Annotated in this window: 41 protein-coding genes; 28 read left to right on the plus strand and 13 right to left on the minus strand. The window is 71.9% G+C overall.

Features of this window, described 5'->3' with window-relative positions; translation table 11 throughout:
• The 5 genes from A949_RS0130835 to A949_RS0130855 all read right to left on the minus strand — a co-directional run.
• Positions 1–1,409 (minus strand): FAD-dependent monooxygenase (locus tag A949_RS0130835; protein WP_019359924.1); only part of this gene is annotated, 1,409 nt, incomplete at its 3' end.
• A gap of 214 nt (positions 1,410–1,623) precedes the next feature.
• On the minus strand, positions 1,624–2,529 hold the full coding sequence (locus tag A949_RS0130840) for an amino acid ABC transporter permease (RefSeq protein WP_019359925.1): 906 nt from the start codon (positions 2,527–2,529) through the stop codon (positions 1,624–1,626).
• Positions 2,526–3,173, minus strand: a complete 648-nt coding sequence (locus tag A949_RS0130845) for an amino acid ABC transporter permease (protein ID WP_019359926.1) — start codon at positions 3,171–3,173, stop codon at positions 2,526–2,528. Before A949_RS0130845 ends, A949_RS0130840 begins: the two co-directional genes overlap by 4 nt.
• A gap of 162 nt (positions 3,174–3,335) precedes the next feature.
• Positions 3,336–4,247, minus strand: coding sequence for a glutamate ABC transporter substrate-binding protein (locus tag A949_RS0130850; RefSeq protein WP_026005204.1), 912 nt, complete (start codon positions 4,245–4,247; stop codon positions 3,336–3,338).
• A gap of 129 nt (positions 4,248–4,376) precedes the next feature.
• Positions 4,377–5,162, minus strand: a complete 786-nt coding sequence (locus tag A949_RS0130855; protein ID WP_019359928.1) for an amino acid ABC transporter ATP-binding protein — start codon at positions 5,160–5,162, stop codon at positions 4,377–4,379.
• A gap of 382 nt (positions 5,163–5,544) precedes the next feature.
• Between A949_RS0130855 and A949_RS0130860 the strand changes: the two genes are divergently transcribed.
• Positions 5,545–6,270 carry a response regulator transcription factor gene (locus A949_RS0130860; protein WP_019359929.1) on the plus strand — a complete coding sequence of 242 codons (726 nt, stop codon included), beginning with the start codon at positions 5,545–5,547 and terminating at the stop codon, positions 6,268–6,270.
• Positions 6,271–6,291: 21 nt separating this feature from the next.
• Entirely contained in the window at positions 6,292–7,719 is a 1,428-nt protein-coding gene (locus tag A949_RS0130865; RefSeq protein ID WP_019359930.1) for a sensor histidine kinase, read from the plus strand.
• Here A949_RS0130865 and A949_RS0130870 read toward each other — a convergent pair.
• Positions 7,685–10,765 carry an alpha-mannosidase gene (locus tag A949_RS0130870; RefSeq protein WP_019359931.1) on the minus strand — a complete coding sequence of 1,027 codons (3,081 nt, stop codon included), beginning with the start codon at positions 10,763–10,765 and terminating at the stop codon, positions 7,685–7,687. The two genes, A949_RS0130865 and A949_RS0130870, sit on opposite strands and share 35 nt — an antisense overlap.
• Before the next feature lie 51 nt (positions 10,766–10,816).
• The gene (locus tag A949_RS0130875; protein ID WP_106428958.1) at positions 10,817–11,851 is read right to left on the minus strand and encodes a TAXI family TRAP transporter solute-binding subunit; all 1,035 of its coding nucleotides are present in this window, start codon (positions 11,849–11,851) and stop codon (positions 10,817–10,819) included.
• Between the two features lie 342 nt (positions 11,852–12,193).
• On the opposite strand from A949_RS0130875, the gene A949_RS35175 reads away from it, so the two are divergent.
• The 3 genes from A949_RS35175 to A949_RS0130890 all read left to right on the plus strand — a co-directional run bounded on the left by A949_RS35175 (position 12,194) and on the right by A949_RS0130890 (position 15,122).
• Positions 12,194–12,622 (plus strand): ATP-binding protein, encoded by a 429-nt coding sequence (locus tag A949_RS35175; protein ID WP_019359933.1) that lies wholly within the window; start codon positions 12,194–12,196, stop codon positions 12,620–12,622.
• 82 nt (positions 12,623–12,704) lie between these two features.
• The gene (gene miaB / locus A949_RS0130885) at positions 12,705–14,222 is read left to right on the plus strand and encodes a tRNA (N6-isopentenyl adenosine(37)-C2)-methylthiotransferase MiaB (RefSeq protein WP_026005205.1); all 1,518 of its coding nucleotides are present in this window, start codon (positions 12,705–12,707) and stop codon (positions 14,220–14,222) included.
• Between the two features lie 192 nt (positions 14,223–14,414).
• Positions 14,415–15,122 carry a class III extradiol dioxygenase subunit B-like domain-containing protein gene (locus A949_RS0130890; protein ID WP_019359935.1) on the plus strand — a complete coding sequence of 236 codons (708 nt, stop codon included), beginning with the start codon at positions 14,415–14,417 and terminating at the stop codon, positions 15,120–15,122.
• 357 nt (positions 15,123–15,479) lie between these two features.
• Here the strand turns inward: A949_RS0130890 and A949_RS0130895 are convergent, their stop codons facing one another.
• Positions 15,480–15,725, minus strand: coding sequence for an antitoxin (locus A949_RS0130895; protein ID WP_019359936.1), 246 nt, complete (start codon positions 15,723–15,725; stop codon positions 15,480–15,482).
• A 45-nt stretch (positions 15,726–15,770) separates the two neighbouring features.
• Complete coding sequence (locus tag A949_RS39430; protein WP_019359937.1) at positions 15,771–16,007, minus strand: hypothetical protein; 237 nt, start codon at positions 16,005–16,007, stop codon at positions 15,771–15,773.
• A gap of 340 nt (positions 16,008–16,347) precedes the next feature.
• On the opposite strand from A949_RS39430, the gene miaA reads away from it, so the two are divergent.
• From miaA to hflX, 6 genes are all read left to right on the plus strand, one after another.
• Entirely contained in the window at positions 16,348–17,307 is a 960-nt protein-coding gene (gene miaA / locus A949_RS0130905) for a tRNA (adenosine(37)-N6)-dimethylallyltransferase MiaA (protein ID WP_026005206.1), read from the plus strand.
• A 108-nt stretch (positions 17,308–17,415) separates the two neighbouring features.
• On the plus strand, positions 17,416–17,934 hold the full coding sequence (locus tag A949_RS0130910; protein WP_019359939.1) for a hypothetical protein: 519 nt from the start codon (positions 17,416–17,418) through the stop codon (positions 17,932–17,934).
• Between the two features lie 66 nt (positions 17,935–18,000).
• Positions 18,001–18,891, plus strand: a complete 891-nt coding sequence (dapF, locus tag A949_RS0130915) for a diaminopimelate epimerase (protein ID WP_063826292.1) — start codon at positions 18,001–18,003, stop codon at positions 18,889–18,891.
• A gap of 147 nt (positions 18,892–19,038) precedes the next feature.
• Positions 19,039–21,303, plus strand: a complete 2,265-nt coding sequence (locus tag A949_RS0130920; RefSeq protein WP_019359941.1) for a RelA/SpoT family protein — start codon at positions 19,039–19,041, stop codon at positions 21,301–21,303.
• 115 nt (positions 21,304–21,418) lie between these two features.
• On the plus strand, positions 21,419–22,954 hold the full coding sequence (locus A949_RS0130925; protein ID WP_019359942.1) for a M1 family metallopeptidase: 1,536 nt from the start codon (positions 21,419–21,421) through the stop codon (positions 22,952–22,954).
• A 221-nt stretch (positions 22,955–23,175) separates the two neighbouring features.
• The gene (gene hflX / locus A949_RS0130930) at positions 23,176–24,675 is read left to right on the plus strand and encodes a GTPase HflX (RefSeq protein WP_026005207.1); all 1,500 of its coding nucleotides are present in this window, start codon (positions 23,176–23,178) and stop codon (positions 24,673–24,675) included.
• 111 nt (positions 24,676–24,786) lie between these two features.
• Here the strand turns inward: hflX and A949_RS0130935 are convergent, their stop codons facing one another.
• The gene (locus A949_RS0130935) at positions 24,787–25,986 is read right to left on the minus strand and encodes a trypsin-like serine peptidase (RefSeq protein WP_026005208.1); all 1,200 of its coding nucleotides are present in this window, start codon (positions 25,984–25,986) and stop codon (positions 24,787–24,789) included.
• 75 nt (positions 25,987–26,061) lie between these two features.
• Positions 26,062–27,279, minus strand: coding sequence for a trypsin-like serine peptidase (locus tag A949_RS0130940; RefSeq protein ID WP_019359945.1), 1,218 nt, complete (start codon positions 27,277–27,279; stop codon positions 26,062–26,064).
• 291 nt (positions 27,280–27,570) lie between these two features.
• Between A949_RS0130940 and A949_RS0130945 the strand changes: the two genes are divergently transcribed.
• The 4 genes from A949_RS0130945 to A949_RS0130960 all read left to right on the plus strand — a co-directional run bounded on the left by A949_RS0130945 (position 27,571) and on the right by A949_RS0130960 (position 34,546).
• A complete protein-coding gene (locus A949_RS0130945) occupies positions 27,571–29,529 on the plus strand; it encodes an IucA/IucC family protein (protein ID WP_019359946.1) in 1,959 nt (652 codons plus the stop codon).
• A 225-nt stretch (positions 29,530–29,754) separates the two neighbouring features.
• Positions 29,755–30,525, plus strand: coding sequence for a GNAT family N-acetyltransferase (locus A949_RS0130950; protein WP_443332997.1), 771 nt, complete (start codon positions 29,755–29,757; stop codon positions 30,523–30,525).
• 72 nt (positions 30,526–30,597) lie between these two features.
• Positions 30,598–32,400, plus strand: a complete 1,803-nt coding sequence (locus A949_RS0130955; protein ID WP_019359948.1) for an IucA/IucC family protein — start codon at positions 30,598–30,600, stop codon at positions 32,398–32,400.
• 154 nt (positions 32,401–32,554) lie between these two features.
• Positions 32,555–34,546 carry an ATP-dependent DNA helicase gene (locus A949_RS0130960; RefSeq protein WP_019359949.1) on the plus strand — a complete coding sequence of 664 codons (1,992 nt, stop codon included), beginning with the start codon at positions 32,555–32,557 and terminating at the stop codon, positions 34,544–34,546.
• A 230-nt stretch (positions 34,547–34,776) separates the two neighbouring features.
• Here A949_RS0130960 and lexA read toward each other — a convergent pair whose 3' ends face one another.
• On the minus strand, positions 34,777–35,586 hold the full coding sequence (gene lexA / locus A949_RS0130965) for a transcriptional repressor LexA (protein WP_026005209.1): 810 nt from the start codon (positions 35,584–35,586) through the stop codon (positions 34,777–34,779).
• Between the two features lie 785 nt (positions 35,587–36,371).
• On the opposite strand from lexA, the gene nrdR reads away from it, so the two are divergent.
• The 7 genes from nrdR to A949_RS36980 all read left to right on the plus strand — a co-directional run bounded on the left by nrdR (position 36,372) and on the right by A949_RS36980 (position 44,429).
• Entirely contained in the window at positions 36,372–37,022 is a 651-nt protein-coding gene (gene nrdR / locus A949_RS35180) for a transcriptional regulator NrdR (RefSeq protein WP_019359951.1), read from the plus strand.
• Positions 37,023–37,185: 163 nt separating this feature from the next.
• Entirely contained in the window at positions 37,186–40,080 is a 2,895-nt protein-coding gene (locus A949_RS0130975; RefSeq protein WP_019359952.1) for a vitamin B12-dependent ribonucleotide reductase, read from the plus strand.
• A gap of 415 nt (positions 40,081–40,495) precedes the next feature.
• Complete coding sequence (locus A949_RS0130980) at positions 40,496–41,104, plus strand: YdbC family protein (RefSeq protein ID WP_019359953.1); 609 nt, start codon at positions 40,496–40,498, stop codon at positions 41,102–41,104.
• A 15-nt stretch (positions 41,105–41,119) separates the two neighbouring features.
• Complete coding sequence (locus A949_RS0130985; protein WP_019359954.1) at positions 41,120–41,779, plus strand: histidine phosphatase family protein; 660 nt, start codon at positions 41,120–41,122, stop codon at positions 41,777–41,779.
• Between the two features lie 12 nt (positions 41,780–41,791).
• The gene (locus A949_RS0130990; protein WP_019359955.1) at positions 41,792–42,814 is read left to right on the plus strand and encodes an ADP-ribosylglycohydrolase family protein; all 1,023 of its coding nucleotides are present in this window, start codon (positions 41,792–41,794) and stop codon (positions 42,812–42,814) included.
• Between the two features lie 204 nt (positions 42,815–43,018).
• Positions 43,019–43,696: a ribonuclease HII gene (locus tag A949_RS0130995; RefSeq protein WP_019359956.1), complete on the plus strand. Its 678-nt coding sequence runs from the start codon at positions 43,019–43,021 to the stop codon at positions 43,694–43,696.
• Between the two features lie 112 nt (positions 43,697–43,808).
• Positions 43,809–44,429: a hypothetical protein gene (locus A949_RS36980; protein WP_078534520.1), complete on the plus strand. Its 621-nt coding sequence runs from the start codon at positions 43,809–43,811 to the stop codon at positions 44,427–44,429.
• A 204-nt stretch (positions 44,430–44,633) separates the two neighbouring features.
• Here A949_RS36980 and A949_RS0131005 read toward each other — a convergent pair whose 3' ends face one another.
• A complete protein-coding gene (locus tag A949_RS0131005; RefSeq protein ID WP_019359958.1) occupies positions 44,634–46,826 on the minus strand; it encodes a RecQ family ATP-dependent DNA helicase in 2,193 nt (730 codons plus the stop codon).
• Between the two features lie 140 nt (positions 46,827–46,966).
• Between A949_RS0131005 and A949_RS0131010 the strand changes: the two genes are divergently transcribed.
• The 6 genes from A949_RS0131010 (at position 46,967) to A949_RS0131035 (ending at position 57,509) form a co-directional block, all read left to right on the plus strand.
• Positions 46,967–48,193, plus strand: a complete 1,227-nt coding sequence (locus tag A949_RS0131010) for a DUF4192 domain-containing protein (protein WP_019359959.1) — start codon at positions 46,967–46,969, stop codon at positions 48,191–48,193.
• Positions 48,194–48,292: 99 nt separating this feature from the next.
• Complete coding sequence (locus A949_RS0131015) at positions 48,293–49,051, plus strand: NUDIX hydrolase (RefSeq protein ID WP_019359960.1); 759 nt, start codon at positions 48,293–48,295, stop codon at positions 49,049–49,051.
• 122 nt (positions 49,052–49,173) lie between these two features.
• A complete protein-coding gene (locus tag A949_RS0131020; RefSeq protein WP_019359961.1) occupies positions 49,174–51,900 on the plus strand; it encodes an ATP-binding cassette domain-containing protein in 2,727 nt (908 codons plus the stop codon).
• Positions 51,901–52,173: 273 nt separating this feature from the next.
• On the plus strand, positions 52,174–53,202 hold the full coding sequence (locus A949_RS0131025) for a FadR/GntR family transcriptional regulator (RefSeq protein WP_026005210.1): 1,029 nt from the start codon (positions 52,174–52,176) through the stop codon (positions 53,200–53,202).
• A gap of 1,420 nt (positions 53,203–54,622) precedes the next feature.
• Complete coding sequence (locus tag A949_RS0131030) at positions 54,623–56,233, plus strand: RNA polymerase sigma factor (RefSeq protein ID WP_026005211.1); 1,611 nt, start codon at positions 54,623–54,625, stop codon at positions 56,231–56,233.
• A gap of 433 nt (positions 56,234–56,666) precedes the next feature.
• Positions 56,667–57,509 carry a trypsin-like serine protease gene (locus A949_RS0131035; protein ID WP_019359964.1) on the plus strand — a complete coding sequence of 281 codons (843 nt, stop codon included), beginning with the start codon at positions 56,667–56,669 and terminating at the stop codon, positions 57,507–57,509.
• Positions 57,510–57,671: the final 162 nt, after the last annotated feature.

Below are 57,671 nucleotides of genomic sequence, written 5' to 3' on the forward strand. Positions count from 1 at the left end.
CCGGGTCCGCCCAGCCAGTCGCGCAGCGCGCCGCGGGAGCCGTCCGTCGCCGTGACGGGGACGTCGGACACGGGAGCCCCGGGGGCCGTTCCCACCGACACCGTTTCAGCACTCAGTCGCGGAGACGTCAACGGCGTGCGGGCGTAGGTAGGGGGCGCGCCCAGCAGTCCGCGCCCCAAGTGGCCGTCGGTGAGCAGCCCCAGACGGGAGCGCGCACCCCCGCCCGGGAGCAGCGCGCGCAGCCCGCCGCCGCGGCGCACCACGGGCAGCGCCTGGTCGACGGCGCGCAGCCGGGCGGCCACGGCACCCCGCCGCTCCGTCTCGTAGCTGTCCAGCAGGGTGTCCGCCGCCGCGCCGTGACCGTGGTGCCAGGCCAGTGCGAGTTTCCAGGCGAGGTTCGCCGCATCCCGCAGCCCTTCGTCGACGGACTGCACTCCCAGCGCGCCGGTCAGATGCGCGGCGTCCCCGGCGAGGAAGACGCGCCGGACGCGCCAGTGCCGGGCCAGCCGCTGGTGGACGGTGTACACCCCGGTGTCCACGAGCTCATAGGGTCCGACACCGCCGCTGCCGGTGTCCCGCGGCCCGGAACCGGGCCCGCGCCCGTCGGCGGGCCCGCCGCGGCCGGCTGCCGCGGAGCTCACCGACTCCTCGGACCAGACCGCGAGGGTCTCCGCCACCCGCTCCAGCATCTCCTCGGGGGTGACCAGCTCGCCGCGCGGCGGCAGCAGCCAGTCCAGCCGCCAGCGCTCGTCGGCGAGCGGGCGTGCGGTCACCTCCCCCGGCGCTCCGTCCGGGTCGCGGTGCAGCAGCGCGCTGCCCACGTCGGCGGCGCCGCGTCGGCCGTCCGCTTCGTGGCCCCCCTCCTCCCACGGCAGCCGCACCCGCAGTGCGGCGACCGCGTGCCGTTCGACCGAGGTGCGTCCCGGGAAGCGCACCTCGAGCAGCTTGCGCACGGTCGAGCGTGCGCCGTCGCAGCCGACCGCGTAGCTGCCGCGCCACCAGGTACCGGAGGGGCCCCGGGTGTGCGCGGTGACCCCGTCGGCGTCCTGTTCCAGCAGGTCCACATGGCTGCCGGTGACGATCCGTGCCAGCTTCTCGTCCGCCAGAGCGCTGCGCAGTGTCCGCTCCAGCGCGTGCTGCTCGATGTGCAGCGGTGCCTGCTCCGGGGGAAGGTCGACCCGCTCGACCGGCTGCGCGCGGCGCCGGGTGCGCCAGGAGCGCCAGCGCAGTCCGGGCAGTGCGGGCAGGACGGCGGCGGTGTCCGGACGCAGCAGGCAGGTGCGGGCCGCGCGGGCCGCCGGGATGCCGTCGGTGGAGTCCAGTACCAGGGAGGGGACGGCGTGCCGGGCGAGGGCGAGGGACAGGGCGAGGCCGGCGGGACCCGCCCCGACGACGATCACCGGGTCCACGGTGCGGAGACCTCGCTGCCCTGGTGGTGCTGACGGGGGCCGGGGTTCTCCGATGGTGGAGCCTGGTGCGCGATCACGCTGGTATGCAACCCATTGCCTGAGCATGCGTCAAGTGAGGCCTTGGGAAGCCGAGACGGCCTGTGGCCCGGGCGGGTGCCCTTGCCACAGGCCGTCCGGGGCCGGTGCCGTGCGGATCAGCCGGTCGGGGCGTGGTTCACTTCGACGGCGGTGCGGTGCCGTCCGGTCCCTTCGCCTCGGGGGCTGCGGGGGCGGCTGCCTCCTCCAGCTCCTTCGCCCCGGCAGGCACGATGCCGGCTTTGGAGCGGCTGCCGCGCTGCTCGACGAACTTCGCGAGCCACGCCAGGGCGAGACACAGCGAGATGTAGATGGCGCCGAAGACGATGACTGTCTGCACCGTCGGATAGACGCCGCCGACCGGGGTGTTGTTGGCGATCAGACGGGCCGAGTACAGCAGCTCCGGGTAGAGGATGATGTAGCCCAGCGAGGTGTCCTTGAGGGTGACCACCAACTGGCTGATGATGGACGGCAGCATGGCGCGTACGGCCTGCGGGAACAGCACCGAGGCGGTCACCTGCGTCTTGCGCAGCCCGAGCGCGTAGGCCGCCTCGACCTGGCCCTTGGGCACCGAGTTGACGCCGGCGCGCAGCACCTCCGCCTGGACGCAGCCGTTGTAGATGGTCAGGCCGAGCACGAGCGCCCACATCGGGGTCATGTGGCCGAGGATGCCCACCCACAGCGCGAAGATCGTGATGAGCAGGGGGATCGACCGGAACAGGTCGATGAAGACGACCGCCACCCAGCGCACCGGCTTGTGGTCGGACAGCCGGGCCACGCACAGCAGCACCGCGAAGACCAGGGAGAAGAGGCCCGCCAGCGCGAACACCTTCAGGGTGGACATCAGGGCGTCGAGGATGTTCTCCCGGATGCCCGCGTAGTTGAAGATGTCCCACAGTTCGCCCGCGAACTGCCCCTTGTCGTAGAGCCGGTAGCAGACCCAGGCGATCAGGGCGGCGAGACCGATGCTGCCGACGACCGAGTAGACGAGGTTGCGGAATCGCGCCTTCGGGCCGGGCGTGTCGAACAGGACGCTCGCGCTCATCGGGCGACCTCCAGACCCTTCTCCAGCAGCCGGAAGAGGCCGTTGATGGCGTAGGTGATGACCAGATAGCCGAGGGTGATCCAGATGAAGATCACGGCGATGTCGTAGCCGTCGTTGCTCAGCGTCTTCTGGATGTTGAACAGATCGACGTTGTCGAAGGCACCGGCGACTGCGGTGTTCTTCGTCAACGCGATGAATATGCTGCTCAGCGGGGGTATGACCGAGCGCGTGGCCTGGGGGAGCACCACGATCCGCATGGTCTGGGTGAACGTCATCCCGATGGCGCGGGCGGCTTCGGCCTGGCCCATCGGCACGGTGTTGATGCCGGAGCGGACGGCCTCGGCGACGAAGGACGAGGTGTAGAAGCCGCAGGCGCAGACGGCCAGGACGAAGGAGTCGACGCCGGGGAAGAGCACCTTGGGCACCACGAAGAACGCCACCAGGAACAGCAGCGTGAGCGGGGTGTTCCGCAGCACGTTCACCCAGAGGGTGCCGAAGATGCGCAGCGGAGGAACCGGAGAGACCCGGAAGCCGGCGATCAGCAGTCCGAGTACGACGGCGAGCAGCGCGCTGACCACCGTCAGCCACAGGGTGCCGAGGAATCCCTCGCGGAACAGCGCCAGGTTGTCGAGCAGTACGTTCATGAATTCTCCGCGAGGAGTCGCGTAGGGACGGCGGGAAGGGCCGGGCCGGTCACCCGGCGGTCACCCGCCGGGTGCGAGGCACCGGGAAGGGCGGGCGGTGGCGCCCGCAACACCACGCCCCGCCCCGCGCGGCGTCGGTGCCGGGGAGCGGGGCGTGCGGCATCACTTCTCGGTGATCTCGGGCGGCGTCTGGAACTTGGAGCCGGACTTGCCCAGCGTCGCGTCGTACGCCTTCTTGTAGTCGCCGTTGTCCTCGTGCTTCTTGATGGAGTCGGCGACGGCCTTCTGCAGCGCCGCGTCGCCCTTCTTCAGGCCGACGCCGTAGGGCTCGTCGGAGAAGGGCTTGCCGACGACCTTGAGCTTGCCGGGGTTCTGCGCGGCGTAGCCCATCAGGATCGCGTCGTCGGTGGTGACCGCGTCGACCTGGCCGTCGAGGAGCTGCGAGACGCACTCGGAGTACTTGCTCAGCTCGGTGACCTCGGCGCCGTACTTGGGCTTCTTGATGACCTGCAGCGGCGTCGAGCCGACGATGGAGCAGACCTTCTTGCCCTTGACCGACTCCGGTCCGGTGACCTCCTTCTCGTCCTTGCGGACGAGCAGCGAGGCGCCGGCGTGGAAGTAGGGGCCGGCGAAGTCGATCTGCTTCTTGCGCTCGTCGTTGATCGTGTAGGTGCCGATCATCAGATCGACGTCGCCCTTGGAGACCGTGGTCTCGCGGGCACCCGAGTCGACGGTCTTCCACTCGATCTGCTTGGGCGTGAAGCCCAGATCGGCCGCGATCATCTTGGCCATCTCGATGTCGAAGCCGGAGTACTTCTTCGTCGACTGGTCCTGGAAGCCGAGGTAGGGCTGGTCGGCCTTGGCGCCGATGACGATCTTCCCGCGCTTCTGGGCCTTCTTCAGGACGGCCGAGTCGACCTCGACGTCCTTGGCGACCTCGTAGGTGGGGAGCGCCTTCTCGTCCGTCTGGTCCTTGGGCTTGTCGCCCGCGGAGCCCTCCTTGCCACCGCAGGCCGCGGTGGCGGCGAGGGCCAGGACGGCGGCTGCCGCCGCTGCGGTCTTGTGGAACTTCATGGTGAACATCCCTTGCTCGGAAAGTCGTTGGCCCGGTGTGCCGAAGCGCTGCCCGTCCGGCTGCGCGGTGCTGCCGGGCCGGGCGGTGGTTACGGGGTCATACGGGGTCACATGGCAAGCGGCGAAAGCTCAGTGGTGCAGGATCTTCGAGAGGAAGTCCTTGGCGCGGTCGCTGCGCGGGTTGCTGAAGAACTGTTCCGGGGTGGCTTCCTCCACGATCCGGCCGTCCGCCATGAAGACCACACGGTTCGCCGCCGAACGCGCGAAGCCCATCTCATGGGTGACGACGACCATGGTCATTCCGTCCCGGGCCAGTTGCTGCATGACCTCCAGGACTTCATTGATCATCTCCGGGTCGAGGGCCGAGGTCGGCTCGTCGAAGAGCATCACCTTCGGGTCCATCGCCAGGGCGCGGGCGATTGCGACGCGCTGCTGCTGACCGCCGGAGAGCTGCGCGGGGTACTTGTCGGCCTGGTTGCCGACGCCGACCCGGTCCAGCAGCGCGCGGCCCTTCTGCTCCGCCGTCTGCTTGTCCGTCCTGCGGACCTTCGTCTGGCCCAGCGTGACGTTCTCCAGCACCGTCTTGTGCGCGAAGAGGTTGAAGGACTGGAAGACCATGCCGACGTCGGCACGGAGCTTCGCCAGTTCCCTGCCCTCCTCGGGCAGCGGCCTGTCGTCGATCGTGATGCTGCCCGAGTCGACCGTCTCCAGCCGGTTGATGGTGCGGCACAGTGTGGACTTGCCCGACCCCGAGGGGCCGATGACGACGACGACCTCGCCGCGCGCGATGGTCAGGTCAATGTCCTGGAGGACGTGCAGCGCACCGAAGTGCTTGTTGATGTTGTCCAGTACGACCAGCTTGTCGGTCGCGGGCTCGGGACCGCCTGCGTCCTTGGTCACCGATACTTCGCTCATCGACGTCCAGCTCCGTCCTCGTCGGTTGCGAGGACCTTAGTGAGCGGTCGCGAGGAGCGTCATCACATCTGAGCTGAAATTGAGCATAACGATCCGGCCGCATCCCGGCAGAGTGGGTATAGAGGGCAAGGGGGACCGATCGGTTCTCCCGCGGTCCCGCCACGGCTCCTCCCCACCGCCCGCCCCGGTCCGGCCGGGCCTGCGCGGGGCCGGTGGGCGGTGCGGGCGGCGGGCGGCGTGACGGCCGCCTGACGGTCGTCGTACCGGCTGTATAACGGATGTCCGCGCGGTCCCGGTGAGCCCTTGACTCACCTCTGCCGATCAGCGTGGATGCACTGTTGGACTCGTTCGCCGGAGGCGGTGGGAGAACAGGAGGTGCCCGGTGAAACTGCTGCTCGTCGAGGACGACGACCGCGTCGCCGCGGCGCTCTCCGCGGTGCTGGCGCGGCACGGCTTCGAGGTCACCCATGTACGCAGCGGCGCCGAGGCGCTCCAGGCGCTGCTCGTGGGCGGTCAGGAGGGGCCCGGCTTCGCCGTCGTCCTGCTCGACCTGGGCCTGCCCGACCAGGACGGCTTCGAGGTGTGCGGCCGCATCCGCCGCACCAGCTCCACCCCGGTGATCATGGTGACCGCGCGGGCCGATGTGCGCTCCCGCATACACGGCCTCAACCTCGGCGCGGACGACTACGTCGTCAAGCCCTACGACATGGGCGAGCTGCTGGCCCGGATCCACGCCGTCAGCCGCCGCACGGCAGTCGAGGAGACGTCCCCGCCCGGCGAGCGGGCCGCCTCCCGGGGCCCGGACGAGAGCGGCACCCTGCGGCTGGGCGCCGTGCTCATCGAGCTGCCCACCCGCCGGGTCAGTGTGGACGGCGCACCCGTACCGCTCACCCGCAAGGAGTTCGACCTGCTGGCGCTGCTGGCCCAGCGCCCCGGTGTCGTCTTCCGGCGCGAACAGATCATCAGCGAGGTCTGGCGGACGAGCTGGGAGGGGACCGGGCGCACCCTGGAGGTGCACGTGGCCTCGCTCCGCTCGAAACTGCGGCAGCCGACCCTGATCGAGACGGTGCGCGGGGTGGGCTACCGCATGACCGCCCGGGCCGACTGACCGCCGGACCGGAACCCCGACGTGCGCACCCGCCTCCTCCCGCTCCTCATCGTCCTGCTGGCCGGGGTCCTGCTGGCCCTGGGCTTCCCGCTGGCGTTGAGCCAGGCGCAGGCCGAGCAGCAGCGGGTGGTCGTCGACCGGATCGACGACACCGCACGCTTCGCCTCGCTCGCGCAGTTCGTCACCGCGACCAGCGCACCGGACGAACGCCGCGCCACGCTCCAGCACGAGCTGGACCGCTACCACGACCTCTACGGCATCCGCGCCGGTGTCTTCTACCGCGACGGCCGCACCATGGCGGCTTCCCCCGCCGACTGGCGGATACCCGGCGAGGACAAGGCGGCCGGACCGGAGGGGCGCCCCGACGGCGCACGTGCCTTCGCCGAGGCACTGGCCGGACGCCGCAGCCACGACCCGCCCCAGGTGTGGCCCTGGCAGAGCGACGGCCGGATCGCTGTCGCCTCTCCCGTCATCCGGGACGGCGATGTGGCGGCGGTGGTGCTGACCGACTCGCCCACCGGACCGATGCGCTCGCGCACTCTGCGTGGCTGGCTGGCCATCGCCGTCGGGGAGGCGGCCGCCATGCTGCTGGCCCTCGGCGCCGCGCTGCGGCTGACCGGGTGGGTGCTCAAGCCGGTGCGCACCCTGGACCGGGCCGCTCACGAGATCGCCACCGGCAAGCTCACCTCCCGCGTCGTCGCCTCGGTGGGCCCGCCGGAGCTGCGCAGGCTGGCGCACTCCTTCAACGAGATGGCCGGCAACCTGGAGAGCGTGCTGGAGCAGCAGCGCGCCTTCGTCGCCGACGCCTCGCACCAGTTGCGCAACCCGCTCTCGGCGCTGCTGCTGCGTATCGAACTGCTCGCGCTGGAGCTGCCCGAGGGCAACGAGGAGATGGCGTCCGTGCGGGCGGAGGGCAAGCGGCTGGCAAGGGTGCTGGACGACCTCCTCGACCTGGCGCTGGCCGAGCACGCGGGCAGCGCGCACGTGCAGCTCACCGACGTCGCCGAGATCGCGGCCGAGCGGGTCGCGGCCTGGCGGCCCACCGCGGAACACAGCGGAGTGGAACTGCGGCTCGAGGGGCAGACGGCGGCGACCGGGTGGGCCGACCCGGTGGCGCTCTCCAGCGGGCTGGACGCCGTGGTCGACAACGCGGTGAAGTTCACCCCGGGGGGCGGCACCGTCACGGTCACCGTCCGCGCGGAGGGCGACAGCGTGACCGTCGAGACGGCCGACGGCGGTCCCGGGCTGACCGACGAGGAACTGGAGCGCGTGGGCGACCGCTTCTGGCGCAGCAGCCGCCACCAGAACGTCTCCGGCTCGGGGCTCGGCCTCTCCATCACCCGCGCCCTGCTGGCGGGGGGCGGCGCCGGACTGTCCTTCGCGCACCACGAGCCGCGGGGGCTGCGGGTGCTGATCACCGTTCCCCGGAACGCCCCAGACGCAGCGTGAGGATCTGGAAGGGCCGCAGCGCCACCCGGACCCCGGCCTCCTCCACCGTGTGCTGCTCCCGCGGCTCGGCCAGCGGCCGCTCCAGCAGGTCCGTCTCGGTCACCGACGTGACGGGGAAGCCGGGCGCCAGCAGCGCGCGGGCCCGGCCGCCCAGCGACTCGTAGAGGCGCACGACCACGTCGCCGCTGCCGTCGTCCGCCAGTTTCACCGTCTCGGCGACGACCTGGTCGCCCGGTTCGCCGTCGAGCGCGACCAGCGGCGCGACCGGGCTGCCGTCCCCCCGCACGGTCCGCTCGGGCAGGTTGATCCAGTGCCCCTCGCGCACCGCGTCCCGCAGGGCCGCGCCCGGCACCAGCCCGTAGCGCATCCGGTGGCGGCCCTGGTCCGTCTCCGGGTCCGGGTAGCGGGGCGCGCGCAGCAGCGACAGCCGCACCGTGGTGGTCTGGCCCCCGTCGGCGCGGATGTCGCGGGTGACGTCGTGCCCGTAGGTGGAGTCGTTGACCAGTGCCGCGCCCCAGCCCGGCTCCTCCACATGCAGCCAGCGGTGCGCGCAGATCTCGAACTTCGCCGCCTCCCACGTGGTGTTGGTGTGGGTGGGCCGGAAGACGTGCCCGAACTGGGTCTCGGCCGCCGACCGGTCGGCCTTCACATCCAGCGGGAACGCCGCCTTGAGCAGCTTCTCGCTCTCGTGCCAGTCGACGTCGGCCTCCATCAGCAGCAGCGGACTGCCCGCGCGCAGGGTCACCGACTGCACCACGGTCGAACTGCCGAAGGACCGGCGGGTCCGGACGGTGGCGCTGCGGCCGTCCGCCGCGGCGAGGGTCACCTCGTCGGCGTGTGTCAGATCGGTGGCCGTGTGCCGATAGAACGCGTCGACATCCCAGGCGTCCCAGTGGTTGGGCAGATCGGGGTGGAGCTGGAGGAGGTTGGCCGGGCAGCCGGGGGCCACCGCCTCCAGCCGGGCGCGCCGGTCGTACGCGGAGACGACCAGTCCGCGGCCGTCCACCTCCACCCGGACCAGCCCGTTGTCCAGCGTCCAGCCGCCGGGCCCCCGCTCGGTCACGGCCATGGCCACCGCCTCCTCGCCCCCGTCGCCCGCTCGGTGCGCGGAGCTGTAGTCGTCGGCCGGGCGGGCGCCGCCCGCCGGGACGCCGCGGCGGGTGTGCGGGGATCCGTTGAAGACGACGTGGCGCTCCCCGCGCCCGGCGAGCGCCCGCTGGGCCTCCTCGACGATCTCCGTCAGTTCCCCGGTGACCCGCGCGTACGTCCGGCGGGCCTCGCGGTGCACCCAGGCGATGGACGATCCCGGCAGGATGTCGTGGAACTGGTGCAGCAGCACCGTCTTCCACAGCTCCTCCAGCCGGGCGTACGGATAGACGTAGCCGGTGCGCACAGCGGCCGTGGCCGCCCACAGCTCGGCCTCGTGCAGCAGGGACTCCGCACGCCGGTTGCCCTGCTTGGTCGCGGCCTGCGAGGTGTAGGTGCCCCGGTGCAGCTCCAGATAGAGTTCGCCCTGCCACACCGGTGCGTCCGGATACTCCGCCCGTGCCTTCTCGAAGAACGCGGCGGGCTTCTCGACCGTGACCCGGGGCGAGCCGTCCAGATCGCGCGTACGCGCCGCGCGCCCCAGCATCTCGCGGGTCGCGCCCCCGCCGCCGTCGCCGTGGCCGAACGGGACGAGGGAGCGCGAGGCGGCGCCCTTCTCGCGGAAGTTGCGCGCCGCGTGCGCCAGCTCCGCGCCGTCGAGGGTCGCGTTGTAGGTGTCGACCGGCGGGAAGTGGGTGAAGACCCGGGTGCCGTCGATGCCCTCCCACCAGAAGGTGTGGTGCGGGAAGGGGTTGGTGCTGCTCCAGGAGATCTTCTGGGTCAGGAACCAGTCCGAACCGGAGAGCTTCACCAGCTGCGGCAGCGCCGCGGTGTATCCGAAGGAGTCGGGCAGCCACACCTCCTTCGTCTCGACGCCGAACTCCTCCAGGAAGAACTTCTTCCCGTAGCCGAGCTGCCGCGCCATGGCCTCCCCGCCCACCATGTTGGTGTCCGACTCGACCCACATCCCGCCCACCGGGACGAACCGGCCCTCGGCCACCTTGCGCGCGACCTTGGCGAAGACCTCGGGCCGGTGCTCCTTGAGCCAGGCGAACTGCTGGGCCTGCGACATGGCGAAGACGAACTCGGGATGCTCGTCCATCAGCGCGACCATGTTGGAGGAGGTCCGGGCCACCTTGCGCACCGTCTCACGCAGCGGCCACAGCCACGCCGAGTCGATGTGCGCGTGCCCCACCGCGCTGATCCGGTGCGCGGAGGCCCGCGCGGGAGCGCCCAGCACCGCCGCCAGCCGCTCCCGCGCCCGCTCCGCGCTGCCGGGCACGTCGGCGAGATCCAGCGCGTCCAGCGCCCGCTCCAGGGCGCGCAGCAGCTCCCAGCGGCGGGCGTCCTCCAGCGGCAGCTCGCGCATCAGGGAGCCCGCCACCTCCAGGTCCAGGGCCAGCTCCCACACCTGCGGCTCGAAGACCGCCAGATCCATCCGAGCCAGCCGGTACAGCGGGGTGCCGTCGGCGGTGCGGACATCGCCCTGGTGGGTCGGCGTCTGCGGCGTGTTGAGGATCGGGTTGGAGGCCGCCTCGATGTACAGCTCGACCTCCTCACCGCCGGCCGCCGGCTGCGCGAGCCGCACCCAGGAGTTGCGCGGATGGAGCCCCTTGACGGGCTCGCCGTCCGCCCGGTGCACCAGCCCCTCGCACTGGAACCCCGGCATGTCCCGCTCGAAGCCCAGGTCCAGCACCGCCTCCACGGTGCGGCCCGCCCAGCTGTGCGGCACCTGGCCCGTCACCCGGAACCAGGTGGTGCCCCAGGCCGGCCCCCAGGTCTCGCCCACCGCCGAGGGCCGGTAGGGCGCCGAGATGCCGTCCGCCGCGGGCACGGGTTCCCCCGGCGCCTCCCAGCGTGCGACGGTCAGCGGCAGCGCGGAGGTGTGGACGGCGGGCCGTACGCGCTCCTCCAGTACCCGGCGCAGCCGGTCCTCGACGGTGCGGTGGTCGTCATGCATCGAGCGGCTCCTCGGTGGGGGTCGGGGCCTGGTGCCGACAGCGGCCTCCGGTCAGGGTTTGGCCGAGCGGTAGTAGCGGCGGGCGCCCTCGTGCAGCGGCACGGGGTCGGTGTAGATGGCGGTCCGCAGGTCGACTTTCTGCGCCGCGTGCACCTCGCGTCCGATCTGGTCCCTGCTCTTGATGACGGAGCGGGTGATGCCCTCCGTCAGCGCCGCGTCGGTGCGGTCCATGGTCACCAGCAGATTGGCGATGGCCACCGTTTTGACCGACCGGCCGCGCTGCACGGTGGGGTAGGCGTCGGGTGCCATCACGGCCGCGCGGTAGTAGCGCATGTCGGGGCGCTGCTCGTGCAGCCGGGGGAGCAGGTCGCCGAGCTGCACCAGCCGGATGTCCGTCCGCTCCGCCAGGCGCTCGATCGCCCCCGTCGGCAGCCCGCCCGACCAGAAGAACGCGTCCAGCTCGCCCGCGGAGAGCAGGTCGGGCATGCGGTCGATGCCCTTGCGCACGGGATGGACGTCGTGGTCCATGTCGAGCCCGGCGGCCTTCAGCAGTCTCCGGGTCACCAGGGCGACCCCGGAGCGCTTCTCGCCCACGCCGACGCGCAGCCCTTTGAGGTCCTCGGCGCTGTCGACCGGCGAGTCCCGGGGCACGACCAGATGCATGTAGTCGTCGTAGAGCCGGGCGCAGGCCCGGATGTGGGAGGCGTCCTTGCCGCCCTTCTCCCGGTAGGCGGCGAGCGCGTCGGAGGCGGTGATGGTGAAGTCGGCCTCTCCGGAGACGATCCGGCCGAGGTTCTGCACCGACCCCTCGCTGTGCTGCAAGGTCAGGTCGACCCGCGGCAGGTCCCGGGCCAGCCGCTTCTTGAAGAGGGTGCCGTAGCGCTCGTACACGCCGGTGCGTACCCCGGTGGCGAAGGTGATCTTCCCGCCGGGAGCGGGCGAGGGTGCCGGCCGCAGCCACCACACCAGCAGCCCGCACACCACGAGCACCGCTGTCGCGGCCCACAGCAGGCGTCGCCGACCGGCGCCGGAGCCGCCCGGGCGGCGCATCGGACGGGACACCGTTCGCGGACGCAGGCTGGCCATGGAAGGGGATACTGCCAGCCCCGCGGCCTGGAAGGGAGTGGCGGGAGTCACCCCGGCCCGTCTCGCGGCCCAACTGCCGTGTGCGAACACGCCGATTCGCGAACTGCAAATTTCACACTGTCGCTTGCTGAGTGGAACTGCAGGGGCCATAGTGACGGTCAGACCACGCGCGTCACGGCCCTCCCGCGGGGCCGGGACCAGCTCGACGGAAGGCGCCTCCACGTGTACGCCGCCCCCGCTCGCAGGGATCCCGCAGCAGCCCCCACGCCGGCGTCTCCAGCGTCCGCCGGCAGGCCGTCTCCGGCGGCGCCACCGGGACGCGCGGAGGACCCGGCCTGGCAGTTGCGGCTCCCCGCGCGGGAGCAGCACATCGCCCGTGCGCGACTGGCCCTCACCGGCTGGCTGCGGGAGCGGGGGGACCCGCCGATATCCGCCGACGCCGCGGACGACGCCGTGCTGCTGCTGTCCGAACTGGCCACCAACGCCGTCGTGCACACCCGCTCCCGGCCCGAAGCCGAGCTCCTGTGCCGGGCCACCCTGGCGTCCCGGGAGACGCCCGCCGCCGCACTGCTGCGGATCGAGGTGCACGACCACGCGGAGGGCGACGACCGCCCCAGGCTGAAGAACGGCGAGGCCGCGGACGAGAGCGGCCGGGGTCTGTGCATCGTGGCGGCGCTGGCGGCGGACTGGGGTGTCCGGCCCTCGTCCGCGACCGGCGGCAACGCGGTGTGGGCGACGCTCCGGCTCCCCGCGGGGCCCGGCTCCGGGTGAGGTGCGTCACACTGCCCGTCCGGTGCGTGGAGCGTGCCCCCGCGCGGCCGGGACCGCCCGGACGAACGCCTACCCTTGTCACATGAGCAGTAGCGACCGGAGTCAGGCAGCGGACGTCAAGGGGACGTACGAGGTACGCACTTTCGGGTGTCAGATGAACGTCCACGACTCCGAGCGGATGGCGGGACTGCTGGAGGGCGCCGGCTACGTCCGCGCCCCCCAGGGCGTCGACGCGGCGGACGTCGTCGTCTTCAACACCTGCGCCGTGCGCGAGAACGCCGACAACCGGCTCTACGGGAACCTCGGCCAGCTCGCCCCCAAGAAGGCCGCGCGCCCGGGGATGCAGATCGCGGTCGGCGGCTGCCTGGCCCAGAAGGACCGGGACACCATCGTCGAGAAGGCCCCCTGGGTCGATGTCGTCTTCGGCACCCACAACGTCGGCAAGCTGCCCGTGCTGCTGGAACGTGCCCGGCTGCGGGACGAGGCGCAGGTCGAGATCGCCGACTCGCTCGAGGCATTCCCCTCCACCCTCCCCACCCGCCGCGAGAGCGCCTACGCGGCGTGGGTCTCGGTCTCGGTGGGCTGCAACAACACCTGCACCTTCTGCATCGTCCCGCAGCTGCGCGGCAAGGAGAAGGACCGCCGCCCCGGCGACATCCTCGCCGAGATCGAAGCGCTGGTCGACGAGGGCGTCAGCGAGATCACCCTGCTCGGCCAGAACGTCAACGCCTACGGCTCCGACATCGGCGACCGGGAGGCGTTCGGCAAGCTGCTGCGCGCGTGCGGCCGGATCGACGGGCTCGAGCGCGTCCGCTTCACCTCGCCCCACCCCCGCGACTTCACCGACGACGTGATTGCCGCCATGGCGGAGACCCCCAACGTGATGCCGCAGCTGCACATGCCTCTGCAGTCCGGATCCTCCCGGGTTCTGAAGGCCATGCGCCGCTCCTACCGGCAGGAGCGCTTCCTCGGGATCATCGAGAAGGTCCGCGCCGCCATCCCGCAGGCCGCGCTCTCGACCGACATCATCGTCGGCTTCCCCGGCGAGACCGAGGAGGACTTCGCCGAGACGCTGCACGTGGTGCGCGAAGCCCGGTTCGCGCAGGCGTTCACCTTCCAGTACAGCAAGCGTCCCGGCACGCCCGCCGCCGAGATGCCCGACCAGATCCCCAAGAAGGTCGTGCAAGAGCGCTACGAGCGTCTGGTGGCACTCCAGGAGGAGATCTCCTGGGAGGAGAACAAGAAGCAGGTGGGCCGCACGCTGGAGCTGATGGTCGCCGAGGGCGAGGGGCGCAAGGACGACGCCACCCGGCGGCTGTCCGGACGTGCACCCGACAACCGCCTGGTGCACTTCACCCGGCCCGAGGAGCCCGTGCGGCCCGGTGACGTCGTCACCGTCGACATCACCTACGCCGCCCCCCACCACCTGCTCGCCGAGGGGCCCGCCCGGACTGTGCGCCGCACCCGTGCCGGAGACGCGTGGGAGCGGCGCACCGCCGCGCCGCAGGAGCAGCAGGGCGGCGGCGTCATGCTCGGACTGCCCGGCGTCGGCGCCCCCGATCCGCTTCCCGCCGCCACCGGCGGCTGCGGACTCGGCTGACCGGCGCCGCTCAGCGCCGCCCGGCGGCCGTCCGCCGAGCGGTCGCCGGACCGGTCGGGAACCGTCGGCCCGCCCCGGTCCGGCCGGCTCTCGTCGGGCGGTGTCACCTGTTTCAGCCGATCTCGCACGGGCGGGTGACTCCCGGCGCGGGCAGGGTGGGAAGAGGCGTGCGGGACACTTAAGCTGCGCGCCATGCTTGTCGCCGCAGCCGTATGCCCCTGCCCCCCGCTGCTCGTGCCCGAGGTCGCGGGCGGAGCCGCCGCCGAGATGGACCGGGCACGAGCCGCCTGCTACGACACCCTCGGTGTCCTGGCGGCCGCCCGTCCGGACCTGTTGTGCGTGCTCGGACCCGCGGAACCGGCCGGACGCGGTCCCCATCCGCAGGGAGCGCGGGGAACGCTCGCCGGGTTCGGCGTGCCCCTGGAGGTGAGCCTCGGCAAGGGCGAGCCCGCCCGCCGTGAACTGCCCCCCTCGCTGACCGTCGGCGCCTGGCTCCTGGAGCGCACGGACTGGACCGGCTGCCCGGTCGAGGGCCTGGGTGTCGGGGAACCCCTGGCGCGGGACCGCTGCCAGGAGGCGGGCCGCGAGCTGGCGGCCCGGGCCGACCGGGTGGCGCTGCTGGTGATGGGCGACGGCAGCAACTGCCGCACGCTCAAGGCCCCCGGCTACTTCGACGAGCGGGCCGCCGCCTTCGACGCGGAGGCCGCCCGCGCGCTGGCCGAGGCCGACACCGCCGCGCTGCTCGCGCTGGACGAGGAGCTGGCGTACGAGCTGAAGGCCGCCGGGCGGTCCTCCTGGCAGGTGCTCGCCGGTGCCGGGCAGGGCAGCGACCTGGCCGGAAAGCTGCTCTACGACGAAGCGCCCTACGGCGTGGGCTACATGGTCGCCGGCTGGTCCTGACCGCCCGCTCGGGCCGCGCCGCGGGCCCTGGGCCGTGCCGCGTGCCCGTCCCGCTGCGGCGGACGGCAGTGCGGGTGTGCGGCGCCGGTGTGCGCCGTACACCCCACTGAGCGCCGCCAGGGCCGCCGAGCGGGCCGCCGGGGGAGGGGTGCCGGACGCACAGTCCCCCGGGGGCGTCGGAGCGGCCGCCGTGGTCCGTGCGTCCCCGCCTCCGCCGGCAGACCACCGGGGCGGCCGACGGCGGAGTTCGCCCGGGGCCCGTCGGCCGGTGTCCGGCACGCTGCCGGGGCGGTCCCGCGGTCGCCCGCCCGGGGTGTTCCCCGCCGCGTGGGGGAGGGGGCGGTCCGGCCGGGAGGGTCAGGAGCCGGTGCCGCCGCCGGTGGGTCCGGATCCGGACTGCCCGCCGCCCGCCCCGCTGCCGCCGCGGCCTTCGTCGGCCAGCTTCCGGGCCGTGTCCTTGGCCTTGCGGGCACCGGAGTCGATCTTGTCGCTGTACTTGCCCTTGGTCCTGGAATCCGCGACCTGCGCGGCCTTGTCCACACCCTGCTGGACCTTGTCGCCGTGCTGGCCGAGCATGCCCTTGACCTTGTCCATGAAGCCCATCGCGGTTCACCTTTCTCCCACGCCGAGCGGACATCGCCGCACGGCCTACTTGCGGGCGTTCTCTCCCGACTCGCTGTCGGCGGCCTCGTCAGCGGACGGCTGCTTGGGAATGCCGACACCCGCCTCGCCGGGCCCGGTACCGGCCGTCGCGGCGGTCCCGGTGTCGGCAGCCTCCTCGGATTCCTCGCCGCCCTGTGCATCCGCCGGGGCGGTCGCGGCCGCAGGGGCCTCGGCCGAGGACGCCTCCTCACGGCTCCGGGTGCCCGCTCCGCCCGGTTCCACGCCTTCCGGTTCGCCGGCTTCCGACTCCGCCGCGACGGATGCGCCGCCTGACTCGGTGGGCAGCTCCCGGGTATCGGAACCCCCCGCAGGAGTGGACTCTCGGGCCTCCTGTGTTGACGTGCTGGACGAACGACCGAAAAGCTTGGCAAAAACGCCCATAATTACTCCAGATCCTACGCGTGTGGGCGAAATCCCGCGCCTCACGGAGCGTCTCATTGCGCCGCCCCGGGGCGCCGGCGGAAAACCGGCTGTCGGAACCTCGCAACGGGCAACGACCCCGTGAGCACTCCGTCACGTCGCTCGTTCGAGAAGGCCGGGACGGGTTTGCGAGACTTGACCCGTGAATGACGCAGCCGCCTCCCCGCCCCTCCCGTCGGATTCCCCGCCGGTCGTCGCCGTGGTGGGCCCCACCGCGGCCGGCAAGTCGGATCTGGGCGTTTTCCTCGCCCGCGAGCTGGGCGGTGAAGTCGTCAACGCCGACTCGATGCAGCTCTACCGGGGCATGGACATCGGAACCGCCAAGCTGACCCTCCAGGAGCGGCAGGGCGTCCCGCATCACCTGCTCGACATCTGGGACGTCACCGTCGCCGCGAGCGTCGCGGAGTACCAGCGGCTGGCCCGCGCGGAGCTGGACAGGCTGCGTGCACTGGGCAGGGTGCCCGTGCTGGTCGGCGGCTCCGGGCTGTACGTACGCGGCGCACTGGACGCCATGGAGTTCCCCGGCACCGACCCCGAGGTGCGCGCCCGGCTGGAGGCGGAGCTGGCGGAGCACGGCCCCGGCCCGCTGCACGCGCGGCTCGCGGCGGCGGACCCGGAGGCGGCCCGCGCGATTCTCCCCAGCAACGGCAGGCGTGTCGTACGGGCCCTGGAGGTCATCGAGATCACGGGGCGGCCCTTCACCGCGAACCTGCCCGGCCACGAGGCCGTCTACGAGACCGTGCAGATCGGCGTGGACGTGGCACGGCCCGAACTGGACGAGCGGATCGCCCGCCGGGTGGACCGGATGTGGGAGGGCGGCCTGGTGGCGGAGGTCCGGGAGCTGGAGCAGCAGGGGCTGCGAGAGGGGCGCACGGCCCCCCGCGCCCTCGGATACCAGCAGGTCCTCGCAGCGCTCGCGGGGGACTGCACGCTGGAGGAGGCCCGCGCGGCGACGGTCCGCGCGACCAAGCGCTTCGCGCGCCGTCAGGACTCCTGGTTCCGCCGCGATCCGCGGGTGAACTGGCTGAGTGGTGCGGTCGCCGACCGGCGGGAACTGCCGGGGGCGGCGCTGGCGTTGCTCACGAAGGCGGTTACAGCCTGATCACGTGATGGCATCGGGAAGCCCTGAGCGACCGTCCCGTTACCCCTGGCGTGCCATCATCGAGCGACGTCGGGTGCCGTGAAGCCGGAGTTGGGAGGGCGCGTGGCAATGGAGGCCAGCCCTCGGGACGATTCCACTCCCGCGGACGCGGAGCTCTCGCCGGAGCGCGCGGCGCGGGGACGTCCGGCCATGGAGGACCGTGAGCCGCTGCCGGAGCACGAGCTCGCAGCGGATCCGGATCCGGACGAGCCGGGTGCCGAAGGGCCCGAAGCGGAGCAGGGGCCGCCGGTGGAGCCGCACGAGCTGCGACCGCAGCGCAAACTGCGGCTGTGGCAGCTCGCGCCGATCGTGGTGCTCGGTGCGCTCGGCTCGCTGATGTTCGCCTTCCCGCTCGCCTTCGAGCCGGGCGACAGCGCCGGAGCGGTGGTCGCGATGCTCGGGCTGCTGCTGTGCGGCTGCTCGGCCGGCTGGAGCGTGATGGCGGCCCGCCGGGTGGGGCACACCTGGCCGGGGCTCCCGGCCCGCGGCTCCGGCGGGCGCCCCGACTGGCGGGTCGTCCTGCTCTACGCCGTGGTGGTCTGCACCGTCGTGGTGCTGGCCGTCTGGCGGGTGGCCCGGCTCCGCTGATCTGCCGCCCCCGCGACCCGCCCGCGGGCGGGTCGCGGCCGTGCCTCCCGTACGATCGGCAGCGTGATCAGCACACCAGGAGTGCCGTTCCTCAAGGGGCACGGCACGGAGAACGACTTCGTGATCATTCCGGACCCGGACGGCCTGCTGGACCTGCCGCCGGAGACGGTGGCCCGGCTGTGCGACCGGCGCGCGGGCATCGGCGGGGACGGCCTGCTGCGGGTCGTCCGCTCGGCGGCGCACCCGGAAGCCGCGTCCATGGCCGCCGAAGCGGAGTGGTTCATGGACTACCGCAACGGCGACGGATCCGTCGCCGAGATGTGCGGCAACGGCACCCGCGTCTTCGCGCGCTACCTGGAGCGTGCCGGGCTGGCCGGGGCCGGCGAGCTGCCCCTCGCGACCCGCGCGGGGGTGCGCAGGGTGCACATCGCCGAGGACGGCGGCGACATCACCGTGGGCATGGGCGCGGCCGAGCTGGCGGCAGCGGACGGCGAGGCGGACGGCGGCGGAGGCGGGATCACGGTCGGTGTTCCCGGGCACACCTGGCCGGCCCGCAAGGTCGGGATGGGGAACCCGCACGCGGTGGTGTTCGTCCAGGACCTGGCCGAGGCGGGCCCCCTGCACGAGGCCCCGCAGGTGCTGCCTGCCGCCGCCTACCCGGACGGCGTCAACGTCGAGTTCGTGGTCACACGGGGCCCCCGGCATGTCGCGCTGCGGGTGCACGAGCGCGGCGCGGGCGAGACGCGGTCCTGCGGCACCGGCGCCTGCGCGGTGATGGTCGCGGCGGCCCGCAGGGACGGTGCCGACCCGCACCGGGACGGCGCGGCGGTGACCTACACGGTGGAGGTGCCCGGAGGCCGCCTGGAGATCACCGAGCGGCCCGACGGGGAGATCGAGATGGCCGGCCCGGCCGAGATCGTCGCAGCGGGCACGATCGACCCGGCGCTGTTCTCCTGAGGGCCCCTGCGGCCCGTCGACGGCCGCCACCCCGGCGTCGCACGATGGGGTGATCCCCCTCACGCTCGACAGGACCCGGTCGGCGGCACGTGATGGGGTCGGTACCATCGCACCCCCGGCCCGGGGTGCTCAGGAGCGGGAGGTGCCATGAGCGCGGTGCGCAGTCTGCGGAAGCTCAGCAGAGCGGCACTGCTGGGCGCCACGCCGCGCGACTCCCTGCCGGACGCCATCGAGCACGTCGCGAAGGTGCACAGGGCACACCACCCGCGGGCCGACCTGCGGCCGCTGCGCAGGGCCTACATGCTGGCCGAGTCCTCGCACCGGGGGCAGATGCGCAAGAGCGGCGAGCCGTACATCACGCATCCCCTCGCGGTCACCTTGCTGCTGGCCCAGCTCGGCGCGGAGACGACCACGTTGACGGCCTCGCTGCTGCACGACACCGTCGAGGACACCGCCGTGACGCTCGAACAGGTGCGGCGCGAGTTCGGGGACCAGGTCTGCTACCTCGTCGACGGGGTCACCAAGCTCGAGAAGGTCGACCACGGGTCGGCCGCCGAGCCGGAGACCTTCCGCAAGATGCTCGTCGCCACCGGCAATGATGTACGCGTCATGTCGATCAAGCTTGCCGACCGGCTGCACAACATGCGCACCCTCGGCGTGATGCGCCGTGAGAAGCAGGTCCGGATCGCGCAGGTGACCAGGGACGTTCTGATCCCGCTCGCCGAACGGCTCGGTGTCCAGGCACTCAAGAGCGAGCTCGAGGACCTCGTCTTCGCCGTGCTGCATCCGGAAGAGCACGCGCAGACCCGCGAGTTGATCCGCGAGCGGCACACCCGCCCCGACCCGCTCACCGCCTTCGCCTCCCGGGTGCGCCGCACGCTGCGCGAGGCGGGGATCACGGCGCAGGTGCTCATCCGTCCCCGGCACACCGTCTCCGTGCACCGCCTGCGCCTCAAACGCGGCCAGTTGGGGGACTGCGACTTCGCACGCCTGCTGGTCCTCGTGGACGAGGACGCGGACTGCTACGCCGTGCTGGGCGAGCTGCACACCTGTTTCGCTCCGCTCGTCTCGGAGTTCAAGGACTTCATCGCGGCGCCCAAGTTCAACCTCTACCAGTCGCTGCACACCGCCATCGCCGACGAGAACGGCGAAGTGGCCGAGGTGCTCGTCCGCACCCGCCGTATGCACCGGGTCGCCGAGACCGGGGTGATCGCGCTCGGCGACCCGCATGCCGCCGAGGTGGCCGACCCCGCCGAGCCGGACGGCGGCGGAGCAGCACCGCCGAACGCCGACGGAGCAGGGGAGCGGACCGATCCCACCCGCCCCGGCTGGCTCTCGCGCCTGCTGGAGTGGCAGAGCCACGCCTCCGACCCGAACACCTTCTGGCGGGAACTGCGCGACGAACTGGCGCAGGACCTGGAGATCACCGTCTACTGCGCCGCCCCCGGCGGGGCGGGGCCCGCAGGGGGCGCGCTGCCGCTGCCGGCCGGTGCGACCTGCGTGGACGCCGCCTACGCCCGACTGGGAGAGGCGGCCCACCGGTGCATCGGAGCCCGTGTCAACGGTCGGCTGGTGGCCCTCACCACCGTGCTGCGGGACGGCGACGCCCTCCAGCTCTTCCTCGAACCCGGCCACGGCAGTCCCTCGGGCCCGTCACCGGAGTGGCTCGAGCATGTGCGCACCCCCGCGGCGCGGCTCGCCATCCGCGAATGGCTCGCCGCCCCCGGCCGGGGCGACGCCGACCCGCAGGAGAGCGCAGCCGCCACCGACCGGGACGGCGCGCCGCGCGAACATGCCCCGGCGGCCGCCGAGCCGCCCCGGGGAGAGCCGCGGCCCCCGCACCGCGGAGCGCGCCACCCCGAGCACCGTCCGGCGCGGCACACAGCGCAGGACGCACGGCAGAACGGAGCGCACCGCACGGCCGCGCACCGGGAGCAGCCCGTCCAGTACGGCGAGAACATCCCCGTCGTCCCCGGCCACCCCGGTACGCCGGTGCGGCTCGCCCGCTGCTGCACCCCGGTCCCCACGGACGCGGTCACCGGATTCCCGGTGCGCGGCGGCGCCGTCACCGTCCACCGGGAGAGCTGCCGCTCGGTGGCCCGGATGGCCTCCGCGGGGCGTCTCACCCTGCCGGTGCGCTGGGAGCAGGGCGACGTCGGGTGCCGGGTCACCCTGCGGGCCGAGGCCTTCGGCCGCCCGCACCTGCTCGCGGACCTCACCGAGGCCATCGCCGCCGAGGGCGCCGCCGTCGTCTCGGCCGACGTCGAGCCGCCGCGCGAGCAGCGCGTCCGTCACACCTACACCCTGCAGCTCCCCGACGCGGCCGGACTGCCCGCGCTGCTGCGCGCCATGCGGCAGGTGCCGGGGGTCTACGACGTCACCCGCTCCGTCCGCCGGACCGCGGCGAACTGACGCACCGTCCGCTCGGGCCACCGGGCCGCGCGGGCGGAGGCGCGGCACGTCCCCTTTCGGGTGGAGACGCCCGGAGCCGGGCGGCAACGGACCCGCTCGCTGGTAGCGATCCTGCATGGCCCTCACAGCCCTCACCCGCGCATCGGCCGCACGGCGCTGCGCCGTGGCCGGCACGGTCGCGGCCACCGCGCTCGCCCTGGTCGGCGCAGCCCTTCCGGCGCCCCGTCCGGTCGGCATCGGCGACCACCTCTTCCCGCAGCTCGGCAATCCCGGCTACGACGTCCGCGCCTACGACATCTCCTTCGACTACAGCGGTGACAACAGCAAGCCGCTCAGCACCCGCACCGTGATCGACGCACAGGTCACCGACGGACCGATGGAACGGTTCAACCTGGACTTCGCCGCCGGCGACGTACGGTCCGTGCACGTCAACGGCCGGTCGGCGCAGTACGTGCGGGCGGGCGAGGACCTGGTGGTCACCCCGAGCACTCCGCTGCCACGAGGTTCCTGGCTGCACGTCGAGGTGCGCCACACCAGCGACCCCACCCGGAAGAACGGCGGCTGGGTGCGCACCGCGGACGGCCTCGCCATGGCCAACCAGGCCGACGCGGCACACCGGGTGTTCCCCTCCGACGACCACCCGTCGGACAAGGCCATGTTCACCTTCCGGGTGCGGGCCCCGCGCGGGCTGACCGTCGTGGCCGGCGGGCTGCCCGCAGGCCGCACCCGGGCGGCGCGCGAGACGGTCTGGACGTACCGCTCGGGGCACCCGATGGCCACCGAGCTGGCGCAGGTGTCGATCGGCCGCTCCGCTGTCGTGCGCTCCACGGGACCGCACGGGCTGGCCCTGCGGCACGTCGTCCCCGCCCGGCAGCGCAAGGCGCTGGAGCCGGTGCTGAACGAGACCTCCCGGCAGATCTCCTGGATGGAGCGGCGCGCCGGGAAATACCCGTTCGAGACCTACGGGGTGCTGGCCGCCGACGCGGACTTCGGCTTCGCGCTGGAGACGCAGACCCTCTCGCTCTTCGAGCAGAAGCTGCTCTCCTCCCGGCAGGTCCCGGACTGGTACCGGGAGTCACTGATGGTGCACGAGCTGGCGCACCAGTGGTACGGCGACAGCGTCTCCCCGCACCGCTGGACCGACCTGTGGCTCAACGAGGGGCACGCGACCTGGCACGAGTGGGCCTATGCGGAGAAGCGCGGCGGCATCCCGGTGGAGAAGCGGGTGCGGGCGTCCTACGAGCAGTCCGACACCTGGCGGGAGCGCTATGGTCCGCCCGCCGCGCTCCTCCCCGCCCCCAAGAGCGGGAAGATCGAGCTCTTCACCCCGATCGTGTACAACGGCGCCGCCGTGGTGCTGTATGCGCTGCGTGAACACATCGGCGAGCAGGCGTTCGCCCGGCTGCAGCGTGCCTGGCCCGCCCGGTACCGGGACTCCAGCGCCACCACCGCCGACTTCATCGCGCTGGCCGGCGAGGTCTCCGGACGGGACCAGAGCGCGTTCCTGAAGAAGTGGCTCTACGGGAAGACCACCCCGCCCATGCCCGGGCACCCGGACTGGAAGCAGCAGCCGCCGCCGAAGCGCCCGGCCGGAAAGGCGCGCGCGAGCACCGCGAGATCCCTGGAGCGGGCGCGCGCGGGCGGACGGTAGCGCCCCCGCCGCCCCCTCGTGCTCCCGGGCCGGTCCGTCCGCGCCGACCGGCCCGGGCGAGTGGCGGCAAATACGGGTGACGCCGTTGCTGCGCCGTGCGACCATCCTTGTGGCCGCGCGCCGCCGCGCCGTGGGCCCCGAGGGGCCGGCGCGCGCCGGGAATCTTCCGCGCCGTTGCGGCGTTGTTCCGTACGCAACAGTCCGTCGACCTAAGGATCCACTTGACCCACTCCTCTTCCCTTCCACAGAACGGCCAGCGCACCGCCAAGACGAACCGCCGAGCCGGCGCCCTGATGGAAGAGGACGTCACTCCCGGTCACGCATTGGACGAAAGCCGTGACGGTGCGCAGCTCGACCGCTCGGAGCGTGCGGCGCTGCGCCGCGTGGCGGGTCTCTCCACCGAGCTGGAGGACGTCACCGAGGTCGAGTACCGGCAGCTGCGCCTCGAGCGCGTGGTGCTGGTCGGCGTCTGGACATCCGGCACGGCGGACGACGCGGAGAACTCCCTCGCCGAGCTGGCGGCCCTCGCCGAGACCGCGGGTGCCCTGGTCCTCGACGGAGTCGTCCAGCGCCGGGACAAGCCCGACGCGGCCACCTACATCGGCTCCGGCAAGGCCGCCGAGCTACGGGACATCGTCCTGGAGACCGGTGCCGACACCGTGGTGTGCGACGGCGAGCTCACTCCCGGCCAGCTCATCCACCTCGAGGACGTCGTCAAGGTCAAGGTCGTGGACCGCACGGCACTGATCCTGGACATCTTCGCCCAGCACGCCAAGTCCCGGGAGGGCAAGGCGCAGGTGGCACTGGCCCAGATGAACTACATGCTGCCCAGGCTGCGGGGCTGGGGACAGTCGCTCTCGCGGCAGATGGGCGGCGGTGGCTCCGGCTCGGCGGGTGGCGGCATGGCCACGCGTGGTCCCGGTGAGACCAAGATCGAGACCGATCGGCGGCGGATCCGCGAGAAGATGGCGAAGATGCGCCGGGAGATCGCGGAGATGAAGACCGGCCGCGACGTGCAGCGGCAGGACCGGCGGCGCAACAAGGTGCCGTCGGTCGCCATCGCCGGATACACCAACGCGGGCAAGTCCTCCCTGCTCAACCGCCTCACCGGCGCGGGTGTGCTGGTGGAGAACGCGCTGTTCGCCACCCTGGACCCGACGGTGCGCAAGGCGGAGACCCCCACCGGCAGGGCCTACACGCTGGCCGACACGGTCGGGTTCGTCCGGCACCTTCCGCACCACCTGGTGGAGGCGTTCCGCTCCACCATGGAGGAGGTCGGCGACGCCGACCTGATCCTGCACGTGGTGGACGGGGCACACCCCGCCCCGGAGGAGCAGCTGGCCGCCGTGCGCGAGGTCATCCGCGAGGTGGGCGCCGCCGAGGTGCCCGAGATCGTGGTCGTCAACAAGGCCGACGCCGCCGATCCGCTGGTCCTGCAGCGGCTGCTGCGTACCGAGAAGCACGCGCTGGTCGTCTCCGCCCGCACCGGGCAGGGCGTCGACGAACTGCGGGAGCTGATCGACAACGAGCTGCCGCATCCGTCCGTGGAGCTGGAGGTGCTGCTTCCCTACACCGAGGGCAAGCTGGTCTCCCGCGTGCACTCCCAGGGCGAGGTGCTCTCCGAGGAGCACGTCGAACAGGGCACCCTGCTCAAGGCGCGGGTGCACGAGGAACTCGCCGCGGAACTGCGCGGATTCCAGCTGCTGGCCGCCCGGCCGTAGCAGCGCGCACCGCACCGGAACGAGAACGAGGGCCGTCCCTCCCGGAGACCGGGAGGGACGGCCCTCGTCCGATGTGCGCCGGGCGCGCCGGAACCGGCGCGCCCGGCAGGGTCAGCCCTTCTTGCTGGCGGCGTCGAAGACCGCCTTGGCGGTCGCCCCCAGCCGCGGCCCCGCCAGCCAGGTGGCCGGGTGCGGGCCGATGGAGTTGACCGAGATCAGCTCGGGCTTGCCGCCGGAGCCCTCGATCAGCCAGGCGCCGCCGGAGGACCCGCCCGTCATGGTGCAGCCGATGCGGTACAGCGCGGGCTGCTGCGGGTCGATCGTCAGCGCGCCCGGGCGGTCGGTGCAGGAGTACATCCTGGCCCCGTCGAAGGGCGGAGCCGCCGGGTAGCCGTAGTTGCTGACTCCCTTGATCCGGGAGGACGAGGGCGCGTGGAAGTTGACCTTGATGGCGTTGCCGACGGTCTCCTCCAGCGACTTGCCCGACTTGTTCACCGGCTCCACGCGCAGCACCGCGAAGTCCTGCTGGGAGCCTCCGCCGCCGGACTTGGCACCCTTCTGGATCCAGTAGTTGCTGGTCTGGGCCCACTTCACCCACCACTGGCCGTACGGTGCGACCTCCTGCGGCGGGGCGCTGTTGACGGCCGGCATGGAGCGGCCCTTGTCGTTGAAGGCCGGGATGAAGGTGATGTTGCGCAGCCAGCCGCCGCTCCCGCCGGAGTGGACGCAGTGCCCGGCGGTGGCCACCAGGTTGGACTTGCCCGGGTGGCGCGGGTCCTTAACGACCGTTCCGGAGCAGACCATCGGGCCCTCCGGAGTGTCCATGAAGACCTTGCCGGCCGGAGCCGCGTTCCGGGTGTACGGGGTCTTCACGGCCTGCGCCTTGACCGGGCGCGGTTCCGCCGTGTTCGCGGCGCCGGAGGTGCTCTCGATGTCCTTCGGGACGTTCTTCTCGTTGTCCTCGGCCTTCTTCATCCGCCCCAGGTCCCAGTGGCCCTTGATGTAGGGGTTGGCGAAATCCTCGGCCTCACGCACCCACTGGTCCTTGTCCCAGTCCTTCCAGGCGCCCTTCTTCCACCCCTCGAGGTCCTTCATCGACGTGGGCAGGTCCTTGGGCAGCTTGTCGGGGAGGCCGAGCCTGTCCTTCCCGTCGTCGCCCTGGGCGGAATCGGAAGCGGCCGGCTTGGCGTCCGCCTTCTTGTCCGAGTCGTCGCCGCTCGAGCAGGCGGTGGCGGTGAGGGCGAGCGTCGCCGCGAGTGCCGCGGTGACCAGCACCGGACGTCCGCGTCCGGCCCTGCGTATGCGTGGCATGATCCGAGGTCCCCCTGAGGATCCGTACGAGAGGTGCGCCTGGCGCGCACGGCGTTCTTCCGGTCGCATCGGCGCTCAGCTCTCCTTGCTGACCGTGTCGAAGACGGCCTTGGCCTCCTTGCCGAGGCGGGCACCGGCCAGCCAGTCGGCGGTGATCGGGCCGATGGAGGTCACCGAGAGCAGCCGGGTGCCCGAGGAGTCCAGCCAGGGGCCGCCGGACGAACCCGCCGTCATGGTGCAGCCGATGCGGTACATCGAGGGCTGCTGCGGGTCGATCGTCAGCCGGCCCGGCTTGTCGTCGCAGCGGTACATCCGGGAGCCGTCGAAGGGCGGTGCGGCCGGGTAGCCCACGGCGCCGAGGCTCTTGATGGACTTGACCTGCGGCGTGGTGAAGGTGGCCTGCAGGGCGCCGCCGGCCTTCTCCTCCAGCGAGGCGCTGCTCTTGTCCTCGGGCTGGACCTGGAGCACGGCGAAGTCCTGCTGTGCGCCCTTGCCGCCGCGCTCGGCGCCGTTCTGGATCCAGTGCTTGGTCGTACGGGCGCGCTTGGCCCACCAGATGCCGTCCGGGGCGACCTGGCTCTGCGACGCGGTGGCGAGCTGCTTGTTCGACAGCCCGGTGGGGTTGTAGTCGGGCACGAAGACCACGTTGCGGTACCAGCCCTTGCCCGCCCCGCCGTGCACGCAGTGTCCCGCGGTGGCGACCAGGTTGGACTTGCCCGGATGGCGCGGGTCCTTCAGCACGGAGCCGGAGCAGACCATGGCCCCCTTCGGCGTGTCCATGAACACCTTGCCGACGGGCAGATCGTCCTTGGTGTAGGGCGTCTTGACCGCGGTGGCCTCGACCGCCTCGGGCTTCGGGTCGGTGACACCCTCGTCCTCACCGGTGCCGTCGCTGCCGCCGCTCGGGCTGTCGTCGATGTCCGAGTCGTCGACCTCGCGGTCGTTCCCGTCCGCGTCCTTCATGCGGTCCGGGTCCCACAGGTCGTCGATGATCGGGTTGAAGAAGTCCTTGGCTTCCTTGAGCCACTTGTCCCGGTCCCAGTTCTTCCAGGCGCCGTTCTTCCAGGCGTCCAGGTCGTCCAGGGAGGTCGGGAGGTCCTTCGGGAGATCGTCGGGGAGCCCCAGGTCCTTCTTGGCGTCGCGGCTCGCCTCCTGCGAGGAGGCCGAGTCGGCCTTGGCGTCGGCGTTGTCGTCCTCCGGGCCGCAGGCGGTTGCGGTGACCGCCAGCACGGCGGCGACCGCTGCCGCGGCCAGCGCCGGTCGGCGCCGCGCGGACCTGGCTATCGATGGCATCGCTGAACTCCCCCTGAAGTGGATCTCGTGCCTGTTGACTTGTCATGCACCTCGCCGGGTGAGGGCGGCCCCCACTATGCCCGGTGGTGTTCGGGACGGGCACAGCAGGGTCCGCGGTTCCCCGGGGGTGCGCGACCTCCACACGCGCCCCCGAATGCTCCGCATTCCACGGGGGCCGTGGAGGGAACTTCACGCAGGCCGTGATCGGGGGCCGTTCACCTCGTTGGTACGTACGGGGGACAGTGGCTCGCTGCCCGGCGCGCCCGGTCGACACCAGCGGAGGAGACTTCAGTGAACGCGCGCTCCGGAGCCGACGAGCCGACGGAACCGGTCCGTCGGAGGCTCGCCGACCTGATCGAGCCGACGGTCCCCCAGCAGGAGCGCCGTCTCGCGCCTTCCGACCAGGAATCCCCGGAGCACCACGCACGCCGTCCGCGTCGCGATCCGCTCGAACACCCGGATCCCCGTGCGGCGGCCGACGCCGCCGCGGTGGAGAACCTGCTGCGCTGCTGGGTCCGCGAGACGACCCCGGAGGCCCCCCGGAACGGGGTGCTGCGCATTCCGCTGTCCGCCAGCGGCACCGCGCTGCTGGTCCCGGTACGGCACTGGTCGCCCGTGGGCTGGCACCGCTTCGACCCGCCGCGCCTGGAGGGGGCGCCGGAGGCCGCCGCCCCGCTGCAGGCCGTCGCGGTCGCCGCCCTGATCGGACGTGAGGCCGCGCACGCCGCCCGGACCCCCGGCTCCGCCGGAGACCCGGCCGAGGGCGCGGGAGCCGCGGAGAACGCCGCGCTCGTGGGCCGGGTCGCCGACTCCGTGCAGCGCACCGCGCGGTTCCTCGCCGACAGGCGCGACCACCCCGCGCCCCCGCCGGGCACCGGACCGTTCCTCGACGGCGAGCAGGCGCTGCTCTTCGGCCACCCCCTGCACCCCACCCCCAAGAGCCGCGAGGGCCTCTCCGACGCGGAGGAGGGCGCCTACTCGCCCGAACTGCGCGGCAGTTTCCCGCTGCACTGGATGGCGGTGCACCGTTCGGTGCTCGCGGGGGACTCCGCCTGGACCGACCGGGGCAAGCCCGTGCCGGTCACCCAGCTCGCGCTGCGCCTGAGCGGGCGCGCACTCGCCGGCCGCCTGCCCGAGGAATGCGTACCGCTGCCGCTGCACCCGTGGCAGGCCCGGGAGGTACAGCACAGCCGCGTGGTCCGGGCCCTGCTGGACGTCGGACTCCTGCACGACCTCGGCCGCACGGGGGAGAGCTGGAGCCCCACCTCCTCGGTGCGCACCGTCTTCCGGGCGGACAGCAGTGCGATGCTCAAGCTCTCGGTGGGGCTGCGCATCACCAACTCGCGCCGCGAGAACCTCCGCAAGGAACTGCTGCGCGGCGTGGAGATGCACCGGCTGCTCCGCGGTGGTCTCGGCCGTGCCTGGCGCGCCGCCCACCCCGGCTTCGACATCGTGCGCGACCCGGCCTGGTTCGGCGTCGACGTCCCCGGCGAGGGCCGGGTACCCGGCTTCGACACGGTCGTACGGCACAACCCCTTCGGCGCGGGAGAGGACGCCGTCTGCGTCGCCGGACTGACCGCGCCGGTTCCCGCCCCGCGCACCTCCGGAAACCCCGGCCCGTCCGGCGCGTTGCTCTCCCGGCTCGGGGCCGTGGTGCACGCGCTCGCCCGGCACACCAGGAGGCCGGTCGGCGCGGTGGCCGCCGAATGGTTCCTGCGCTACCTGGACAGTGTGGTGGCGCCGATCCTCTGGCTGGACGCACACGGGGGCATCGCCCTGGAGGCCCATCAGCAGAACACGCTCGTTCTGCTGGACACACACGGCTGGCCCACGGGCGGACGCTACCGGGACAACCAGGGGTACTACTTCCGCACGTCGCACCGGGACGCACTCATCCGCCGGCTGCCCGGCCCGGAGCTGGGCGTGGAGAGCGACACCTTCGTCGCGGACGACGTCACCGACGAACGCTTCGCCTACTACCTGGGCATCAACAACATCCTCGGCCTCATCGGTGCGTTCGGCGCCCAGCAGCTCGCCGACGAAACGGTGCTGCTCGCGGCACTCCGTCGCTTTCTGCAGGACGCGGCACGTCAGGAACCCGTCTCACCGCTGCCCGCGCTGCTCCTCGACTCCCCGACGCTGCGCTGCAAGGCGAACCTGCTCACCCGGCTGCACGGCATGGACGAGCTCGTCGGCCCGGTCGACACCCAGTCCGTCTACGTCACCCTCGACAACCCGCTAGCCCCCTGACCCCTGGCCTCCGGCCGCCCCAGGAGAGGAGACGTCGTCATGCCGCACCCTCAGCCGGGTTCCGCGCCGCCTGCCGGTACCGCCGAAGCGGAACCGGCGGAGCCCGGCTCCGGCCCCCGCAGCGACGATCCCCTCACCACCCCCGACCGGGCCCCGGACGCCCCCGACCGGGACTCCGCCGTGCACCGCCCCGGCCGGCCGCACCGCGCCGCGGCCGCACCGGACCTGAGCGCTCCCGAACCCTTCCGCGCCGCATCCGGCGGCTCGGAAGCGCACCCGGACACCGAGGCGGGCGCCCCCGCACCTCCCTCCGCTGCGCGCGGCGCGAGAGCACCCGCCGGTGTCCGCGTCGACCCGGACACCGCAGGTCCGGCCGCTTCGGTCGCCGCCTCCCGCCCCGACGGGAACACCGGACCTCCGTCGGCGGATCTGCTCGACGCCCCCGGAAGCTGGCCCGCGGTCCCGACCGGAGCCGGCCTCTTCCGGCTCGTGCCGGTCGGGCTCCCCGGCGACCTGCCGCTGCTCACCGGCTGGATGAACGACCCGGTGGTGGCGGCCTTCTGGGAGCTCGCCGGACCCGAGCGGGTGACCGAGACGCACGTGCGGCCCCAGCTGGACGGCGACGGGCGCAGTGTTCCCTGCCTCGGAGTCCTCGACGGCCTGCCCATGAGCTACTGGGAGCTCTACCGTGCCGACCTCGACCCGCTCGCCCGGTACTGCCGGGTGCGGCCGCAGGACACCGGGGTGCATCTGCTCCTCGGCGGCGCGGCGCACCGCGGCAGAGGCCTGGGCACGCTGCTGCTGCGCACGGTCGCCGATCTCGTCCTGGCGCAGCGCCCCCGGTGCACGCGTGTCCTGGCCGAGCCCGACGTGCGCAACGCCCCCTCGCTCGCCGCGTTCCTCGGCGCCGGGTTCCGGCGCAGCGGCGAGATCGAGCTCCCCGGCAAGCGCGCGGCCCTGATGGTGCGGGACCGCGAGCCGCGCCACGCGCGCTGACCCGGTGGCCGCTGCCGTGTGCCGTGCGGCCACCGCCATCTGAATCCACGCCTCCCGCAAGGAGCAACCTCCGTGTCCCGAACCTCCTCCTCGTCCTCCTCACGTGACGTAGCCCCGCTATCCGTCCCCGCCGGCCTCGGAAGAGGGCGGGAGCACTGGGCCCGTGCTTCCCGGCGACTGCTGGCCAAGCTGATCGCCGAGTTCTCCTACGAGGAGATCCTCCAGCCGAAGCCCGCACCCGGTGGTGGTTCCGGCTGCTACGCCCTTCGGGTGGACGAGGAGCTCACCGTCCGCTTCCGGGCCCGCCGCGGCGCCTACGGGCACTGGAGCGTCGACGCCTCCTCGCTGGAGCCCGCTCCGGATCCGCTGAGCTTCGTCTCCCGGGCCAGGTCCCTGCTGGGGCTCAGCGGTGAGACGGCCGGTCACTACCTCCGCGAACTGACCGCCACACTCACCGCGGACGCGGGGCTGCTGTCCTCCGAACTGCCCGCCGCCGACCTCGCCTCGCTGGGCTACGCGGAGCTGGAGGGGCACATGACGGGACACCCCTGGCTGGTGGCCAACAAGGGACGGCTCGGCTTCTCCGGCGCCGACGCCGCGCGCTGGGCGCCCGAGGCCCGTACGGCGCAGCCGCTGCCCTGGCTCGCGGTGCACCGGCGGCTGGCGCAGTACCGCGGCACACCGCGGCTCGCCGAGGCGGGGGACCTGTACGCGCGCGAGCTGGGCGGGGAGACGCTCAACGCGTTCCGGGAGCGGCTGAGCTCGCGTGGGCTCGCGCCCCAGGACTACCTCTGCATGCCCGTGCACCCCTGGCAGTGGGACGAGACCGTCGTGCCGCTGTTCGCCCCCCAGGTGGCGGCGCAGGAGATCCTTCCGCTGCCGACCGACGGGGACCTGCGGCTGCCCCAGCAGTCCATCCGCACGTTCCTCAACGTCAGCAGGCCCGACCGGCACACCGTCAAGCTGCCGCTCGCCATCCTCAACACACTCGTCTGGCGCGGCCTGCCGACCGACCGCACTCTCGCCGCGCCGTCCGTCACCGGCTGGGTGCAGGGACTGCGGGACCAGGATCCGTTCCTCGCCGAGGAGTGCCGGGTGATCCTCCTGGGCGAGGTGGCCTCGGTGGGTGTCCCGCACCCGGTGTACGAGCCGCTGGGCGACGTGCCCTACCAGTACCGCGAACTGCTCGGCTGCATCTGGCGCGAACCGCTCGCCCCGTTGCTCGACCCCGACGAGCGGGCCCGCACGCTCGCCTCCCTGATCCACACCGACGCGGAGGGCCATTCCCTCACCGCCGAACTGGTGGCGCGTTCGGGGCTGGAGCCCCGGATCTGGCTCAGGCACCTGTTCGCGGCGCTGCTGCCGCCGCTGCTGCACTTCCTGTACCGCTACGGCACCGTCTTCTCGCCGCACGGGGAGAACGCCATCGTCGTCTTCGACGAGCGCGACGTCCCGACCCGGCTGGCGATGAAGGACTTCGTGGACGACGTCAATGTCAGCGCCGAGCCGGTTCCCGAGCTCGACTCCATGCCGGGGGACGTCCGGGGGGTGCTGTTGAGCGAACCTCCCACGTTCCTGACGCAGTTCATCCACTCCGCGCTCTTCGTGGGGGTCTTCCGCTATCTCGCCCCGCTGTGCGAGGCCCAGCTCGGGGTGGGCGAGCGCGATTTCTGGTCGCTCGTGCGGGCCGAGATCGACCGCTACCACGCCCGCTTCCCGGTGCTGAAGCCCCGCTTCGAGACGTTCGACCTGCTGACGCCGCGCATCGAACGCCTCTGCCTCAACCGGAACCGGCTGCACGCGGACGGTTACCGGGACAGGTCCGAGCGCCCGCACGCGGCCGTGCACGGGACGGTGCGCAATCCGCTGCACTGAGGACGCGGCCTCCAGCTCGCCGACCGCACCGAGCGTCCCCATACGGATACGGAGCGCTCCGGCTCGGGCTGATCCGGTCATGGCCGGAAGGAATCGTGCAGGCAGGGAAGCAGCCGAGCGGAGTGTCAGTGGCGCCGCGTAAGGTGTCGGGTCTATGAGCAAGCCCGCCGTCACCGAACTCCTCCAGGCCGCCGTCACCGCCGTCAAAGGCACGGAACGTCCAGGCCAGGCCGCTATGGCCGAGGCAGTCGCCGAGGCTGTCGAAGACGGCCGCCACCTCCTCGTGCAGGCGGGCACCGGCACCGGGAAATCCCTCGGCTATCTGGTCCCCGCGCTGGCCCACGGCGAGCGGGTGGTGGTGGCGACCGCCACGCTCGCGCTGCAGCGACAGCTGGTCGAGCGCGATCTGCCGCGCACCGTCGAGGCCCTCCACCCCCTGCTGCGGCGCCGCCCGGAGTTCGCCATGCTCAAGGGGCGGTCGAACTACCTGTGCCTGCACCGGCTCCACGAGGGCGTGCCGCAGGAAGAGGAGGACGGCCTCTTCGACCCCTTCGAGAGCGCCACCCCCACCTCCAAGCTCGGCAAGGACCTGCTGCGGTTGCGCGACTGGTCGGACGAGACGGAGACGGGCGACCGGGACGACCTCAAGCCCGGCGTCTCCGACCGTGCCTGGGGCCAGGTCTCCGTCTCCTCCCGCGAGTGCCTCGGTGCGTCGAAGTGCGCATACGGTGCCGAGTGCTTCGCCGAGGCCGCCCGGGAGCGGGCCAAGCTCGCCGATGTGATCGTCACCAACCACGCACTGCTGGCCATCGACGCCATCGAGGGCGCCCCCGTGCTCCCCGGCCACGAGGTGCTGATCGTCGACGAGGCGCACGAGCTGGTATCCCGCGTCACGGGGGTGGCCACCGGCGAGCTCACTCCCGGCAGTGTGGGCCGTGCGGTGCGCCGCGTCGCCAAGCTGGTGGACGAGAAGGCGGCCGACCAGCTCCAGACCGCCTCCGAGACCTTCGAACGGCTGATGGAGCTCGCCCTGCCGGGCCGGCTGGAAGCCGTACCCGAGGACCTGGAGTACGCACTGATGGCGCTGCGCGACGCCGGGCGCAGCTGTCTCAGCGCGCTGGGCAACACACGTGACTCCTCGGTCCAGGACGAGGACGCGGTCCGCAAGCAGGCCAAAGCGGCGATCGAGAACATCCACGATGTCGCCGAACGCATCCTCGAGCACTCCGAGTTCGACGTCCTCTGGTATGAGCGACATGAGCGGTACGGAGCATCGCTGCGGGTGGCACCGCTGTCCGTCTCCGGGCTGCTGCGCGAGAAGCTCTTCACCGACCGGTCCGTCATCCTGACCTCCGCCACGCTCAAACTGGGCGGCGACTTCAACGGGGTCGGCGCCTCCCTCGGCCTCGCACCGGAAGGAATCAGGGGGACCGAGGCGGCAGAGAAGAGCGCAGACGACGGGTTGCCGGTGTGGAGCGGGCTGGATGTCGGCTCCCCGTTCGACTACCGCAAGCAGGGCATCCTCTACGTCGCCGGACATCTGAATCCCCCCGGCCGGGACGTCCAGCGCAGCGACATGCTCGACGAGCTCGCGGAGCTGGTGGAAGCGGCGGGCGGACGCACTCTGGGGCTCTTCTCCTCCATGCGGGGTGCGCGGGCTGCCGCTGAGGAACTGCGGGGCAGGCTGGGGCTCCCGATCCTGCTCCAGGGCGAGGAGACGCTCGGCGAGCTCATCAGACGTTTCGCTGAGGATGCGGAGACCTGCCTGTTCGGCACTCTGTCCCTGTGGCAGGGCGTGGACGTTCCGGGACCGAACTGCCAACTGGTGGTGATGGACAGGGTGCCGTTCCCGCGCCCCGACGATCCGCTGATGAGCGCCCGGCAGAAGGCCGTGGAGGAATCGGGCGGCAACGGATTCATGGCGGTGGCGGCCACGCACGCGGCACTGCTGATGGCCCAGGGCGCCGGCCGACTGGTCCGGGCTACGGGGGACCGGGGTGTGGTCGCGGTGCTGGATCCGCGGCTGCAGCGAGCGCGCTACGGCGGCTTTCTGCGGACTTCCATGCCGGACTTCTGGTACACGACGGACCGCAATCAGGTCCGCCGCTCCCTTTCGGCCATCGATGAGGCGGCCAAGAAGGCGTAGACGAGCCCCCGGGCTGCACCACGCGGCGGGAGCGGAGCGCGGGGGCCGGGGCTTGGTGGGCCGGAGCCTGGTGTCGCCTCGACGTGCTCCGCGCGCCCGGTACGACGGCGGGCCGCCGGTCCCGGAGTGGGGGGAACCAGCGGCCCGTAGCCTTCGGTCGGCGGCGAGGGGGCGCGGTCACCGAGCGTCCGGCCCCAGCGCTGTCCGTCGGCCGTCCGCCGACGCGTTGCTCAGACCCGGCGGAGGACGGCGACGACCTTGCCGAGGATGGTCGCATCGTCACCGGGGATCGGTTGGTACGAGGAGTTGTGCGGGAGCAGCCACACATGCCCGTCCTCGCGCTTGAAGCGCTTCACGGTGGCCTCACCGTCCAGCATCGCGGCGACGATGTCGCCGTTCTCCGCGACGGGCTGGCGCCGGACGGTGACCCAGTCGCCGTCGCAGATCGCGGCCTCGACCATGGAGTCACCGATGACCTTCAGCACGAAGAGTTCGCCGTCACCGACCAGTTGGCGCGGCAGCGGGAAGACGTCCTCGACCGATTCCTCGGCGAGGATCGGGCCGCCCGCGGCGATCCGACCCACCAGCGGGACGTAGGAGGCGGACGGCTTTCCGGTGGTGTCAGTGGCCGCCTGGGTGCTGCTCGGCGTGTCGGAGCCGCGCACCTCGTAGGCGCGGGGGCGGTGCGGGTCGCGGCGTAGAAAACCCTTCCGCTCCAGGGCCATCAGCTGGTGTGCCACGGAGGAGGTGCTGGAGAGCCCGACGGCCTGACCGATTTCGCGCATGGACGGCGGGTAGCCGCGCCGCTGCACCGAATCGCGGATCACCTCGATCACCCGGCGCTGCCGGTCGGTGAGTCCCGAACTGTCCGCGCGGATGCCTGGAGGTCGTCCTGGAAGCGAGCGCTTCGCTTGTTGGCCGTCCTGAATCTCCGCGTTCATGGCGTCATTCACCGGCTGAATTTCGTCAATGGGCTGAGCTGTTGCCTGAGCTGCGCGGTTCTGGGAGGTGATGGTGGCGCTGTCTGCGGTCGTGGTCACGTCGGCCCCTCTCGAGAAGTTCTCCCTAGCTGGACAACGGTAGTTGGTTTCGAAAGGTTGCGCCAAACACACGTTCGAGTGAAAATCCGCAGTTCACCTGACTTCTACCGCTCGATGGGTGTATAGGTCGCGACATCCGCTCCGAGGGAGCCGGGGCGGGCGTTTCGGAGTGCCCGCGGCTCCCCCCGCGTAACCGCGGCTCGTCTCACCTCGCATCGGCGGTTCGGCCGGGTCAACCATATGTGCCCGCGCCGCACCTGCCGCAGCCGGCACTCCCCGGAGGGTCCCGCCGTCGAGGTGCGGGGAGGGGTGGCCGACCATGTCCCGGCCTGGCGATTTCCAGCCGTTTTCCGCCGCCGTATGTCGCTGTCCGTAATCGCTGCTCTAGGTGAACTCCTGCCCTCGCGGCACCGCGGTTCCGGGCCGTGTCGCCGCCCCGCCCCGCGCCGCTGCTCGCCCTCCCGTGCCGGCGCTCCGGTGCGCGGTGCGCCGCCGCCGTCCGGCACAGTCTCGCAGGCGTGCCCCAGGAGCTCTCCCGCGGCCCGCTTCGCGTAGGGTCGTGGGCTGTGCCGGACAGCGACACGCGTCGTGACGGCCTTGCCTCTCGCCTACCAGATCTAGTGGTTTGATGAGCGCGCGCCACCATAAGTTGTGTCCCCGGGTGCTCACGCCGTGGGGATGTCGCCTATGCTGGAGGCCAGTCGAGGGGCCCCTGTGACGGGGGTGCCGCGACGTGATCAGTTATGCACGGTGAGGGCTCTGCGGGCCCTGGGAGGGTGGAGACGATGCATTGCCCCTTCTGCCGGCACCCCGACAGCCGTGTGGTCGACAGCCGTACGGCCGACGACGGAGCTGCCATCAGGCGCCGTCGGCAGTGCCCCCACTGCTCCAGGCGCTTCACCACCGTCGAGAACGCATCACTCACGGTGATCAAGCGGAGCGGTGTCACCGAGCCCTTCAGCAGGGACAAGGTGATCGCGGGGGTGCGCAAGGCCTGCCAGGGGCGCCCCGTGACCGAGGACGCGCTGGCCCAGCTCGGGCAGCGGGTCGAGGAGGCCGTCCGGGCGACCGGGAGCGCGGAACTGTCCACGCACGACGTCGGACTCGCCATACTCGGCCCGCTCCAGGACCTCGACCTCGTCGCCTATCTGCGCTTCGCCTCGGTCTACAAGGCGTTCGAGTCCCTGGAGGACTTCGAGACCGCCATATCCGAACTGCGCGAGGTGCAGTCACTCGCCCCCGGGGTTCGGGGGGACGAAGCCGCCGGTGAGTGCGAAGGTGCCGACGGAGCCCGCGAGGGCAGGGGGCGTGCCGCCGGGGGAGAGGCGCGGGTGCTGCCCGAGGTGCCGCCGCCCGCCGGCGGGGGAGACCCGGCGCCGGGGGGATCCCGGGCGCGCGGGGGCGAAGGGGCCTCCGCCGCTGCCGCCGCGGACTGAACGGGGAGCCGCTCCGCGCCGCGCGGCCGGCAGCCGGGGTGCGTCCTCGGCACACGCAGAGACTTGGCCTGGACACGCACCGTGCCCGGGTCATCAGACAGGCACAGCTCTCGGGGAAGAACCGGGGCATGTTGGGGCGTTATGCCCCACACAGGGAGGCGGAATGACAGAGACGACGAGCGGCCCGGCACGCGGCTCCCGCGCAAAGGGCGGCAAGGCGAAGAGCGGACTGCGTATCGAGCGCGTCCACACGACCCCCGGAGTGCACCCGTACGACGAGGTGAACTGGGAGCGCCGCGACGTCGTCATGACCAACTGGCGCGACGGTTCGATCAACTTCGAGCAGCGTGGCGTCGAATTCCCCGACTTCTGGTCGGTGAATGCGGTCAACATTGTTACGAGCAAGTACTTCCGCGGCGCGGTGGGCACTCCTCAGCGGGAGAGCAGCCTCAAGCAGCTCATCGACCGCGTGGTGAAGACGTACCGGGCGGCCGGTGAGAAGCATGGGTACTTCGACTCCCCCGCGGACGCGGAGATCTTCGAGCACGAACTCGCCTATGCCGTGCTGCACCAGATCTTCGCGTTCAACTCCCCGGTGTGGTTCAACGTCGGGACGAAGCAGCCCCAGCAGGTCAGTGCCTGCTTCATCCTGTCCGTCGACGACTCCATGGAGTCGATTCTCGACTGGTACAAGGAAGAGGGCATGATCTTCAAGGGCGGCTCCGGAGCCGGCCTGAACCTCTCCCGTATCCGCTCCTCGAAGGAGCTCCTCTCCTCCGGTGGCAATGCCTCGGGGCCCGTCTCCTTCATGCGCGGCGCCGACGCCTCCGCCGGGACGATCAAGTCGGGCGGTGCGACCCGCCGCGCCGCCAAGATGGTCGTCCTGGACGTCGACCACCCGGATGTCGAGGCGTTCATCGACACCAAGGTCAAGGAGGAGGAGAAGATCCGCGCCCTGCGCGACGCGGGCTTCGACATGGACCTGGGCGGCGACGACATCGCCTCCGTCCAGTACCAGAACGCCAACAACTCGGTCCGGGTCAACGACGAGTTCATGAAGGCCGTCGAATCCGGTTCGAACTACGCGCTGCGTGCCCGGATGACCGGTGAGGTCGTCGAGGAGGTGGACGCGAAGAAGCTCTTCCACAAGATGGCCGAGGCCGCCCACGTCTGCGCCGACCCCGGTATCCAGTACGACGACACGATCAACCGCTGGCACACCTCGCCGGAGACGGGCCGGATCACCGCCTCCAACCCGTGCAGCGAGTACATGCACCTGGACAACTCCTCGTGCAACCTGGCCTCGCTCAACCTCATGAAGTTCCTGCGCGACGACGACCAGGGCAACCAGGCCTTCGACGCGGAGCGCTTCGCGAAGGTGACCGAGCTGGTCATCACGGCGATGGACATCTCCATCTGCTTCGCCGACTTCCCCACCGAGAAGATCGGCGAGACCACCCGCGCCTTCCGCCAGCTGGGAATCGGCTACGCCAACCTGGGTGCGCTGCTGATGGCCACCGGACACGCCTACGACAGCGACGGCGGGCGCGCGCTGGCCGGTTCCATCACCTCTCTGATGACCGGCACCTCGTACAAGCGCTCGGCCGAGCTCGCCGCGGTGGTCGGCCCCTACGAGGGGTACGCCCGCAACGCCGAGGCGCACCGGCGCGTCATGCAGCAGCACAGCGACGCCAACGACGCGGCTCCCCGCACGGACGACCTGGACAGCCCGGTGTGGGCCGCGGCCACCGAGGCGTGGCAGGACGTGCAGCGGCTCGGGAAGAAGAACGGCTTCCGCAACGCGCAGGCGTCGGTGCTGGCCCCCACCGGCACCATCGGCCTGATGATGGACTGCGACACCACCGGCGTCGAGCCCGATCTGGCCCTGGTCAAGTTCAAGAAGCTCGTCGGCGGCGGCTCGATGCAGATCGTGAACAACACGGTCCCCAAGGCCCTCAAGCGCCTCGGCTACCAGCCCGAGCAGGTCGAGGCGATCGTCGAGCACATCGCCGAGCACGGCAACGTCGTGGACGCACCCGGCCTCAAGCCGGAGCACTACGAGGTCTTCGACTGCGCCATGGGCGAGCGGTCCATCTCCCCGATGGGGCATGTCCGGATGATGGCCGCGGCCCAGCCCTTCCTGTCCGGTGCCATCTCCAAGACGGTCAACATGCCCGCGAGCAGCACCGTCGAGGACGTCGAGGAGATCTACCTCCAGGGGTGGAAGCTCGGGACCAAGGCGCTCGCCGTCTACGTCGAGAACAGCAAGGTCGGCCAGCCGCTGTCGGCGAAGGCCAAGGAGGAGAAGAAGGCGGAGGCGCCCGAACCGGAGAAGGTCGTCGAGTACCGTCCGGTCCGCCGCCGGCTGCCCAAGGGCCGCCCCGGCATCACGACCTCCTTCACGGTGGGCGGCGCCGAGGGCTACATGACGGCCAACTCCTACCCGGACGACGGTCTCGGTGAGGTCTTCCTCAAGATGTCCAAGCAGGGCTCCACCCTGGCGGGCATGATGGACGCCTTCTCCATCGCCGTCTCCGTCGGCCTCCAGTACGGGGTCCCGCTGGAGACCTACGTCTCGAAGTTCACCAACATGCGCTTCGAACCGGCCGGCATGACCGACGACACCGATGTGCGGATGGCCCAGTCGATCGTCGACTACATCTTCCGCCGTCTGGCGCTGGACTTCCTCCCCTTCGAGACCCGTTCCGCGCTGGGTATCCACTCCGCCGCCGAGCGCCAGCGCCACCTGGAGACGGGCTCCTACGAGGCGTCCGAGGACGAGTTCGACGCGGACGCCCTGGCCCAGTCGGCTCCCAAGGCCGAGCGGGCGGCGTCCGGCGAGGAGGCCAAGGACGGCAAGGACGAGCAGCGCACGGCCACCGAGCCGGAGGCCGCCGCCCCCGCCCCGCGCGAGGCGCACAACTCCACCGAGCTGATGGAGATGCAGCTCGGCCTCAACGCCGACGCCCCGCTGTGCTTCTCCTGCGGCACCAAGATGCGCCGCGCGGGCAGCTGCTACCTGTGCGAGGGCTGCGGCTCGACCAGCGGCTGCAGCTGACAGCGGGCGGGTCCGCGTCCTGCGGATCCTCCGGGATCCGCTGCTGAGATCGTCGACCCGCGCATGAGAGAGGGAGCCGGCCCCGGGCCGGCTCCCTCTTCGCTGTGCCGGCTTCTGCCGTGCCGCGGCCTGCGCTGCCGCTGCTCCGCGCCGCCGCTGCTCCGCGCCGCCGACACGGGGCTGTCGCGTGCCGTCGGCCCGGCTGTCGCGGGCGCGCACCGGGGTATGAGGAGGGGCGCGGTTGCCGACGGCGCCTCGCCAGTGATGGTCCGCGGCGTCGTACCTTCCGCTCCCGGCCTCCGGCCCCTGGGCGGCGGGAACGATGCTCACGTGAGCGTTGTCGCACATCAGTGCGGTGCACGCCTGCGCCCGTGACCGGTCCGAGGGCTCACCGGGATGGCCGTACGATAGCGCGGTGCTGGTCAAGTGGATGCGCTGCACGGTCATCGACCGCCCGGGATTCGCGCGGGCCCAGCGGAAGTGGGCGGGACTGCTGGGCGAACCCGGCTTCCGCGGGCAGGGCGGGGGATGGAGCCGGTCCCGGGACGGGGTCGCGCACCTCTTCGGCTTCTGGGAGAGCAGGGCCTTCTACGACTCCTTCATGGCCCGCTCGCACGACCGGCTGCACGCCTCCCAGCTCGGCACCTACAAGGAGATGCAGGCCAGGCTCTTCGAATACCGTTTCGATGTGAAGACCGGCTTCCGTCCGGTCTTCACCGACGCGGACCTGCTGCGGGTGGCGCACTGCCGGGTGCGGCCCGACCGGATCGAGCACTACATGCTCATGCAGGAGAAGGTGTGGAACCCGGCGATGGCGGGCTCGCCCGGCATGCTGCGCGGCGTCTTCGCGCAGGCGAACACGGAGGACGAGTTCCTCGTCCTGTCGATGTGGAACTCCACCGCCGAATACGGAAAGTACCGAGTGGAGCGTGTGGAGCGGCTGGCCCTGCGCGCCCGGACCGGGGCCGACCTCGCCCGCGTCACCGGCGACGTCATCGACCTGGAGCCGTCGTGGACCGTCTGACCTAGGGTGGAGCCCATGGCACGTCCTCGCCGAATCATCCTGCTCCGCCACGGAGAGTCGGAGGGAAACGCCGACGACAGCATCTACGAACGCGTGCCCGATCACGCACTGCCACTGACCGAACGCGGTCGGCGGCAGGCGGAGGAGGCGGGCAGGCGGCTCCGCGAGACCCTCGGCGAGGAGCGCGTCTCGGCCTTCGTGTCCCCCTACCGCCGTACTCGGGAGACACTCGCCGCGCTCGGGATCGGTCCGGCCCAGATGCGGGTGCGCGAGGAGCCCAGACTTCGCGAGCAGGACTGGGGGAACTGGCAGGACCGGGACGACGTCCGCCAGCAGAAGAAGTACCGCGACGCCTACGGGCACTTCTTCTACCGCTTCGCCCAGGGTGAGTCCGGCGCCGACGTCTACGACCGGGCCGGGGCCTTCCTGGAGAGCCTGTGGCGCAGTTTCGAAGCGCCCGACAATCCGCCGAACGTCCTGCTGGTCACGCACGGACTCACGATGCGGCTGTTCTGCATGCGCTGGTTCCACTGGACGGTGGAGGAGTTCGAATGCCTCTCCAATCCGCGCAACGGCGAGACCCGCGCCCTCCTCCTCGGCACTGAAGGCCGCTACCACCTCGACCGGCCCTTCGAGCGCTGGCAGGACCCCCGTCCCTACGGAGGCCCCAGCTAACATCGTCGGTACATGAGCGCACTCCCGTCCGACCCCACCCGCGCCGAGCGGCTCTCCCGCGCCCTTGCCGCCCTGCGCGGCCTGGCCGTGGGCGACGCTCTGGGCTCCCAGTTCTTCGTCCCCGCCAACCTCACCTACCTGCGCCGCCGGGAACCGCCCCCGGGAAACTGGCAGTGGACCGACGACACCGAGATGGCCGCCTCCGTGGTCGCCGTACTCGCGGCGCACGGCCGCACCGACCAGGACGCGCTGGCCGCCTCCTTCGCTCTGCGCCACGACTTCGACCGTGGCTACGGCCCCGCGGTGAACCGGATGCTCCGCCTGATCCGCCAGGAGGGCGGGGACTGGAGGGAGTTGGCGGCCTCCCTCTTCGACGGCCAGGGGTCCTGGGGGAACGGTGGCGCCATGCGGGTCGCCCCGCTGGGTGCCTGGTTCGCCGACGATCCGGAGCGGGCGGCAGACGAAGCCGTACGCTCCGCCGAGGTCACCCACCGGCACCCCGAGGCTGTCGCGGGTACCCGGGCCGTCGCGGCGGCGGCTGCTCTCGTCGCCGCTGCGGAACACGGTCCTCCCGCGGTGCCGGAAGGCGTCGGCCGCGGTACCGGCGCCGACCCGGCAGGGACGGCGGACGCGGACAGCGGCGAATCCGCACCCGCACCGGCTCCGCTGACCGCCGAGCACCTGCTCACCCGGGTCCAGGAACTCGTCCCCCGCAGCGCCGTGCAGGCGGGGCTGCGCCGCGCCGTGGATCTGCTCGACTACGCCGACGTGGGCACGGTCGCGGCGGTTCTCGGCTGCGGCCGGCGCACCAGTACGCAGGACACGGTCCCTTTCGCACTCTGGGCCGCCGCCCGGAACCTGGGGGACTTCCGGGCAGCGCTCTGGGCGACCGCGAGCGCCGGTGGTGACGTGGACACCACATGCGCGATCGTCGGCGGGATCGTGGCAGCCGCCGGCCCTGGCGCGGCTCCTCCGCGGGAGTGGCACGAGCGCACGGAGCGGTTTCCCGCCTGGCTGCTGGAGGCGGTGCGCTGAGCCCGGCCGCCCGCCACGCGGGCCGGGAGCCGCCCGGACCGGAATCCGAGGGGTGCTGCTCCCGGTTTCGGGGACGCTCCGTCACTGTTCCACCGCCTTCCGCGATCACCGGCACCGGATTCCGGACTCTTTCCGAGATCGGGGCCAACTTTGTCGGACTCCCCTGAACTCACGGCCCCCGCAGCGGATACGCTGGTTATTGCCATGCCGTACGAGTCTCCAACCCATCGCGTCGAGCGTTCGCTCCGCGCCACCACCGGCGCCAAGATCGTCGCCGGAGTGGACGAGGTCGGCCGTGGAGCCTGGGCGGGACCCGTCACGGTCTGCGCCGCGATCACGGGTCTGCGTCGTCCTCCCGCCGGTCTCACCGATTCCAAACTCATCCCCGAGCCCCGCCGCAGTGAGCTCGCCGAAGAACTGGTCAGTTGGGTCAGTGCCTATTCGCTCGGTCACTCCACCCCGGAGGAGATCGACGCGCAGGGCATGACAGCCGCCCTTCGGCTCGCTGCCGTCCGGGCCCTGGACGGCCTGCCCGAACGCCCCGATGCCGTGATCCTCGACGGCAAGCACGACTACCTCGGAGCCCCTTGGCGGGTGCGGACCGTGATCAAGGGCGACCAGTCCTGTGTCGCTGTCGCGGCCGCTTCCGTCATCGCCAAGGTGCGCCGCGACGCCCTCATGGCCGGACTCGCCGCAGAGCACGCCGAGTTCGCATTCGAGGACAACGCCGGGTATCCCTCACCCGTCCACCGGGCCGCTTTGGAAAGCAGCGGCCCCACCCCCTACCACCGGCTGTCATGGGCGTATATGGATGCCCTGACCCGCTGGAAACATCTCAAGCGCAACCGGAGCGAGCCCACAGCACAGATCGGCCTCTTCTGAACCGGCACAACCGGACGGCGCCGTCACGAAGTACCGGATCCCGTCGCGGGAATATCCGCGCAACCAGTACCCGCTGATACGCCTGTTTCCGTCATTTGATAGACAACACCTCATGCCTCTCACTCCCGAGGAGCCACAGATTTACGAGAGCGTCCCGGGCACCCGCGCCTCAGCGGGAGCATCCCGAACTCCGCAGGCATCCCGCACCGCAGCCCCGGTTCCCGGCCCCCGCCAGGCACCGCGCCCCGCACCGCCACGCACCGACAGCAAGGGCCCCCACACACCGGGCCGCCCCGGCGGCCCCCAGCAGGGCGACAAGCCCTCCACCCCGGCCACGTCACCCGCCGCGCCAGCCTCGGCCCGTATCCAGCTGGTCGCGGCCACCGACGCGACGGCGGTGGAAGTCGCCGACGAGACCGTCGACAAGCTTCTCGACGAAGGCCGGGCGCCCGGCGAGATCCTGCTGCTGACCACCGGCGGTCAGCATCCGTGGGCGGAGCATGAACTCTCCTTCGGTGAGGATTCCTACTGGCGCCAACTGGCCGACGCGGAGGATGTCTTCTGCGCCCACGCCTCTGCCGTCGCCCGCACCGCCCAGCGAGCCATCGTGCTGCTCGCCGTCAACGGCGGCACCGACCCCGAGGCGACCGCGGCGTTGCCCGCAGCTCTGGAGAAGGCAACCGAGCAGCTCATCGTCTGCGGCGATCCCGAGCGCGTACGCGCACTGCTGTGATGTCTGCCCTCGCCGCGGCGGCCTCGGGTCCGAGGAGCAGCCGAGGCGAGTCCGCAGCCTGCCCGGTCGCGCCGGGGCCGGCCGGTGCCCGGGGTGACCGGCACCGGCGCCGTCCCCGAGCTGCGCTCCCCACCGCCTCGGACCGAGGGTGAGTGCCGCGGGCGGTCGGCCGGGTCGGCCCCTCCCTTCGGTCCGCCCGCGGTCTCAGTTCTGGGTGGCGAGGACCAGCGGCAGCACCTCCTTGGCACCGGCCTGGCGGAGCATCCGCGCTGCCACCGCGATCGTCCACCCCGTGGCGGTGTAGTCGTCCACCAACAGGACCGGCCCCTCCAGGGCGGCGAGGGACTCCGCCAGCTCCGGAGGCAGCATCAGCGCCTCGTGGACAGCGCGCAGCCGCTGGGCGCCGTTGCTGCGCGCGCCGTTCAGCATCCCGAACTCGTCCGCGCAGGTGATCGCACCGAGCAGCGGAATCCGGCCGATGTCCGCGATCCGTTCCGCGAAGGACCGCACCAACTGCGGGCGGGTCCGGGAATCGACCGCCACGATGCCGGCCGGCCGTTCCGGTGCCTCGCCGCCCTCTCCCGAGGACCAGCCGTCGGGTCCCTTGGCCCAGTCCGAGAGAACCGTCACCGCGCCGCGCAGCACATCCTCCGGTACCGGTCCGTCGCCGCCCTGTTCGGCCAGCAGCGGCCGCAGCCGGTTTCCCCAGCCGATGTCGGAGAGACGTCCGAGGGCTCTGCCGGGTGACGCCTGCTGCTGCTGGGGGATCCGCCCCTTGAGATCCAGGCCGGCGGACTGCATTCCGGTGGGCCACATCTTCCGCGGCTCGATCCGCACCCCCGGCCTGTTCAGCTCTCCGCGAGCTGCTGCCACGAGTGACTCGTCGACTTCCGGGCTGAATCTGCTGCCGGTGCAGTTGTCGCACCGCCCGCATGGTGCCGCCGACTCGTCGTCCAGCTCTCGCCGCAGATACTCCATCCGGCAGTCGGTCGTCTCGGTGTAGTGGCGCATCGCCCGCTGCTCGGCCTGCCGCTGCCGCTCGACCCACTCGTACCGATCGGCCTCGTAGTGCCAGGGTCGGCCGGTGGCGACCCAGCCTCCCCTGACCCGCTGCACCGCGCCGTCGACGTCGAGCACCTTCAGCATCACCTCCAGGCGGGAGCGACGCAGCTCCACCCGGGGTTCCAGGGCCGGCAGCGACATCGGGGACTCGGAGGCCGCCAGCACCTCCAGGGTCCGCCGCACCTGCTCCTCCGGGGGGAAGGCCAGCGAGGCGAAGTAGCGCCAGATCGCTTCGTCCTCCTGGCCGGGAAGCAGCAGCACCTCCGCGTGCTCGACACCGCGGCCCGCACGGCCGACCTGCTGGTAATAAGCGATCGGAGAGGAGGGCGAGCCCAGGTGGACCACGAAACCGAGATCCGGCTTGTCGAAGCCCATGCCCAGAGCTGACGTCGCCACCAGGGCTTTCACCCGATTGGCGAGGAGGTCGTTCTCGGCGGCCTCGCGGTCGGCGTTCTCCTGGCGGCCCGTGTAGGAGGCCACCTCGTGTCCGCACTGGCGGAGGAAGGCCGTCACCTCCTCGGCGGCCGCCACGGTGAGGGTGTAGACGATGCCCGACCCCGGCAGGGACTTCAGGTGCTCTCCCAGCCAGGCCAGGCGGTGCGCGGCGTCGGGCAGCCGCAGGACACCGAGACTCAGGCTCTCCCGGTCCAGGGAGCCGCGCAGCACCAGGGCGGGAGACGCGTCCGCGTCGGTGCCGTCGTCCGCCGCTCTGCCGGTACCGAGCTGCTCGGCGACGTCGGCCGTGACCCGCGCATTGGCCGTGGCGGTTGTCGCGAGCACCGGGACGCCCGACGGCAGCTCGGCGAGTATGGTCCGCAGCCGTCGGTAGTCCGGACGGAAATCGTGGCCCCAGTCGGAGATGCAGTGCGCCTCGTCCACGACGAGCAGACCGGTGGAGGTGGTGAGACCGGGCAGCACATGATCGCGGAATTCCGGATTGTTGAGACGCTCGGGGCTGACCAGCAGCACGTCGACCCGTCCGTCGGCGATCTCGGACTCGATGGTCCGCCACTCCTCGGGGTTCGCCGAATTGATCGTGCGGGCCCGGATCCCGGCCCGGGAGGCCGCCTCCACCTGGTTGCGCATCAGCGCCAGCAGCGGAGAGACGATCACCGTCGGACCCGCGCCGCGCTTGCGCAGCAGTGCCGTCGCCACGAAGTAGACCGCGGACTTCCCCCAGCCGGTGCGCTGCACGACCAGCGCTCTCCTCCGCTCCGCGACCAGCGCCTCGATGGCCCGCCACTGATCCGTGCGCAGCCGGGCCGTCCCCTCGCGGTCACCGACAAGATCGGCCAGCACCGCGTCTGCGGCCTGCCGCAGCTTCGTATCACTCATGCGTCCATGCAACCCGATGGCTCGGACATGTGCGGAACCTGGTCTGTGGATAACCCCCGACCGATATGACAACCATGTGGATGGTCTCGGCTGTGGACAACCGGCGGCCGGAAGTCCCGGGGCGGGGGCACCTTCGGGGCATGACACAGCACGACCGCGAATCCAGCGGCAGCGAACCGACCGCTCCCTCCCAGCGGACCGCTCCTTCCGCACAACCGAGCGTTTCCCTGCGCAGTCCTTCCGAACTCGCCGAAGCGCTTCCCTACCTCCTCGGCTTCTACCCGGACGACTCTCTCGTGGTCGTCGCCCTCCACGGCGAGCGGGGGCGGTTCGGCGGGCGCCTCAGGGTCGGCATCCCCGATGCCGACAGCGGTTGGGCCGCTTTCGCCGCCCAGCTCGCCGAATGCCTCGACTCCAGCTCACGGGCACGGGGCACCCGTCCCGACGGAGCCGTGCTGTTCCTGTGCCGGGAACCGGATGCAGAGCGCACCGGAAGGGAGGTCATGGAGCGGCTGCGTCCCCTCGTGCAGCACCTGCGGCGCGCCTGCGGTGAACTCGAGATGCCCGTGTACGAGGCGCTGTGCCTCTCGGCGGGGAGGTATTTCTCCTACTGCTGTCCCGACCCGGGCTGCTGCCCGCCCGACGGCGTTCCCATGGACCATTCCGGCACCTCGGCCATGGCGGCCGCAGCCGCGTACGCCGGAATGCCGATGCACGGCTCACTCCGGGACATGGAGCGGCGACTGGCACCGCTGGGGCCGCCGTTCGCCGAGGAGCAGATCCGTGTCCTGGACGGCGCCGATGCCGAACTCACGGTGCGGATGCTCTCCGAGGAGGGACGTCGGCAGGTGCGTGCCGAGACCCTGACGCTCCTCGCACGGCTCCTGGAGCGCTTCCAGCGCCGATCGCCCGATGCCTCCACGCAGACACCCGCGCAGGACGCGCAGGACGACGGGCTGCTCGGCCACGAGGAATGTGCCTCGGTGATCCTCGCCATCCAGGACCGGGAGACCCGCGACCAGGTCGCCGCGTCGATGGACGGTGCGGAATCCGCGCACGCGCTTCGGCTCTGGCGGGCGCTTGCCCGGCGCTGCGCGGGACCCTACACCGGACACGGGGTACCGCTGATCGCGCTGGCCGGCTGGGTCGCCTGGGAGGCCGGAGACATTCCGACGGCCCGCGTCGCTCTGGGCCTGGCTCTGCGGACCGACCCTGATTACCTCTTCGCCCAGCTGCTTCACCACGCCTGCAACGAGGGGCTCGATCCCGAGCTGGTGCGGCGCTGCCTCAGGAACGGAGGAGAGGCGGAACACGAGGAGGACGAGGACGGACCGCCCGCCGGGGAGGCGGACGGTGCAAGCTGCTGAGCGGCAGTTCTTTCCGGCCCTGCGAAAGACGGAGGAGGTGCGGATGCCGCTGCCTCGGAACGGACTGTTTATCGTCAAGGAGACGACTATGATCACGCCATGCCCTACGACCCGTCGGCCTTCCCGCCCTTTGCTGTCACCGTCGACCTTGTGGTGCTCACCGTCCGCAAGGACGCGCTGTACGCACTTGTCGTGCGCCGCGGGGAGCCTCCCTATCAGGGCAGGTGGGCGCTGCCCGGTGGGTTCGTGCGGGACGACGAGGACTTGGAGTCCGCTGCGGGGCGGGAGCTCACCGAGGAGACCGGACTGCGCTCGCAGGCGCTCGAGGACCAGGACGCGGGGGCGCATCTCGAACAGCTCGCCACCTACGGCGCGCCGCAGCGGGATCCCAGGATGCGGGTGGTCAGTGTCGCGTACCTCGTCCTCGCGCCGGACCTTCCCTCGCCCATCGCAGGCGGAGATGCGCGCAGCGCCCGGTGGACGGCGACGGACGCGCTCCTCGAAGCGGCGGACGGGGCCGACCGGGAAGCGGAGGAACAGCAGGTACCGCTCGCCTTCGACCACGGTGAGATCCTGCGGGACGGGGTGGAGAGAGCCCGATCCAAGATCGAGTACTCCTCGCTCGCCACCGCCTTCTGCCCGGCCGAGTTCACGGTGGGGGAGCTGCGACGGGTCTACGAAGCAGTCTGGGGCGTGGCGCTCGACCCCCGGAACTTCCATCGCAAGGTGACGGGCACCCCGGGCTTCCTGGTGCCGACCGGTGGAACGACGACCAGGCAAGGAGGGCGACCTGCCCAGCTGTTCCGCGCCGGAGGGGCGACACTGCTCAACCCGCCGATGCTGCGACCGGAGGTCTGAGGCCGAACGCTCCGCTGCGGCCCTGCTTCCGGACGGGAACGAGCCGAGCGGCTACCCGGAAAGTCGGAAATATCGCGTTATCGTGCAGAGGTGCGTCTGCCACGCGTTCTGCGGGAGAAGCGATGATTCAGGCCATCGGACTCACCAGCACGGTCCGGCGCAAGGGTCCGCCGCATGTCGACGACCTCAGCTTCGAGGCGCGCCCCGGTGAGGTCACTGTGCTGCTGGGCCCGGCTGGTTCGGGTAAGAGCGAGGCGCTGCGGCTGTTGCTGCAACTCGTTCCGGGACGGGGCGTGGCCCTCTTCCGCGGGCGGCCGGTGCAGCGGATTCCGCACCCGGCCCGGGAGATCGGCGTCCTGCTCGGTGATGTCCCCGCTCATCCGGCCCGTACTGCCCGGGGCCAGCTGCGGATGCTCACCGCGGTGGCGGGGGTACCGCTCGACAGAGCTGACGAGGTGCTGGATCTGGTCGGGCTCAGCGGGCTGGCCGATCAGCGGCTCGGCGACTTCTCGCTGGGTATGGAACGCAGGCTCGGGATGGCGGCGGCGCTCCTGGGCGACCCTCACACCCTCGTCCTGGACGAACCGACGCGGGGACTTTCACCACGGGAAGCCACCTGGCTGAACGGGCTGCTGCGCGGCTATGCGCGGCAGGGCGGACTGGTACTGGCCACCTCGCGCGACCCGAGGCAGACCGCGCGGACGGCGGACCGGGTGGTCTCCGTCGACCGGGGCCGTCTCGTGGCCGACCAGACAGCGGCCGACTTCTCACGAACCCGGCTCCGCCCGCGGGTTGCGGTCAGGACGCCGCACGCGGAGCGGTTCGCCGCGGTGCTGTCGCAGGAGGCACGTGGCGGGGAGCGGTCCGGTGGCGGGCGCGGAGCGATGGAGGTGGTGTGCGAGAGCGGCAGCCGGGTTTCGGTCTACGGGAGCGACTGCGCGGCGGTGGGGGAGTCCGCCTACCGGCACGGCATCCTCGTGCATCTGCTGGCGGACGAGGTCGGGGAGGTCGGAGACCGTTCCGGGCCAGGGCCGCTGAACAGAGCGGACGGACGGGCAGCGTGGACGGAACCGGGGAGTCCGGAGCCACCGGCTGAGGGCGGGGAGAAGGAAGCGGACGGGGCAGGCGCCGGGGCCTGCCCCGCGGATCACGGCGTGCCGGCGGCTGAGAAAGCTGTTGCACAGGAAGAGGAGGAGGCGGCCGGTTCTGCCGGGCACGCCTGCGTTCCCGCGCCCGGCAGCTACAAGCCGGGCGGCTCCGCACCGGGGAGTGACGGTGCGGCCGCGGAAGGGGAGTCGCACGCCGGCCCGCAGACCGGCGGCAGGCGGGAGGCGGAGGCGGCAGAGAACGCCTCCGAAGCGGGTCCGGTCGGGCCGGGGCGGAGCGCGGAGGAGCAGGCTCCGTCGGCCGAGCACACCACGGTCCAGGAAGAAGCTCTGGTTCCGGCGGGGCACGAGGACACGGAGGCGGTTGCGGGTCCCGGCAGCGATCGGAGCCGGCGGGCGCACCGGGGCTCGGGTCTTCCGCACTCAGACCTCTCGCCGTTCGGCACGGATCAGATGCCGGATCATTCTCCGGACTCCGGCCCGGCGCCCGCCTCGGCCTCGGCTCCGGAGCCGGGTCGGACCTCGGTGACGGAGGTACCGGCCCGGACGGAGTCGCGCGCCCCCGCGCAAGGCGCCGACTCCGCAGCACCCCGGGAGCGGACTGCCGCAGCGGTCCGGGACCGGGGGCCGAACGCGGCCGCGATTCAGCCCTCGGCCTCGGAAGGTGCGGACGGGGTCTCGGGATCCGCCACGGATCCGCCGCCCGGGAACACGTCGGCGGCCGGGAACGGGTCACGCACTCCGGCAGGCGGCTTCTCCGGTCCGGCCGGTCCCTCCGGCCCCTACGGCTCGTCCGGTTCGGCGCGAACGGCCGTCGGCGGCGGGACGGCGCTCCCGCTGTCGGCTGTGGTGCGCAGACCGGGGCCGGTGGCGCCGCTCCGGTACGAACTGATGCGGCTGTTCGGTGTACGTACGTCGTGGGTGCTGATTCTCGTGGCGCTGGTGGCGGGATTGGGCATCTCCGCGGTGACCGCGGGGACGGAGGGAGTTCCGGCCGTCCCGGCGACTGGCACCGCGTCCGGGCTGAAGCTGCTGACGGGGTGGCCGCCGGGCTCGCCGTTCCTGGTGCCGCCGACTGCTGTCGTCGCAGGACTGCTGGGAGCCCTGTCGTTCGGCCAGGAGTTCCGCTACCCGGCGCTGGTTCCGGCGTATGTCCCGGTGCCGCGCAGGCTCGGTCTGCTGGTGGCCAAGCTCGGGGTGACTGCCGGTACGGCGGTTGGCCTGTGTCTGGCGACCGTGCTCTGCAACGCGCTGGCACTGAGCCTGCTCTACGGCCCGGACAGACTGGCCGCGACCTTTCCTGCTCACACCTTCGACGGCGCGGACCTCGCCAGCCTCTCCCTTCCGGGCGGTGCCGGGGCCGGGGAGCCGGTCCCCTCGCTGGGGGTGCAGGCCCTGGCCCTGCTCGCGCTCTGCGTCGGTTGCGCCTGGGCAGGGCTGCTGGCTGCCGGAGTCTTCCGGTCGACGGTGCTGGGTGTGGCTGCTGTTGCGGCGGTGCCGACGGTGGTGGCGCCGCTGGTGGGGAGTGCCGCAGTCGGTCCCGGGGGCGCTTCGTTCGAGGGGCTTTCGGACCGGCTGCGTTCGACGATGCTCCTTCCCTGGTCCTCGGCGGCGGAGCAGTCGGGCGCGGTGGCCATGGGGGTCGCGGCACAACCGGTCGGCCGAGCCCTCGCGTTGTCCGTCACGGTGCTGTTCTGCCTGTACGCCCTCACCTCCCTGCGCAGCCGGCCGCGGCAGCGGTAGTCCCGGGTGCGACGGCCGTGCGGGGAGGCGCGGTTGGTGTGCTCGCCGACGGAAATTTCCCCGATCCGGCAGGTGTTCGTTCGTCAAGAGGGCCAATCCGGCACCGCCGGCCCGCGGATGGCTCTGACCACCAGTGATGTGGTCCGTTCTTTCCGATAAGGCGTCAATTGCATGGCAGTCAACGATCACCCTTTCGTGTGCTTTTCACCAAAGCCCTCAAGACTGCGCTGACCTCGGCCGACACAAGTGGTCGTGACTACCCTTGCGCACTCCATGATGACCGCGGCTCGCCCCGTCGACACCGGCCTCGCAGGACCGGGCGAGCTGGACCGCTACGCATACGCCGAGTCGACGGGAACGGCACGCACGACAACCAACGCCTCGGCGTGGGAGGGTTCCGAGGCAGACATGAACCGAGTGGGCCGACGTGCGTCCGGTAGCCGAGGCAGGGGCCTGCACGGTCAACTCGTCCAGCAGCTCGGCCAGATGATCGTCTCCGGGGACCTGGGAGCGGACCGTCCGCTCGTCCCCGAGGAGATCGGCCAGCGGTTCGAGGTCTCCCGCACGGTCGTGCGTGAATCCCTGCGCGTCCTCGAGGCCAAGGGCCTGGTGAGCGCGCGCCCCAACGTCGGCACCCGGGTCCGGCCCGTCAGCGACTGGAACCTGCTCGACCCCGACATCATCGAGTGGCGGGCCTTCGGCCCCCAGCGCGAGGGTCAGCGGCGCGAGCTGTGCGAGCTGCGCTGGGCCATCGAGCCCCTCGCAGCCCGGCTCGCAGCCGGGGAGAGCCACGACGACGTCCATCAGCGCCTCGGCGACATGGTGGAGATCATGGGCCACGCGCACACGCAGGGCGACGCCCTCACCTTCTCCCGCGCCGACGCGGAGTTCCACGGGCTCATCCTCCAGGCGGCAGGCAACCGGATGCTGGAGCACCTCTCCGGCATCGTCTCCTCCGCGTTGCAGGTCTCGGGCGGCCCCACCGCCTGCTGCGACCACCCCACCGAGGACACCGTCACCCACCACCGCCGAGTCGTCGACGCGCTCGTCTCGGGTGAGTCCGCTGTCGCCGAGTCCGCCATGCGCCAGGTGCTGGGCGGGGGCGGCGAGTCGGTGGCCGCCGCACAGCCGGCGCAGGGCGCGCCCGCTCAGGCCGCCTCCGGCCAGTCCGCACAGCCGGCGCAGGCCGCTCAGCAGGGAACCCACGGGGTGCCTGCCGGGGCGGCGCAGCCCGGTCAGCCGGGTGGCACCGGCGCCCCGGGCGGGGCGGACCATGTGGTGCCCGCCCCTCGCGAGCACTGACCGGTGCGGGCGCGCTCGGGGCCGACCACTCGGTGTCGAGCCCCTCAGCGCCCGCCCGGTGCTCCGCACCACCCCGCTTCGTCCCGTATCGCCCGCGTGGCTCGCGCTTCGGCTCGTCGACGCGACCGGTTCGGAGTGGCCGGACGGGCGGGAGCTGCCGCGGCATACGGACGAGGCTGCCGATCCCGGTCCGCCCTCTCGCCCCGCCGCGTCCGATCGGGTCGTACCTGCCCCGGCAGGCCGCTCGTTCCGGGCTCCGCGCCTCGGCCCCGCGACCACGAGGCGGTCTCCCGGCTCGGGCACGTCGGTGTCGCTCGTCGGTTCGGGCTCGTTGCTGCTGCGGCTCCGGCCGTACGGCGCTCATCCGTCGTGCGGTGGGCCCCGGCCCGTGTCCGGCACCTCCGGACGCGCGGAACGCCGGTCCGGGCCGACTGCGCGCGGTCCCGGGACGGTGCGTCTCCGTGCAGGTCCGTCCGCATGCCGATGCGGAGCCTGGTGCCTGGGCCGCCATGTGGATCCGGCGCCTGGGCCGCCTCGTGGATCCGGTCGGGGCGTTCCGTCCGGACTGTCTCCGCGCTCCGGCACGGCCGGTCGCCGTCGCCGGTGCGGACGACCGTGCGCCGAGGTCCGGCGGCCGGAACGCGCCCGGGAATTCGCCGCTCCGCGGCCGAAGGCGCTTGCGCGCACCCGAGCGGGTCCCGCTCCGTTTCCCGGCCGACCCGGTCCGACTCAGCCGGTCGGATCCGCTCCGGTTCGGTTCGGCTCGGGTGGACGGCCCCGACCGGCCGGGACCCGGATCGTGGATCGGCCGGGGCATGCCCTGTGCCAAGGCCGGTCGCAGGGCGGGGGCGAGGCTCTTGTTCTCCCGGGCCTTCGGACGTCTTCGGTGCGCGCCTCCGGGACGTGCTCAGGCGGTACCGCTGGAATGTGCCGCCCGGGGGCGCCTCCGGGGCGTGGAAACGAGACGCCGAACGGATGGTGCCGGACCGAGCGCCGACAGGCGCGTCCGGAGATGTCCGGAGATCCGGAGTGGATCAGGTGCCGGATTCGTGATCGTCTCAGTGTTCGCGGCCCCGTTCGGGATCCGTTCCCTGCCCATCCGTTGCCCGTCCACCGCCCGTCCCCGGCCTCCCTGGGCAGCCGTCGAACGGTCCAGCACGGGGTTCGCCGACGCGTCGGGTAACCTTTTCATCCAGATATTCACACGTATGGGGTGTATGTGGTGTGACTCGGGCCACGTGAATTGGGCGTAACGCTTCCCGTTCCCCTGCGATGACTCAAGAGGTGACAGCGGAGGAGGGAATACGGGCGCTCCGTCCGGGGCTCTTGTTCGTGCCCGAAGTTTCTCCACTGCTCCGCCTGCGCCGTCGGTTCATCCCCGCCGACGGTCCGCCGTTTCCATCGTTCCGAGAGGTTGTTCGTGTCGGCCAGCACATCCCGTACTCTCCCCGCGGAGATCGCCGAATCCGAGTCCGTGATGGCGCTCATCGAGCGAGGGAAGGCTGAGGGGCAGATCGCCGGCGACGACGTGCGCCGGGCCTTCGAGGCTGACCAGATTCCGCCAACCCAGTGGAAGAACGTCCTGCGCAGCCTCAACCAGATCCTCGACGAGGAGGGTGTGACGCTGATGGTGAGTGCAGCCGAGGCGCCCAAGCGCACCCGCAAGAGCGTCGCAGCGAAGACCCAGCCCAAGCGCACCGCCACCAAGACGGTCGCTGCCAAGCCCGCTCCGGCCAAGAAGCCCGCTCCGGCGAGCGCGTCTCCTGTCGCCCCGGCTGCTGCCCCGGCTCCTGTCGCGGCCGCCGCGCCGGAGCAGGGGGCTGCCGGGGAGGACGTCGCGCCGAAGCCCGCGAAGAAGGCTGCCGCGAAGAAGACCGCGGCGAAGAAGACCGTGGCAAAGAAGGCGGCCGCGCCCAAGAAGACCGCAGCCAAGAAGTCCGACGTCGTCGACGAACTCTTGGAAGGCGACGAGGAGCTGGTGGAGGACATCGCTCCCAAGCCCGCGGCCAAGCCGGGCCCCGAGGACGGGCCTGCCGCCGAGATCAAGAACGAGAACGAAGGCTTCGTCATCTCCGATGATGACGAGGACGACGCGCCGGCCCAGCAGGTCGCCGCCGCGGGCGCCACGGCCGACCCGGTCAAGGACTACCTCAAGCAGATCGGCAAGGTGCCGCTCCTCAACGCGGAGCAGGAGGTCGAACTCGCCAAGCGGATCGAGGCCGGCCTCTTCGCGGAGGACAAGCTGGCCGTCGAGGAGAAGCTGGCCCCCAAGCTCCAGCGGGAGCTGGAGATCATCGCCGAGGACGGGCGCCGCGCCAAGAACCACCTGCTGGAGGCCAACCTCCGTCTGGTGGTCTCGCTGGCCAAGCGCTACACGGGCCGCGGAATGCTGTTCCTGGACCTGATCCAGGAAGGCAATCTGGGTCTCATCCGTGCGGTCGAGAAGTTCGACTACACGAAGGGCTACAAGTTCTCGACGTACGCGACGTGGTGGATCCGCCAGGCCATCACCCGCGCCATGGCCGACCAGGCCCGCACCATCCGGATCCCGGTGCACATGGTCGAGGTCATCAACAAGCTCGCCCGAGTGCAGCGCCAGATGCTCCAGGACCTGGGCCGCGAGCCCACCCCGGAGGAGCTGGCCAAGGAACTGGACATGACGCCGGAGAAGGTCGTCGAGGTCCAGAAGTACGGCCGGGAGCCGATCTCCCTGCACACCCCGCTGGGCGAGGACGGGGACAGCGAGTTCGGCGATCTGATCGAGGACTCCGAGGCGGTCGTCCCGGCGGACGCGGTCAGTTTCACGCTTCTGCAGGAGCAGCTGCACTCCGTGCTGGACACGCTCAGCGAGCGTGAGGCGGGCGTCGTCTCGATGCGTTTCGGTCTGACCGACGGCCAGCCCAAGACGCTCGACGAGATCGGCAAGGTCTACGGCGTCACGCGTGAGCGTATCCGGCAGATCGAGTCCAAGACGATGTCCAAGCTGCGTCATCCCTCCAGGTCCCAGGTGCTGCGGGACTACCTGGACTGACGGGCTGCGGGACTGACGAACTGGACGAACTGCTGGAACGGCAGCACTGAGGCCGGTGAACCCTCGATTCGGGGTCACCGGCCTCAGTGCTGCCGTTCCCGACGCGCGGGACTCCGGCGCCCGGCAGGCGGGTGGTGTCCGCGCGCCGGTGTCGGAGTACCGGCAGCGCCGGCCGCGGGCAGCGGAACCGACGGCGAAGAACCGGCGGCGCCGGCGCGTTGCCCGGGGCGGGTCCGGCCCCCGCGGTCGCTCGTCCGTGTGAGTGTCCGGCGCTTGTCCCGAGCCTCCCGGGATGCGACTCGCGTGGACCCGGAACACCCTGGGTAGCCAGAGAGTTCCGTACGGTCAGGAGGCCGGTCTCATGCGATCGATGCGCTGTAAGCGAACAGGAGCCCGCCGCGTCCCGGGTCGCCCCGGAAGTCGCCCCCTCGTCGTGGGGGCGGTGCTCATAGCGGCGCTGCTCGCTCCGGTGGCCCCGCAATCCGTCGCGCAGTCCCCCACCCACGACTCGAGCCCCGGCAAGGTCGTCATCGGAGGCTCCCCGGTGAGTGCCGAGGCCCACCCCTGGGTGGTGGCGCTCTCCAGCCGGGCCCGGTTCGGACCGCGGCGCTCCGGCCAGTTCTGCGGGGGAGCCCTGGTCGGGCCGCGTACGGCGGTCACGGCGGCGCACTGCCTCAGCCGCGAGGTGCTGGGGGCGGACTCCTCCCGGGTCGACGATCTGCGGGTGATCACGGGGCGCGGGGATCTGACGAGCACGGCCGGCAAGGAGATCGCGGTCGAGTCCTCGGAGGTCAACCCGGACTACGACCCGGCATCCAACAGGGGTGACATCGCGGTGCTGCACCTGGCGTCCTCCGTGCCGGGGGATTCCGCCCTCCCGTTGGCCCAGGAAGGTGATTCCGGCTACCGGGCCGGTACGCCGGCCTCGGTCTACGGCTGGGGTGACACCACCGGCCGCGCGGATTACGCGACCACGCTGCACGCCGCACGGGTGAACGTGCTCCCGGACGCGGACTGCCGACGGGCCTATCCCGGTTCGCTGGACGGAACCTACGACCCGGCGACCATGATGTGTGCCGGGTTGAAGCGGGGCGGCAAGGATGCCTGCCAAGGGGACAGCGGAGGTCCGCTGGTCGCCCGGGGCAAGCTCGTGGGACTCGTCTCGTGGGGGATCGGCTGCGGTCAGGCGGGGCGTCCCGGTGTCTATACGCGGATCTCCGCGGTTCGATCCTTCGTCGGCGACCAGAGTGGCGCTCCGGCCCCGGCTGGGAGCTGAGAGGGTCGCGGGGCGCACTCCGGAGGGTGTGCGCCCAGGGGGTCCGTGGCCGACGGTGGGTGACGGGCGCGAGGCCCGTGAGGGGGTGCCGCCCGGTCGGGCTTCGCTCTCGTCACCCGTCCGGACGAGAGAGTCACGGTGTGTCGTGCACCGGAGATGTCG

The organism is Streptomyces sp. AA1529 (assembly GCF_000280905.1).
In the GTDB taxonomy this organism is placed as follows: domain Bacteria; phylum Actinomycetota; class Actinomycetes; order Streptomycetales; family Streptomycetaceae; genus Streptomyces.

Coding starts and splice junctions, on each gene's coding strand:
- nrdR (WP_019359951.1), top strand. CDS start 36,372: ATGCATTGCCCCTTCTGCCGGCACCCCGACAGCCGTGTGGTCGACAGC.
- A949_RS0130975 (WP_019359952.1), top strand. CDS start 37,186: ATGACAGAGACGACGAGCGGCCCGGCACGCGGCTCCCGCGCAAAGGGC.
- A949_RS0130870 (WP_019359931.1), bottom strand. CDS start 10,765: ATGCATGACGACCACCGCACCGTCGAGGACCGGCTGCGCCGGGTACTG.
- A949_RS0130910 (WP_019359939.1), top strand. CDS start 17,416: ATGGAGGCCAGCCCTCGGGACGATTCCACTCCCGCGGACGCGGAGCTC.
- A949_RS0130840 (WP_019359925.1), bottom strand. CDS start 2,529: ATGAGCGCGAGCGTCCTGTTCGACACGCCCGGCCCGAAGGCGCGATTC.
- A949_RS0130960 (WP_019359949.1), top strand. CDS start 32,555: ATGAGCAAGCCCGCCGTCACCGAACTCCTCCAGGCCGCCGTCACCGCC.
- A949_RS0130850 (WP_026005204.1), bottom strand. CDS start 4,247: ATGAAGTTCCACAAGACCGCAGCGGCGGCAGCCGCCGTCCTGGCCCTC.
- A949_RS0130990 (WP_019359955.1), top strand. CDS start 41,792: ATGAGCGCACTCCCGTCCGACCCCACCCGCGCCGAGCGGCTCTCCCGC.
- A949_RS0130845 (WP_019359926.1), bottom strand. CDS start 3,173: ATGAACGTACTGCTCGACAACCTGGCGCTGTTCCGCGAGGGATTCCTC.
- A949_RS0130855 (WP_019359928.1), bottom strand. CDS start 5,162: ATGAGCGAAGTATCGGTGACCAAGGACGCAGGCGGTCCCGAGCCCGCG.
- miaB (WP_026005205.1), top strand. CDS start 12,705: ATGAGCAGTAGCGACCGGAGTCAGGCAGCGGACGTCAAGGGGACGTAC.
- A949_RS0131005 (WP_019359958.1), bottom strand. CDS start 46,826: ATGAGTGATACGAAGCTGCGGCAGGCCGCAGACGCGGTGCTGGCCGAT.
- A949_RS0130920 (WP_019359941.1), top strand. CDS start 19,039: ATGAGCGCGGTGCGCAGTCTGCGGAAGCTCAGCAGAGCGGCACTGCTG.
- A949_RS36980 (WP_078534520.1), top strand. CDS start 43,809: ATGCCTCTCACTCCCGAGGAGCCACAGATTTACGAGAGCGTCCCGGGC.
- A949_RS0131015 (WP_019359960.1), top strand. CDS start 48,293: ATGCCCTACGACCCGTCGGCCTTCCCGCCCTTTGCTGTCACCGTCGAC.
- A949_RS0131025 (WP_026005210.1), top strand. CDS start 52,174: ATGATGACCGCGGCTCGCCCCGTCGACACCGGCCTCGCAGGACCGGGC.
- A949_RS0130995 (WP_019359956.1), top strand. CDS start 43,019: ATGCCGTACGAGTCTCCAACCCATCGCGTCGAGCGTTCGCTCCGCGCC.
- A949_RS0131010 (WP_019359959.1), top strand. CDS start 46,967: ATGACACAGCACGACCGCGAATCCAGCGGCAGCGAACCGACCGCTCCC.
- A949_RS0130890 (WP_019359935.1), top strand. CDS start 14,415: ATGCTTGTCGCCGCAGCCGTATGCCCCTGCCCCCCGCTGCTCGTGCCC.
- A949_RS0130985 (WP_019359954.1), top strand. CDS start 41,120: ATGGCACGTCCTCGCCGAATCATCCTGCTCCGCCACGGAGAGTCGGAG.
- A949_RS0130940 (WP_019359945.1), bottom strand. CDS start 27,279: ATGCCATCGATAGCCAGGTCCGCGCGGCGCCGACCGGCGCTGGCCGCG.
- A949_RS0130895 (WP_019359936.1), bottom strand. CDS start 15,725: ATGGGCTTCATGGACAAGGTCAAGGGCATGCTCGGCCAGCACGGCGAC.
- A949_RS0130875 (WP_106428958.1), bottom strand. CDS start 11,851: ATGGCCAGCCTGCGTCCGCGAACGGTGTCCCGTCCGATGCGCCGCCCG.
- A949_RS0130925 (WP_019359942.1), top strand. CDS start 21,419: ATGGCCCTCACAGCCCTCACCCGCGCATCGGCCGCACGGCGCTGCGCC.
- A949_RS0130935 (WP_026005208.1), bottom strand. CDS start 25,986: ATGCCACGCATACGCAGGGCCGGACGCGGACGTCCGGTGCTGGTCACC.
- A949_RS0131020 (WP_019359961.1), top strand. CDS start 49,174: ATGATTCAGGCCATCGGACTCACCAGCACGGTCCGGCGCAAGGGTCCG.